The sequence below is a fragment of the Paracoccus sp. (in: a-proteobacteria) genome, assembly GCF_030538655.1.
Taxonomy (GTDB): Bacteria; Pseudomonadota; Alphaproteobacteria; order Rhodobacterales; family Rhodobacteraceae; genus Paracoccus.
Window position 1 is genome coordinate 54,716 of record NZ_JAUNTO010000007.1, and the last position, 54,741, is coordinate 109,456.

Consider the following 54,741-nt stretch of genomic DNA (forward strand, 5'->3'; position numbering starts at 1 on the left):
TGCGGTCGTCGCCAAAGCTGTTGGCCGCTTCGTTTCTGGAACTTTCAAAGCCCTCACGCGCCTCGGTGTCGTTCCAGGCGATGCGCATCCCCTTGCCACCACCGCCGGCCGACGCCTTGATCATCACCGGATAGCCGATCTGCTGGCTGATCTTCACCGCCTCGTCCGCATCGGCGATCAGGCCCATATAGCCGGGCACGGTCGAAACCCCCGCCTCGGCGGCGATCTTTTTCGAGGTGATCTTGTCGCCCATCGCCTCGATCGCGCCGACCGGTGGGCCGATGAAGGCGACACCGGCGGCCTCAAGCGCCTCGGCGAATTTCATGTTCTCGGACAGAAAACCATAACCGGGGTGAACCGCCTCGGCCCCGGTCTGTCGGATGGCGTCCATGATCTTGTCGATCACGATATACGACTGGTTCGCCGGGGGCGGGCCGATGTGAACCGCCTCATCCGCCATTTCGACATGCAGCGCGTTACGGTCGGCGTCCGAATAGACGGCAACCGTCTGGATACCCATCTTGCGCGCGGTCTTGATAACGCGGCAGGCAATTTCACCGCGGTTGGCGATCAGGATTTTCTTGAACATGGCTGGTCCCCGGACATGAAAAAGCCGCCCCGGACACCAAAGGCCGGGACGGCGAAAGAATGATGTGTCGCGCCCGCAGCGGGGCGGATGGCCGCGGTCAGATTATTGACAAAGCCGCACGTCGTCGCACAGCGCGCCAGCAACAGCGCCGATGGCTGCGCCCTTGACGCGGTCCGAACCGCCCTTGCCGCGCACGGTTTGGACAGTATAGCCGCCTGCCGCACCGATGATGGCGCGATCCGCATCGGTTGGCCGTATGTTTTGCGTGCAGCCAGCCAGAAGGGCAAGCGAGATGCCCGAAGCAAGGATGATGGTCTTGCGCATGTCAGTTGTCTTTCGGTCAGGCCAAAGCCATCCGCGCGCGACAGGCGCGGATAAGCCGTGGCGATTGCGTTGAAATGACGCCGATCAGTAACCCGACGCCGGGGCGCAGACGCCCACATCGTCGCACAGCGCGCCTGCGGCACCGCCGATAAGCGCGCCGGTGCCAACGTTGCCGTCAACGGCTTTGGCGATGACGGCACCAGCCACGGCACCACCGGCAGCGCGCTGCACGTCGGGCGAAATGGCGGGTGCGCCATAGCCTTGCTGGCAAGCCGACAGGGTTGCCGCAACAAGAAGAGCGCCGGAAAGGCGAAGGATCGAAGTCGTCTGCATATCACTGTGCCTGTATCAAAGACCCGTTTTCGGGCCGGTTGTGTTGAACATACGCAGGTTATGCCATTTCTATTCCAACTGGCAAACTGAAATGGCCGTGAAAGGATGGTGATGGGCAAGGGTTTGCGCATGATTCAGCCGCGCCCCGCGTCGGAATTGTCGTCGTCTTCGTCCCAGTCATCATCCTCGGGCCAGTCTTCGTCGTTGTCCCAGCCTTCGCCATTGCCTTCCTTGGTAAAGATTTCCGGGAAGGATGCCTCGGCCCGCGCCAGATCGACAACGAAAAGCTGTTCATAATCGGTCGGGTTCAGCTTGCCCACGGGCATCACCTCGCGCCCGATCAGCCAGGACAGGCGGCCTGCGTCCAGATTGCCGCGCTCGAACGGTTCGTCGCCGAAATGTTCGATCAGAGCGGCAAGAAAGGCGGCATCGGCGCGGCGATCAGCGGGGCGGCGGTCCTTGAACCGTTCGCGCCGGGTGATCGGCGTGGCGCCTTTGGCATTGGCGCGGCGGATGACGAATTGGAAATCGGTGCCGGCCAGACGGCCCGGAAAGCCGCGATGCTTCAGCATGACACGCCCCTCCGGCAGTGGGCGATGCCTTGGCGCGGGCAGTCAGGCCGCCCGCGCCGCGTGGCGTCAGTTGGCGCCGTATTTGCCCTGATAGACAGGCTCGGGCTGGACCATGACCGGACCGGGGGTGACCGAAACCTGCGGCTGGGGCTGTTGCTGGCACGCGGCCAGAGCGGACAGCAGAACGAGGCCGAGAACGATTTTCTTCGACATTGGAAATTGCTCCTGTAATCCGGGGCGGTTGCGCCCCGGCTGCTCGGGTTTGATCCGGCGCGTTGGTGCGTCGGATGCAGCATTTTAGCCGCTGCCGCAGCGCCCCGACAGGTGGCGTAACGCAACCGGCCCACAAGTCCGGCGGAATGTGGCCATGCTGCATCATACACGCAGGCGTGAACGGTCATCACTATCAGGCCCTTACAGCGGGATGTTGTCGTGTTTCTTCCACGGATTCGACAGCTTTTTGTTGCGAAGGCTGGCGAAGGCGCGGGCGACGCGTTTGCGGGTGCCGTAGGGCTGAATCACCTCGTCGATGAAACCTTTTTCGGCGGCAACAAAGGGGTTGGCGAAACGGTCCTCATAATCGCGGGTGCGTTCAGCGATCTTGTCGGTGTCGCCCAGTTCGCTGCGATACAGGATCTCGACCGCGCCCTTGGCCCCCATCACGGCGATCTCGGCCGTGGGCCATGCATAGTTGAAATCGCCGCGCAGGTGTTTCGACGCCATCACGTCATAGGCCCCACCATAGGCTTTGCGTGTGATGACCGTGACTTTCGGCACCGTCGCCTCGCCATAGGCGAACAGCAGTTTCGCGCCGTGTTTGATAACGCCGCCATATTCCTGAGACGTGCCGGGCAGAAAGCCGGGGACATCCACCAGCGTCAGGATCGGAATTTCGAACGCATCGCAGAACCGCACAAAGCGCGCGGCCTTGCGGCTGCTGTCGATGTCCAGACAGCCCGCCAGCACCATCGGCTGATTGGCGACGACGCCCACGGTCTGCCCCTCCAGCCGGATAAAGCCGATGATGATGTTCCCGGCAAAATCCTTTTGAATTTCGTAGAAGTCGCCCTCATCGGCGATCTTCACGATCAGTTCCTTCATGTCGTAGGGCTGGTTCGGGTTGTCGGGGACCAGCGTGTTCAGCGAATGATCCAGACGGCCCGGATCATCAAAGAAAGGCCGCGTTGGCGCGCGGTCGCGGTTCGACAGCGGCAGAAAATCGAACAGCCGGCGAATTTCGACCAGGGCTTCGACATCATTGTCGAATGCGCCATCGGCCACGCTGGATTTCTTGGTATGGGTGCTGGCGCCGCCCAGTTCCTCGGCGGTGACAACCTCGTTCGTGACGGTTTTCACCACATCCGGGCCGGTCACGAACATATAAGAGGTGTCGCGCACCATAAAGATAAAGTCGGTCATCGCCGGGCTGTACACCGCGCCCCCCGCGCACGGCCCCATGATGACGCTGATCTGCGGGATCACGCCGGACGCCATGATGTTGCGCTGAAACACCTCGGCATAGCCGGCAAGGCTGGCGACGCCTTCCTGAATCCGCGCCCCGCCCGAATCGTTCAGCCCGATCACCGGCGCGCCGTTCTGCATCGCCATATCCATGATCTTGCAGATTTTCTGCGCATGGGTTTCCGACAGGCTGCCGCCGAACACGGTGAAATCCTGCGAAAACACATAGACCATGCGGCCATTGATCGTGCCCCAGCCCGTCACTACACCGTCGCCATAGGGGCGGTCTGCCTCCATACCGAAGTCGGTGCTGCGGTGGGCGACGAACATGTCGAATTCTTCGAAGCTGCCCTCGTCCAGCAGCACCTCAAGCCGTTCGCGGGCGGTCAGTTTGCCGCGCGCATGCTGAGCGTCGATCCGGCGCTGTCCGCCGCCCAGCCGGGCGACTTCGCGGCGGCGTTCAAGTTCGGTGTGGATGTCTTTCATGAAACGGCCCTCTTGCGACGGATTTGCGGCACTTTAGGCATCCATGCGTGCGGCGCAAAGCGGAATTGCGCAAGTTTGCAAAATATACGACGGGCTGCGGGTGCAAATTGCAAACTTGCGGCGGGGCTTGACGCAGCAGCGGCTTGGGCGCATCGACAGCGTATGGTTTTGCAGATTGATCTTGGGGCCGTTGCGGCCAATTGGAAGGCGTTGGCGGCCAAAGCCCCCGGTGCCCGCACCGGCGCGGTGGTCAAGGCCGACGCCTATGGTCTGGACGCCGCCCGCGTGGCGCCCGTTCTGTATGATTGCGGCGCGCGGGATTTCTTTGTCGCGCTGGCGTCCGAGGGGCAGGCGATCCGTCCGCATCTGCCGGGTGATGCGCGTATCTTTGTGCTGTCGGGGCATATGGCGGGCGCGTCTTTGGGCGGGCTGATTCCGGTGCTGAACAGTGCCGAGCAGTTTTTCCGCGACCGCGCCATGCGGCCGGGTCAGCCGTTCGGGATTCAACTGGACACCGGCATGAATCGGCTGGGGCTGGAACCGGCGGAATGGTCCGGTATCCGGGGTGAGGCTATGGCCGCCAATCAGGGCCAAGGTCCGGCGCTGGTCATGTCGCATCTGGCCTGCGCCGACGAGGACAGCCCGGAAAATGCCCGGCAACTGGCGGCTTTTGCCGAGATGACACAGGGCGTTACCGCGCCGCGCAGCCTGTCGGCAACGGGCGGTATTGTGCTGGGGACGGACTATCATTTCGATCTGACGCGGCCCGGCATTGGCCTGTATGGCGGCGCACCCTTTGTCGATGCCACGCCGGTGGTGCGGCTGTCGCTGCCGGTGATCCAGACCCGGGTCGTGCGTCCCGGCGAATTCGTCGGCTATGGCGCAAGCTGGCGGGCCGACCGGGTGACGCGGGTGGCCACGGTGGCCGCAGGCTATGCCGACGGGCTGCACCGTGCACTGGCGCGCGGCGCTGCGGTGCTGTGGGCGGGCGATGTGGCCTGTCCGATCATCGGGCGGGTGTCGATGGATCTGATAACCTGCGATGTGACCGCCCTGCATGACGTGCCGGATGCGCTGGATATTCTGAATGACCGTCAGGGCGTTGATGCACTGGCCGATTTCGCGGGAACCATCGGCTATGAGGTGCTGACCAGTCTGGGCGCGCGGTATCAGCGCAGCTATATCTGATTGCCGCCGCGCCCCAGGATGCGTATTCAGACAAACAGCAAGCGGCGGGGCGCGGCGGATTGGCCACATCTTGCCGAGGGGCGGGCGGTTCTGCCCTTGTGCGAATCCCTGCGAGTTGTCACTTTGAAAGCGGATTGATCTTTCGGAGAGACTTTTGGGCCTGAACCCTCTGCCCCCCGCACCATCCGGCAATGCCAGCCCGGCGGCTGAAACCTTGCTGGAGTTTCCCGACAACCGTCTGTTGATTGATCTGTGCGGTGCCAATGACCGACATCTGGCGCGGATCGAAGAAGGCCTTGGTGTGCATATCCTGCGGCGCGGCAATCTGCTGGCCGTGATCGGCCCGGCAGATGCGCAGGCCGAGGCGGCGCGGGTTCTGCGCGGCCTTTATGCGCGGCTGGAACAGGGCCGCACCGTCGAAATGGGTGAGGTCGAGGCCGCTTTGCGTATGGGCGATGTCCCTGCCGCTGAAACCACCCCCGCCGAGCAGCTGGAAATGTTCAGCGCCGGTAATTACGAGTTACGCACCCGCAAGAAATCGGTCGAACCCCGCACCGAGGCGCAAAAGGATTACGTCCGGTCGCTGTTTCAGAACGAACTGGCCTTTGGCATCGGCCCGGCGGGCACCGGCAAGACCTATCTTGCGGTGGCCGTTGGCGTCACCATGCTGATCGGTGGCCATGTGGACAAGATCATCCTGTCGCGCCCCGCCGTCGAGGCCGGGGAACGTCTGGGCTTTCTGCCCGGCGACATGAAGGAAAAGGTCGATCCTTACATGCAGCCTCTGTATGATGCGCTGAACGATTTTCTGCCGTCGAAACAGATGCAAAAGCTGATGGAGGAAAAGCGCATCGAAATCGCGCCCCTGGCCTTTATGCGCGGGCGGACGCTGGCCAGTGCCTTTGTCGTGCTGGACGAGGCGCAGAACGCCACCGCGATGCAGATGAAAATGTTCCTGACTCGTCTGGGTGAAGGGTCTCGCATGGTGATTACCGGCGACCGCAGCCAGATCGACCTGCCGCGCGGGATGCAGTCCGGTCTGGTCGAGGCCGAACGGATTCTCAAGGGCGTCAAGGGCATCAGCTTTTCCTATTTTACCGCGCAGGACGTGGTGCGGCACCCCTTGGTGGCGCGGATCATTCAGGCCTACGATGCCGAGGATGTCGCCGCATTGGCGCGCGGCGAAGGGGATGGCAACCGTGGCGATTATGCGCCGCGCCGGATGCCGCGATCCGATGCCTGAGCCGCTGACCGATACCGTCATCGAGGATGAGCGATGGCAAGCCGCCGGTCTGCCGGAACTGGCGGATCGTGCGGTGATCGCGACCTTGGGCTGGCTGGGGATCGGTGGCCAAGTCGTGGTGTTGGGCTGCGATGATGCCCGCATCGCGGCGCTGAACGCGGATTTTCGCGGCAAACCCAAGGCGACGAATGTGCTGTCATGGCCCTCGGTCGAACCGCTGCGCGCGGCCCCCGGTGCCGCCCCGGATCTGCCCGATGATGATGAGCTGGGCGATATTGCCATCGCCTATGACACCTGCATGGCCGAGGCTGCCGCGCAGGGCAAGGCACCGGCGGATCATGTCACGCATCTGCTGGTTCATGCCGTGCTGCATCTGGTCGGTTACGATCACGAAACCGACGCCGATGCCGAAACCATGGAAACGGCCGAGCGTTCCATTCTTGCGACGCTGAACATTGCCGACCCTTACGCAGCCGAATGCCCCGACAGTTGAGAGAGAAAGATGAGCGACGATCCCCGAAGTCCCGAGACACCGAAAACGCTGGAAGACCCCGCAGGCTGGGCCGATGGGGTCGGCGGCGAGGGGCGCGATCTGCCCGGATCGCGCGGGTTTCTGGGGCGTTTTTTCGGGGTCTTCACCGGGGACGAAGCGGCGGCGGCTGAACCTGTCGGCACGGCCTCGCAGCCCGCGCCGGGACTGGTCAATCTGCGGCGGTTGCGGGTTGATGACGTGGCGATCCCCAAGGCGGAAATCATCGCCGTGCCCGTTACCGTATCGCTGGATGATCTGGTCGAGATGTTTCGCGAACACGGCTTTTCGCGGATTCCAGTGTTTCGCGGCACGATGGACAGCCCCTTGGGGCTGATCCATCTCAAGGATCTGGCGCTGAAGCACGGCTTTGGCAAGGGCGGGCGGTTTACTCTGCGCCCGATGCTGCGGCCCTTGCTATATGTGCCGCCTTCGATGCCCATCGGGGTGCTGTTGCAGCAGATGCAGCAGAAACGCATCCATATGGCGCTGGTGATTGATGAATATGGCGGTGTGGATGGGCTGGTGACGATCGAAGACCTGATCGAACAGGTGATTGGTCAGATCGAGGATGAACATGACGAGGCCGAAGGTCGGCTGACCGCCTTGGTCAAACCGGGCGAGTGGTTGATTCAGGCCCGCGCGCCCTTGGCCGATGTCGAGGCTGAAACCGGGCTTCGTCTGGCAACCGGCGAGGAAGAAGAAGAAATCGACACGCTGGGTGGACTGGTCTTTATGCTGACGGGCCGCGTGCCGGTCCGGGGCGAGGTGATCGCGCTGGATTCGGGGGCCGAAATCGAGATCGTCGATGCCGACCCGCGCCGGATCAAGCGGGTGCGGTTGCGTGCCCCCAAGGATCGCCCGGCGGTCGAGGGTAAGGCCGGATAAACGCAAATCGCCGGGTTATCCATATAACGAAGGGGGCGCCTGCCCCTTTTCCTGATTGGCCTTGCCCCAAGAAGATAAAAAGCCCTTATAGCCGCGAAAAGGCGGCGGCGTGTGTTATGGGGCTGCTGGCGGGCAGTTTTGGCCCTGCCGTCATCAGATGTGGGCCTGCGTAGGGCGAGATCAGCTCGGCTGGCTGAAACCCGAAACGGTGGTAATAGGCCGGATCGCCCAGAACGATGATCGTGTGATCGGCAAAGCTGCTGATCGCGGTGCGGATCAGGGCGCTGCCAATGCCACGGCCATGCAGCGCAGGGTGGACCGCCACCGGGGCCAGTGCCAAGGCCGGACCCGCCGCCGACACCGGCGACAGGGCGACTTGGCCCAGAATGGTGCCCTGTGCCTCGGCCACCAGCGACAGGGCCAGATCGCCATCGGCGCGCAGGCTGGCCAGCAGATCAGCCTCGGCCGTGCTGTCAAAGGCCTGGCGCAGCAATTGCGCGATCCCGTCATGATCGGCACGGGTTTCCGGGCGCAGGCGCGGCAGGGTATCGGTCGCGGTAAAGTCGCGGCGGATCGCGGCGCTGTTTTGTCCCCATGTGCTGGCTTGGGTCCGGCTCTGGTGCGCGGCGAATGCCGTCGTGTCGGTGAACAGTTCGTTCAGGTGCCAGATCATCGGATCGTTGTCCTGCGCGATGTCAAAGCGCAGGCAACCCGGCTCGGCCCGGCTGGCGGTGATGTGATCGGGCAGCAGGCGCATCGCCAGCAGCATCTGATTCATGTCCGCGCAGATCAGCCGCCCGGTCAGCGCGCGCAGAGGTGGTGAGATTGCGATCTCGATGCCGGTTTCGGGCATGGGGTGGTGATGGGTGTGATGATGCCCGCAGGCGCAGCCGGTCATGTCTGGTTCCCCTCGCTTTGGGCCAGCCTACTGGCCCGCGCGCGATGCCGCCAGCCGTGCAAAGGTCTGGCAAGGGTCGTCAACGGATCAGGGCATGGAAATCAGGGTATTTGTCACGCGCTGGTTGGCCTGCCGTATAGCCCAGCATTGCGGGTGCGGTATAGGGATCGTCATCCGTGCCGGGGTGGCAGGCGTGCAGATACATCCGGGTGACGGATTCGGTTGCGCCAAAGACCTGTGGCAGAGGCAGCACGATCCAGCTTGCGCCGGTCGCAAACGCGGGCCGCAGCGGCGAGCAAAAGAATTGCACTGTTACCGGATCGGACCATTCCAGTCCGGCAGGCGGTGTGTCGGGATAGTTCGCGCCCGGATGCTGGCTATAGGCCAGCCGCTGCGTCACCTTGATCCTGCGCCCTGGAACCGCGATGCTGCCTTGCGCGATCTGATGGGGCGCGGACTGATCGACCCAGGAACAACCGTCCATGTGACAGCGCCCGGCAAAAGCGTCCGGTGGCGGCGGATGATCTGCACCGCGCACACAGATTGCGACGCTGTCGCCAAACCAGCAGGCCGGGTCGTCAGTATTCCGCTGCACCGCGCCCCAATCAGTGGTTTTGTCATCGGGACTGGTGCCGCCAAGTGTGCCTTGACCGGGGGCGGCGATGTGCAGCGATACCGATGCTGCTCCGGCGATCAGGCTGCCATCCTGCATTCGCACCGTAAAGCTGCCGCCGCGCTGGATGTGAAAATCGCAGGGACCAGTGGCGCTTTGATGCGCGCGGGCGATTTCGCATTGCGCGGGGGGCGCGGCTTGGACGGACAGGGCAGCCAGACCGATAAGCAGGGCGGACAAAATCAGGCGCATGGGCGATCTCGGGCGTGATGCTGCCATGATAAAGCACCCCTGCGTTTGGGGCAAATGTTGGATGACATGCGGTGAATAGGGGAAATGCCGTAACGCCGTGGTGGCAGGTTTGATTTTTGCCAAGGCTGCCCATCCCTTTTTCTGGTAAACTTTAGCCGTGACCGTAGCAGCAAAAGAGAAACCTGATGTCTGACCCATGGCTTGCGACCCTGATAACAGCCACTCCGCAAGAAGGATTCGAGCTTGCCGTGACGCTCAGCCGTCGCGGTGTCAAAACCACGCAGCCTGATGTCGAGGTGCTGCAAAAATTGCGCCCCGTTTATGCCAATGATGCCGATGCGCTGACGGCGGCGTCGCAGGTGGTGGCGATCAATTTTCAGACCATCGCCGCAGCAAACAACTATTGGCGCTGATATGACCGGACAAATCTATCGCTCGACCGAGGTGTTCACGCAGGACACCATTCCCGATGCGCTGTTGAAGGAACACAAGATCAAGGCTGGTTCGCGCGGTCTGCTGCGGGTTTTGTCAGGGCGCATCTGGCTGGTTTACGAGGACCGCGACGAACGCATCCTGCTGTCGCCCGACCACCCCGGCCTAATCGAGCCACTGGCCCCGCATCACGTCGAACTGGACGGCGCGGTCGCGTTTCAGATTGATTTCATGTATGACTGGCCTGAATGACGGCGTGAGATGAACGCACCGCCAAAGTGATCTTTGGCGGTGCTTTGCAGGTATATGCCTTGTTTGGTGCAATCCGGATCAGGTCAGCTCAGACTGGGCATAAAGCAGGTCTGTAATAAAAGCGCTGATAGCATATGCTAAAACGATGCCAAGCAGAAACCCGATCCAGACCATTAAACCCCACCACCGGCGTGTTGCACACAGATAGATCAGCAGTCCCAACGGTGTGAGCAAGATCGTCAGCAGCCGCGTGCCGCTTCCGACGGTCTGGCCGCGCTGATTTGCATCAGTAGATTGCCATAAAAGGCATAGCACGACGATCCCGACCATCTGAATGAAGTCATTCCAGGTATAGGGCGGCATTGCCTCTGGATCGGGCCAGAATATTGCGTCGATCACGGCGCCAATGGCGACATAAACGAGAAGCACCGCATAGATTTGCCGCGCTGTCATTCCCACTCGATCGTGCCCGGCGGTTTCGAGGTGATGTCATAGGTCACGCGATTGATGCCGCGCACCTCATTAATAATCCGGGTTGCCGTTTCGCCAAGGAAATCATGGCTGAACGGGTAATAATCCGCCGTCATCCCATCGACGGAAGTCACCGCCCGCAGCGCGCAGGCATAGTCATAGGTGCGCCCGTCGCCCATCACGCCCACGGTTTTCACCGGCAGAATGGCCACGAAAGCCTGCCAGATGTCGTCATACAGACCGTGCTTGCGGATCTGGTCGATGAACACTGCATCGGCCTTGCGCAGAATGTCCAGCTTGTCGCGGGTGATCTCGCCGGGGCAGCGGATGGCAAGGCCGGGGCCGGGGAAGGGGTGACGGCCGATGAATTGTTCCGGCAGGCCCAACTCGCGGCCAAGGGCGCGGACCTCATCCTTGAACAGCTCGCGCAGCGGTTCGACCAGCTTCAGGCCCATCTTTTCGGGCAGACCGCCGACGTTGTGGTGCGATTTGATCGTCACCGAAGGCCCGCCGCTGAAGGACACGCTTTCGATGACGTCAGGGTAAAGCGTCCCCTGCGCCAGAAACTCGGCCCCCTCGATCTTGCTGGCCTCGCGTTGGAACACGTCGATGAACAGCTTGCCGATGGTCTTGCGCTTGACCTCGGGGTCCGAGACACCCTCCAAAGCGCCGATGAACAGGTCGGATTCTTCGGCATGGATCAGCGGGATGTTGTAATGGTCGCGGAACATGCTGACCACTTCATCCGCCTCGTTCAGCCGCAGCAGCCCGTGATCGACGAAGACGCAGGTCAGTTGGTCGCCAATCGCTTCGTGGATCAGCACAGCGGCGACCGAACTATCGACCCCGCCCGACAGACCGCAGATCACCCGCTTATCGCCGACCTGTTCGCGGATTTTGCGGATCGCCTCGTCCTTATAGCTGGCCATTGTCCAGTCGCCGCTAAAGCCCGCCAGCCGCACGAAATTCTCATACAGCTTGGCGCCGCGCGGGGTGTGATGCACCTCGGGGTGGAATTGCACGGCAAAGAAGTTGCGCGCCGCATCGGCGGTGATCGCAAAAGGCGCGCCGGGTGAGGTGCCATAAACCTCAAAGCCGGGTGCCAGCCGCGACACGTGATCGCCGTGGCTCATCCAGACCTGTTCGCGCCCATCGTCAAACCATCCGTCCAGTAACGGCAGGCGGTCATCCGATGGGGTCACGAAAGCGCGGCCGAATTCGGCGGTGCCATCGCCGCTTTCGACCAGCCCGCCTAGTTCCTGCATCATCACCTGCTGGCCATAGCAGATGCCAAGGATCGGCACGCCCATCTCGAACGCCAGACGCGGCGGGCGCGGGCTGCCCTCGCGCGTTACGCTGTCAGGCCCGCCCGAAAAGATGATCGCGCGGGGGGCAAAGTCGCGCAGAAAATCCTCGGTCACGTTCTGATAGGGGTGGATTTCGCAATAGACGTTCAACTCGCGCAGACGCCGCGCAATAAGCTGCGTCACCTGAGAGCCAAAGTCGATGATAAGAAGGCGCTGATGCTGGGTCATATCCGCGCTTTAGGCCCGCCAGCCCGTTGACGCAAGAGGTCAGCGCAGCGCGGAACCCGCTGACCCCGGCGCGCGTTGCGAAAGCTGAATGGAAACAACCATCTGCCGAGGCCAGCCATGCTTTGCCGTTCTTTGATCGCCGTTGCTGCACTTGCAATGCTGTCCGCCTGCGAAAATGACGCTATGCCGATGGATGTCAGCGATGCGACCACAACCGCAGCGCAATGCCTGGCTGATCCGGTGCAGTCGCAAGAGATGGAAACTGCCCTGAACGCCGCCCGGCAGGTCGAGGGTAAAACCATCCTGCGCACTCACGCCAAGCTGGCCGGTATCGCTCAAAGCCACGCCTGCGATATGGCGCGGATGGGGCAGGCGACCGTTGCCGGATCAGACGGCTCGAATATCGTAGAGCGGGCACGGGCTGTCAGCTATCCGACCTGCGGCGTGGTGCAGCTTGTAACAACGGGCGGCACCCCGACCGAGGTCGTCAACCGCTGGCTGGCCTCGCAACCGCATCGTGAACAGGTGCTGGGGCAACTGTCAACCGACATCGGCGCGGGCGTCACGATTGGCCCCGATGGTCGCCGCTGGTGGAGCGTGGTGATGGGCTACGATTGCCGCTAGGTCCATCCGGGCACGCCCGCCCCGGCATCTTTGGTCCGCAAATATCCTCAGGGGGTCCGGGGGCAGAATGCCCCCGGCGTCGCGGGACGCAACTTTACCGTTCCGGCAACAACCCGCGCGGCGAGAACCGCAGCACCAGCAGTAGCACCAGTCCCATCGTGATAAACCGCATATGCGGCGCACTGCCCAGCAGTTGCTGTTTCACCGAGCCATCGGGCAGCAGCATGGTCAACAGGCCGATCAGTTGCGGCCCCCAGACCTCAACCTTGATCCAGATGAACCAGATCAGCACCGCGCCCAGAACCGATCCCCAGTTGTTGCCCGACCCGCCGACGATCACCATCACCCAGATCAGGAAGGTATAGCGCAACGGCACATAGCCGCCGGGCGCCATCAACCCGTCCAGCGTCACCATCATCGCCCCGGCCATGCCGATCACGGCCGACCCGATGATGAATACCTGCAAATGCCGGGCAGTGACGTTTTTGCCCATGGCGGCGGCTGCGGTTTCATTATCGCGGATGGCGCGCATCATGCGGCCCCAGGGCGATTTCAGCGCCAGTTCCGCCAGCAGGATCAGCAGCAGCAGCACAACAAGGAACAGCAGCATATAGCACAGCTTGACCCATATCCCCGAGGCCTCGGCCACGGTAAAGCCCCAGCTGGCGGCAAAATCCTGAAACTGCGGGTTGCGCTGAAGCTCGATCTCATAAGGCACCGGGCGTGGGATCGAGGAAATGTTCTTCACCCCGCGGGCCAGCCATTCTTCGTTACGCAGCACGGCGACGATGATTTCACCGATCCCCAGCGTGGCGATGGCCAGATAATCCGACCGCAGCCCCAGTGCGACCTTGCCCACCCCCCAGGCGGCGGCGGCGGCGAACAGCCCGCCGACCGGCCATGCCAGCAGCACCGGCAGACCCAATCCGCCGATATTGCCGAACCGCGCCGACTGATTGGCCTCGATCGCGGTCACGGCAGGGTCAAAGATCATGCGGAACAGGAAAAACCCGGCGATTAGCACAGCCACCAGCACCAGCCCGCGCAGCCTTCCCTTGGGCATCCGGTGCCAGACCTGTGCGGCCAGCACCATCGCGCCCAAGCCCACTGCCAAGGACAACAGTAAACGCGGCCCGCCAGCAGCCCATGCCCCTTCAACCGGCGGCAGCGAGATCAGCACCGGGGCCAGCCCGCCGATGGCCAGAAACCCGACCACGCCCGAGTTGAACAGCCCGGCATAGCCCCACTGCATGTTCACACCCAAGGCCATGATGGCCGAGATCAGCCCCATGTTCAAAATGGCCAGCGAGGTGTTCCACGATCCCGAAAACAGCCCGTTGCTCATCGTGCCTTCCAGCACGAACAGAATGGCGAGGACGGCGAACAGAACTGGCGCGCGGAATGGGCTGGAGGCCGTATCAGCTTGACGATTTCCCGACATGTTCAGCCCCCTTATACAGATTTGCCACGGAACAGCCCGGTCGGGCGGAACAGCAGAACGGCGATCAGGATGATAAAGCTGACCGCAAATTTATATTCGGTGGACAGCAGTTGCAGCAGCCCGCCCGGTTGCCAGTCGGGGAACAGGTATCCCGCGATTTTGACCCAAGGATAGGTGATCGCCACCTCGGAAAAGGCGACGATGAACCCGCCCGCGATGGCCCCCACCGGGCTGCCCAGACCTCCGACGATGGCGGCGGCAAAGATCGGCAGCAGGATCTGGAAATAGTTGAACGCCTTGAAGGACTTGTCCAGACCATACAGTGTGCCCGCAATGGTCATCAGCGCGGCGGCGATAAGCCACGTCTGGCGCACCACTCGTTCCGGGTCGATGCCCGACAGCAGCGCCAGATCCTCGTTATCGGAATAGGCGCGCATCGCCTTGCCCGACCGGGTGCGATTCAGAAACCAGAACAGCGCGGCGACGACCAGAAAGGCGACCACGACGGTCAACGCTTGTGTGCTGCGCAGCGCCAGACCCTCGCTCAGCCCGGTCAGTTCGCGGAATTCGCGCACACTGATGACGAACCGTGCACCGTCGTCAAAGCGGATTTCGTCCACGCCGATGACCAGACGGGTCAGGCCGTTCATGATGAACATCACCCCGACCGAGGCCATGACCAGAATGATCGGCGGCGATTTCTTGGCGCGATAGAACCGATAGACCGCGCGATCCGTCCCCAGCACCAGCAAAGCCGTCGCGGCGATACCCAAGGGCAGCGCCAGCAAGGCGGTGGGCAGCGGACCAAAGCTGATGCCCATGGATTGCAGCCACCATGTGAACAGGATCACCATAGCGGTGCCAAAGGCCATCGTGTCGCCATGAGCAAAGTTGGAAAATCGCAGGATGCCATAGATCAGCGTCACCCCAAGCGCCCCAAGCGCAAGCTGCGCGCCATAGGCAGCGGCGGGGATGAACACAAAGTTCAGAAAGGTGACAAAGGCGTTCAGAATGTCCATTATGCCGCCTCGCTGTATGTGCTGAAATGGGTCAATGATCCCGCCTGATCGTCGTTGTGAATGGCTGCGCCGTCCGGCGTGGCCGACAGCGGACAATAGCTGGTGTGCCAACCGCCGATCAGGTGGCTGGCATCGGTGTGCCGCGGGCCTTGCCGTGTGACGATGCTGGTCGGATCGGCGATGGTGGCGCTGAGCGGCCTTTCGTCGGTCGGGGGGGCGGGCAGATAGACCGTGACACGATGATCCGAGACGGTGCAATCGGCATCCCGGCATCGCGTCGCAAATTGGCAAAGCCATTGTGGCTTGATCGTCTGCTGGGCCAGCGCGGCGGGGGCAGGCGCCGGTATAAGAGTGGCGGCAAGTGGCATATGCATCGCTCAGCCCCCCAGAAAGGTGCGGCGCACCTCGTCATTGGCCATCAGTTCCTTGCCGGTGCCGGTGTGCGCGTTGGCCCCCTGCACCAGAACATAGGCTTTGTCGGCGATGGCCATAGCCTGCTGGGCGTTCTGTTCGACCATCAGCACGGGCAGGCCGGTGCGGGCGATTTCGATGATGCGGTCGAACAATTCGTCCATCACGATGGGCGACACGCCCGCCGTCGGCTCGTCCAGCATCAGCAGCTGCGGCTGCGTCATCAGCGCCCGGCCTACGGCGACCTGCTGGCGCTGACCGCCGGACAATTCACCCGCCGCCTGTCGCCGCTTGTCGCGCAGGATCGGAAACAGATCATAGACCTGTTCCATCGTGGGGCGGAAATCGTCGGTGCGGATAAACGCGCCCATTTCCAGATTTTCCTCGACCGACATGGACGGGAAGATATTGTTGACCTGCGGCACGAAGCCCATGCCCGCCTTGACCCGATCCTGCGGGTTCAACGCGGTAATATCCTGCCCGTTCAGCCGCACAGAGCCTTGCCGCAGGTCCAGCATTCCAAAGATCGCCTTCATCGCGGTGGATTTGCCCGCGCCGTTCGGGCCGACGATCACGGCGATTTCGCCTTTTTCCACGCTGATCGTGCAATCGTGCAGGATGTCCGGCCCCTTGCCATAGCCGCCGGTCATATTTTCACCGATCAGGAACGGATCACCCGTATGGCCCGGACCGACAGGGCCGCTGCGGCGCGTGCCGTCGATCGTGCCGATGCCCTGAGTATTGACGATCGAGGCGTCACGGTTGCCGCGCCCACCGAATACGTCGCTGCTGCTCATACGCCCACCATGTCCTTGTTCTTGAGGCCACGGCCCAGATAAGCCTCGATCACGGTCTCGTTCTGCATGATGTGATCGGCGGGGCCTTCGGCCAGCACCTTACCCTCGGCCATGACGATCACCGGGTCGCAGATCTTGCCGATGAAATCCATGTCATGTTCGATCACGCAAAAGGTATAGCCGCGTTCTCGGTTCAGGCGGATGATGGAATCGGCGATGGTCATCAGCAGGGTGCGGTTCACGCCTGCGCCCACCTCGTCCAAGAAAACGATCTTGGCATCGACCATCATGCAGCGGCCCAGTTCCAGCAGCTTTTTCTGCCCGCCCGACAGGTTTCCGGCCTTTTCATCGGCAACGTGGCTGATGGTCAGAAACTCCAGCACCTCGTCGGCCTTTTCGCGCAGGGCGCGTTCCTCGGCGGCGATGCGGCCGCGGCGGAACCATGTGTTCACCAGCGTTTCGCCGGTCTGGCCGCCGGGCACCATCATCAGGTTTTCCCGCACGGTCATCGACGAAAATTCATGTGCCAACTGGAATGTGCGCAGCAGCCCTTTGTGGAACAACTTGTGCGGGGGCAGGCCGGTGATGTCCTCGCCCGCCATGGTGACGGTGCCGGATGTTGGCGGCAGCACACCTGCAATGACGTTGAACAAGGTGGATTTGCCCGCCCCGTTCGGGCCGATCAGCCCGGTGATTGACCCTTTGGCAATGGTCAGGCTGGCGCCATCCACGGCGCGAAAGCCGCCAAAATGTCGGTGCAGGTTTTTGACCTGAATCATAAACTTCCCCTGTAACCTTCGTGTTGAATCCGAAGTGTTTGGTGGTCGGCGCTGTTTTTATGCGTGAACCGCCCGGCACAAACGCCGGGCGGTCTGTTGCGGTCAGTGGAAACCGACGGTTTCCAGCTTGCCGTCGGTGATGGTGGATTCGCGGAATGTGCCCGCGCTTTCACCCGGTTCGACCAGTTCCACGGACGAGGCGCCGACGTAATCGATGTCCTGACCGGCGGCCAGCAGTTCCAGACCCTTGGCCAGTTCGCCCGGCAGGATCTGTTCGCCCGGTGCGTTGGCGACGTCCATCACCTTATCCTTGAACACGGCGGGGTCAGACGATCCGGCGGCCTGCATCGCCAGCAGGATCAGGGCTGCGGCGTCATAGGCTTCGGCCGAATAGGCGCCTTCAGGCTCAAAACCGGCGGCGCGGCCCAGTTCGTTATAACGGTCGCGGCCCTCGCCCTCGGCGGCGGGGTTGATGCCGATCGAGCCGTCGATCTCGCTGCCAAAGCGTTGGACCAGCAGATCACCGATCATGCCATCCGGGAAGATGAACTTTTCGAACGATCCCGTATCCAGCGCCGCGCGGGTAACGCCCGAACCACCCTGATCGACGTAACCGACGACGACCAGAACATCGCCACCGGCAGCAGCCAGTGCCGCAACCTCGGCGGAATAGTCGGCCTTGCCGTCGTCATGTGCGGCGGTGATCGTCACGGTGCCACCCACTTCCTGGAAGGCGGCGGCAAAGCTGTCGGCCAGCCCTTTGCCGTAGTCGTTGTTGGTATAGGTGACGGCGGCGGATTCGATGCCTTTGTCGCGCGCGATCTGTGCCATCACCTCGCCCTGACGCGCGTCTGACGGCGCGGTGCGGAAGAACAGGCCGTTATCCTGAATGTCAGACAGCGCCGGCGAGGTGGCCGAGGGCGAGATCATCAGCACGCCGTTGGGCATCGCCACGCGTTCCAGCGTCGCGATGGTTTCGCCGGAACACTGGCCACCAACCATGGCGCGCACGCCTTCGGAAATCAGACGCTCTGCCGCCGAGACCGCGGCGGCGGCGTCGATACAGGTTGTGTCGCCACGCACCGCAGTCACCGTGGCACCACCCAGCAACAGGCCGGAATCGCTGACCTCTTTCATGGCCGCCTCGGCACCGGCGGCGATGTCGGGGGCCATGGATTCCAGCGGCCCGGTAAAGGCCAGTTGTGTGCCCAGCTTGATTTCTTCGGCGTGAATCAGGCCAGCGGTCATGACGCAGGCCGTGGTGGCGAGGAGTAGTTTTTTCATTTTATCCCGTCCTGTTGGTTATTGGATTACCGCGCAGCTTAGACGCCGCGCGGTCATTGGAAAAGCGGCATTTAAAGCGTATTTGCCGCTTGTGGCGATCAGCGATAGCCGACAACCTGCAATTCACCGTCGCGGAATTCGACCTCGCGGTAAATGCCTGCGGATTCGCCTGGCTCGACCAGTTCGACCGAGGTTGCGCCGACATAATCCACATCGCCCCCGGCATTGATGATTTCCAATGCCTTGGCCAATTCACCCGGCAGAATTTGTTCGCCCGGTGCGTTGGCCACATCCATCACGCTGTTTTTGTAAACATTGGGGTCCGAAGTGCCCGCCTTGGCCATCGCCAACAGAATCAGTGCCGCAGCGTCATAGGATTCGGCGGAAAACGCATTCGACCCGTCAAACCCGGCCTCGGACGCCAGCGCGATAAAACGGTCACGGCCTTCGCCCTCGGATGACGGGTTTTGACCAAAGCTGCCGTTGATTTCCGCGCCAAAGCGTTCTTGCAGCGCATTCGCCACCATGCCGTCCGCGAAAACGAAGGTGTCAAAAGCACCTGTGTCCAGCGATCCGCGCACGACGCCGGAACCGCCCTGATCGACGTAACCCGCAACGACCAGAGCTTCGCCTCCGGCGGCGGCCAGTGCCGCGACCTCGGCGGCATAGTCGGCCTTGCCGTCGTCATGGGCGGAACTGACGGTGACGGTGCCACCCTTGGCAGTGTAGGCGGCGGCAAAGCTGTCGGCCAGCCCCTTGCCATAGTCGTTGTTGGTATAGGTGACGGCGACGGTGTTGACGCCGCGATCCATCAGGATGTCGGCCATCACTTCGCCCTGACGCGCGTCGGACGGCGAGGTGCGGAAGAACAGCCCGTTATCCTCGATCGTGGACAGTGCGGGCGAGGTGGCGGATGGGGCGATCATGACGATGCCGTTGGGCATGGCGACACGTTCCAGTGTGGCGATGGTTTCGCCCGAACACATGCCGCCGACGATGCCCTTGACCCCATCGGCCACGATGCGTTCCGCGGCGGATACGGCTGCGGCGGCATCGGTGCAGGTGGAATCGGCGCGCACCCCGGTTACGGTCGAGCCATCCAGCAGCAACCCGGAATCGCTGACCTCTTTCATGGCCAGCAGCGCGCCTTTTTCCATTTCGGGCGACAGCGATTCCAGCGGGCCGGTAAAGCCGATGGAAATGCCCAGTTTGATGTCTTCGGCCGTTGCGGCCCCTGCCAGCAATGCCCCGGCAGCCGTGGCGATCAACAATTTTTTCATTTTTTCTTTTCCTCCCGTTTGGACAACAGTTCTGACGTAGAGGTTAGAGGCGGGTTTTCCAAAAAGAAAGCATTTCAGATGGAAAACCCGCCAGGTCGTGCCGTCATGCATGTGCAGGGGGTGGCGTTGCCTGTGGATCGTGCCGTGCAGGATGTCAGTGGCGCAGCGCAGGCGGCTGGCGCCTGATGTCGGCGCGGCGGCGGCGGAGCAGGGCGGCCAGAGCGGTCCACAGCCCCAACCCCAGCCCGAAACCGATGGCTGCGGCACCCAGACCAGCCGTGGTGACGGGCAGGGCGGGGCGGAAATCGCCCCATGTCGCGGCCAGAGTGGCGGGATCGCGCAGACGATGCGGCAGGGCGATGCGTTCCAGCGGCGCGGCGGCACGCAACAGGGCCAGATCGGCGCGCGCCTGCTCTAACCGGGTGAACACCCGGCCCATGTCGCGCTGATGCAGATCGCGGAAGGTGCTGCCTGACAGATCGGCCAGTGCCTGTTCACGGGTCAGCCCGGCGCGGGCGGCGCTGCTGTCGAAATCGGCGGCCACACGGGTCAGCGCATCGACCTGCCCGCCAAGCCGTTGAACATATTGATCCGAAAAGGCCGGAAACTGCGACAGGGCCGCGGCGCAGCAGGCCGCAAAGCCCAATCGCAGCAGCCCCGCCATCAGACCGGATAGCCTGCGGCGATGATCGGTTCATAGATCGCCTTGATCCGGGCCACGGCCTCGGACGGCGACATCTCTTCGGATTCGCCGCTGCGGCGGTTGGTCAGTTCAACCTTGTTGCTGGCCAGACCGCGCGGGCCGACGGTGATACGCCAGGGCAGGCCGATCAGGTCCATGCCGGCGAATTTTGCCCCGGCCCGTTCGTCGCGGTCGTCATACAGCGGATCAAGCCCCGCCGCGCGCAGATCGTCATAGATCGCCTGACAGGCGCTGTCGGTGCTGGCATCGCCCTGTTTCAGATTGACGATGCCCACGTGGAAGGGCGTCACGCCCTCGGGCCAGATGATGCCCTTGTCGTCGTGGCTGGCCTCGATGATGGCGCCCAGCAGACGGCTGACGCCGATGCCGTGCGATCCCATGTGAACCGGCACACGCCCGCCATCGGGTGTGACAACCGTCGCCCCCATCGCATCCGAGTATTTCGTGCCGAAATAGAAGATCTGCCCGACCTCGATCCCGCGGGCCGAGCGGCGGCGATCCTCGGGCACCTGCGCGAATACCGCCTCGTCATGGGTTTCGTCGGTGCGGGCATAGCGGCTGGTGAATTCGTCAAGAACCGCCTGACACTGTTCCACGCTGTCATAATCAATCACACGGTCGCCGAATTTCAGGTCGGTGATGGCGCTGTCATAAAACACTTCGGATTCGCCGGTTTCGGCCAGCACGAGAAATTCATGCGTATAGTCACCGCCAATCGGCCCGCCATCGGCGCGCATCGGGATGGCTTGCAGGCCCATGCGTTCATAGGTGCGCAGATAGCTGACCAGATGGCGGTTATAGGCGTGCAGCGCGTCCTCTTTCGTCAGGTCAAAGTTATAGCCGTCTTTCATCAGGAACTCGCGCCCGCGCATGACGCCGAACCGGGGGCGCACCTCGTCGCGGAACTTCCACTGGATCTGATACAGCGTCAGCGGCAGATCCTTGTAGCTGTTCACATGGGCGCGGAAGATGTCGGTAATCATCTCCTCGTTCGTGGGGCCGAACAGCATGTCGCGGTCGTGCCGGTCCTTGATGCGCAGCATTTCCTGACCGTAATCGTCATAGCGCCCGCTTTCGCGCCACAGATCGGCGGGCTGCATCGTGGGCATCAGCACCGGGATATGGCCGGCGCGCTGCTGTTCCTCATGCACGATCTGTTCGATGCGGCGCAGCACCTTCAGCCCCAGCGGCAACCAGGAATAGATGCCCGCCGATTGCTGTTTTATCATGCCCGCGCGCAGCATCAGCCGGTGGCTGACGATCTGCGCCTCTTTCGGGTCTTCTTTCAGGACGGGCAGGAAATAGCGCGACAGACGCATAGCGGGCACCTTTGTTCGTTTGGCCACGGTCTAGGGCAGGCGGGCAGGCGGGGCAAGATGGCGTGGCGTGGCCCGCTGCGCTTGCATCAGGGCCAACATCATAGCACAACGAGCGCGTAACGCGACGGAGATACCATGCAGGTCAGTGGGCGCAAACAGGTCTGGTATTGGGGCATCGCCGCCGCCGTGCTGATGCTGGTGCTGTGGCAACTGGGGTCAACGCTGACGCCGTTTCTGATCGGCGCGGCCATCGCCTATCTGCTGAACCCGATTGCCGACTGGCTGGAACGCCGCGGGCTGAGCCGTGTCTGGGCCACTGCGCTGATTACGCTGAGCGTGGCATTGTTGATCGTCGCGGCGCTGTTGGGCATCATCCCGCTGTTGTCGCGGCAGTTCGGGCAGCTGATCCAGACCGCGCCCGAGATATTCAACCGGCTTCAGTCCTTTCTGGGAGACAGGTTCCCCGAACTGCTGGATGATCAAAGCCCCGTGCGCGAGACGCTGGCCAATCTTGGCCACACCATTTCACAACGCGGCGGCGAACTGGCTGGCATTGTGTTGGGGTCGGTGATGAACGTCCTCAGCGTGGTGATGATTATCGTCATCGTGCCCGTGGTCGCCTTTTACCTGCTGCTGGACTGGAACAATATGCTGGACCGGGTGGACAGCCTGTTGCCGCGCGACCATGCCCCCACGATCCGCCGTCTGGCGCGGGAAATTGACGAAGCGCTTGGCGGGTTTCTGCGCGGCGAAGGTATGGTGATGACCATTCTTTCGGTCTTTTATGCCACCGGCCTGCTGCTGGTCGGGCTGCCCTTTGCGCTGCTGGTCGGTGTGGTCGCGGGGATGCTGACGTTCATCCCCTATGTCGGCACGATCATCGGTGGCGTGACATCAATCGGGCTGGCGCTGTTCGCTTTTTGGGGTGATCCGGTGATGATCGGGATCGTCGTAGCGATCTTTGTCGCGGGCCAGATGCTGGAAAGCAATTATCTGGTGCCGAAACTGGTCGGCCATCATGTCGGGCTGCATCCCGTCTGGCTGTTGCTGGCGCTGTCCGTGTTCGGATCGCTGTTCGGGTTTGCCGGGATGCTGGTTGCGGTGCCCGTGGCGGCGGCGCTTGGGGTTCTGGTGCGCTATGCGGCGGAACAATACAGGGAAAGCGGCCTCTATACCGGCCGCGAAATGCCCGCGCCGCCACAATGTCCGACACTGATCGAGATCGTCCCCCCCGGCACGGTCGAACGTGAAAGACGACAGGCCGAACGCGCCGCCGAACAGCGCATCAACGAGGTTCGCATCGACGAGATGATCGAGGAACGAGCCAAGCAAGACGAAACGTGACCCGGCAAATTCCCCTTGATCTGCGCACGCCTCCGGCACTGTCGCGCGGCGATTTCCTGCTGGCCACCGCGAACCGCGATGCGCTGGCGATGCTGGATGCTCCGGCGCTGTGGCCGCAGGGGCGGTTGCTGCTGATCGGGCCAGAGGGCGCGGGCAAAAGCCATATCGCGGCATTCTGGGCGGCTGAACGCGGTGCGCCCGTGGTCGCGGCGGACGCATTGGCCAATACCTCGCCCGATGCTTTGCTGAACGGCGGTGCGCTGGTGGTCGAGGATGCCGAGCGCGTGGCGGGCCGCGCGGCGGATCAGGCGATGTTGTTTCATCTGTGGAACCTTGCGCCCGCCCGTGGTGCGCTGCTGTTGCTGACCGCCCGCGCGGCGCCGCGTGACTGGGGACTGACGCTGCCTGACCTGCGTTCGCGCATGGATGCGATGACGCAGGTCAGGCTGGGTGCCCCCGACGAGGAATTGCTGGCCGCCGTTCTGGTCAAGCTGTGTGCGGACCGCCAGCTTGCCGTGCCGCCCGCGCTGATCGGCTGGCTGCTGCGGCGGATGGATCGTGATCTGGGGCTGGCCCGGCGTCTGGTTGCGGCGCTGGATGCTGCGGCCTTTGCGGCTGGTGGGCCTGTGACACGGCGGATGGCAGCAGATATACTGGACAAGATGCCCGCATCTGACGCATGATCGCGGACTAAAAAAGCAGGTAAGACCGATGACACAGGCCGATTATCTGAAAACGCCGTTCCCCGAACCTCAGGATTTGCCCGGCGGTGTGCCGACCGGCCCGGCGCGGTTCTTTAACCGGGAACTGTCGTGGCTGTCGTTTAACTGGCGGGTGCTGGATGAGGCGCGCAATCCGCGCGTGCCCCTGCTGGAGCGGCTGCGCTTTGTGTCGATCAGTGCCACCAACCTTGACGAATTCTATACCGTCCGCGTTGCCGGTCTGCGCGAATTGGTGCGCGAGGGGAATACGACCCCCAGTGACGACGGCCTGACCGCGGCGGAACAACTGGCTCTTATCAACGCGGATGCCCGCCGTCTGATGGGGGCGCAGCAGGCGGTCTGGAACCGTCTGCACCGCGAGATGGAACAAGAAGGCATCGCCATTCTGTCACGGTCGGGGATCACCCGCGCCGAGGAAGAATTCCTGAACCGATACTTCGCCGACCGTGTGTTTCCGGTTTTGTCGCCGCTGGCCATCGACCCGGCGCATCCGTTCCCCTTTATCCCCAACACCGGCTTTTGCCTTGCACTGGAACTGGCCCGCGAAAGCGATGGCCGCCAGATGCAGGCCTTGCTGCCGATCCCGGCGCAGTTGCAGCGGTTCATCCCGCTGCCGGGTGGTGAACGGTTCTTGCCGCTGGAAGATTTGCTGCTGATGCACCTGTCCAGCCTGTTCCCCGGCTATCGCGATGTGGGTCATTGCGCGTTCCGCGTGCTGCGCGACAGCGATCTTGAGGTCGAGGAAGAGGCCGAAGATCTGGTGCGCGAATTCGAAACCGCGCTGAAGCGCCGCCGCCGGGGCAGCGTGATCCGGCTGAAGATCACCGCAGGCGCGCCCGACCGGCTGCGCAGCGTCATCATGGAGGAACTGGCCGTCAGCCCCGATGAGGTGATCGAGGTCGAGGGTCTGCTGGGCGTCGCCGATCTGAAAGAACTGGTGCTGGACAGCCGCCGCGATCTGCTGTGGCCGTCCTTTGCGCCGCGTGTGCCTGAACGGGTGCAGGATCACCACGGCGATATGTTCGCCGCGATTCGGCAAAAGGACATGCTGCTGCATCACCCCTATGAAACCTTTGACATGGTGGTGCGGTTTCTGCATCAGGCGGCGCGCGACCCTGATGTTCTGGCGATCAAGCAGACACTGTATCGCACCAGCCGCGACAGCCCGATCGTCGATGCTCTGTGCGAGGCAGCCGAGGCGGGGAAATCCGTCACCGCGCTGGTCGAACTGAAAGCCCGCTTTGACGAGGCGGCCAACATCCGTCAGTCGCGCCGGCTGGAACGGGCCGGGGCGCATGTGGTTTACGGCTTCGTCAACTACAAGACCCATGCCAAGATCAGCAGCGTTGTCCGGCGCGAGGGTGACAGCCTTGTCACCTACACCCATTGGGGCACCGGCAACTATCACCCGATCACCGCGCGCATTTACACCGACCTGTCGCTGTTCACCTGCGATCCGGCCCTTGGGCGTGATGCAACCAAGGTTTTCAATTACTTATCTGGATATGTTCAGCCTGAGGGGCTGGAGAATCTGGCCATCAGCCCGATCAGCATGAAGCCGCGCCTGCTGGAACTGATCGCGCGCGAGGCCGAGATGGCCCGCCTTGGCCGCCCTGCCGCGATCTGGGCCAAGATGAACAGCCTGATCGAAAAAGACATCATCGAAGCTCTGTATAAGGCCAGCGCGGCGGGCGTCAAAATCAGCCTTGTGGTGCGTGGAATTTGCGGAATAAGGCCGGGCATCAAGGGGTTGTCGGAAAATATTCGTGTAAAATCCATTGTCGGGCGCTATCTGGAACATTCGCGCATCGTCTGTTTCGGTAATGGCCACGGCCTGCCCAGCAAAAAGGCGCGAGTGTTCTTTTCATCCGCCGACTGGATGGGGCGTAACCTGAACCGGCGCGTTGAAACACTGGTCGAGTGCCTGAACGATACCGTCAAGGCGCAGATCGTCAGTCAGATCATGGCCGCCAACATGGCGGACGAGGCGCAAAGCTGGCTGTTGATGCCTGACGGCAGGTTCTTGCGCTATCTGCCTGAGGGGCAAGAGGATTTGTTCAGTTGCCATCGCTTTTTCATGGAAAACCCCTCGCTGTCGGGGCGTGGCACGGCAGGCGCGCGCGATGTGCCGGCGCTGACCCATTCGGCGGACTGAACGCTATACACGCCGTATCCGCCCGCCCGATCGTTCGTATGTGGGCGGTTTCGGGTTGGGCGGGCTTGTGAAACCTGACCACTCTGTCAATCCGCTTCGTGCACAGGGAACGCAGCGATAGTTAGCAAAAACACGCCGACCCGCCGATTGACCTGATGGACAGGTCATTGCATTAAACTTTACGTTACTGCCCCAGCGGAAAGAGGCTCCTATGCACGGTGTGCGCACCACCAGCGGCAAGAAGATTGATCCGTTCGGGACGGAATCTCCGTTTGGCCAGCTTGCCGCGCGCGAACTGCGCCGGGTGGGTGTGGTGGACATTGGTTCGAACTCGGTTCGGCTGGTGATTTTTGACGGCGCGGCGCGTTCGCCCGCGTATTTCTATAATGAAAAGGTCATGGCCGGGCTGGGGCGCGATATGGCCGCCACCGGCAGCCTGAACCCCGAGGGCATGGAGCGCGCCCTGGCCGCGCTGAAACGCTTTGCGGCATTGTCGCGCGATATGGGCATCCGCCCGCCCGTTTGCGTCGCCACCGCCGCCATGCGCGAGGCCAGTAACGGGCCAGCGTTTCGCAAAAAGATCGAAAAGGCCACCGGCCTGAAAATTCATGTCATCGACGGTCAGGAAGAGGCGCGCCTGTCGGCACAGGGCGTGCTGCTTGGCTGGCCCGATGCGCGTGGGCTGGTCTGTGACATCGGCGGCAACTCGATGGAACTGGCCGAGGTGGCCGATGGCCGGATCGGACGCCGCGCGACCTCGGCGCTTGGGCCGTTCCGCTTGCAGCAGGTTAAATCGGGCCTGCGCAAGCACATCCGCGACATCATGGCCGGGCTGGTGCAAGAGGTCGGCACCGGGCATGAAAGGCTATATCTGGTTGGCGGATCGTGGCGTGCCATCGGGCGGTTGGATATGGAGCGGCGCGGCTATCCGATGACCGTGCTGCACGAATACCGCATGACCCCGACCGATGTGTCCGCGACATTGAAATGGATCGCCGACAGCGACTTGTCTGATCTGCGCGCCCGTGTGGGCGTTTCGTCGTCGCGGATGGATCTGGTGCCGCTTGCCGCACAGGTGCTGGACGAACTGGTTCAGATTTTTGCTCCCGCAGAGCTGGCGATCAGCAGCTACGGCATCCGCGAGGGGCTGTTATATGAGCAGATGTCCAACAGTCTGCGCAAGCGCGATCCGCTGATCGAGGCGGCGCGGTTCACCGAACGACAGATGGCGCGGATGCCCGGTGCGGGCAAGCTGTTGTATCAATTCCTGCGCCCGTTGTTTCCTGATGTGGCGCCCGAGCGTGACCGGCTGATCTATGCCGCCTGTCTGCTGCATGACACAAGCTGGCGCGCGCATCCCGATTATCGCGCCGAATCCTGTTTTGATAACGTCACCCGCGCCAATATGGCTGCGCTCAGCCACCCCGAGCGGGTGTTTATGGGCCTTGCGCTGCTATATCGTTACAAGAACAACCGCCAGAACAGCATGATGGCCGGGCTGTTCAATCTGCTGACCGATGCGGAACAGCGCGATGCGGAAATTCTGGGCAAGGCGATGCGCTTTGGTTCGATGTTCGCAGCCGGTGATCCCTCTGATGCGGGCATGCTGCGGATTTCGCCCAAAGGCGATGCGCTGGAACTGCGGCTGACTGACAAAGGGCGTGCCCTGATGGGCGAGGTGGCGCAATCCCGGTTCGAGTCGCTGTGCAAGGCAATGAATATCGCGTCGGTTGTTAAGGGGTAGGGCGCATTAACCCCATGGTTTAACTGGATTTTGGGTTCAGTTTTTCACCTTTACTCACGCGGGCGTTACTGTCACTTCGTTAACAGGTGTTAACGGAGGGGTGTTATGTTCCTGAAGGTTTTGGGCGCGGCGGCGGTCGCTTTGGGTTTGGCTGCACCGGCCAGTGCCGCGGTGGCGCAATATGAAGGTTGGTTCGACGACGGCTATATCTCTGGCTATTTCGTGGGCCTGGATGTGGACGGCAGTGGAACTGTAACCAAGGTGTCGGATTTCCATATCGCCTTTGACAACTACAACGGTAGTCCTGGCCAATATTATATTGAATCGGACACCGCTATTACGTTCAACTTTTTTGATCTTGGGCAAGGGTTGGGCAGATTGTATGGCACGGCCCTTGTCAGCTATTGGATAGCGCTCTGTGACGGCTGGAATACGCCGCCCTGTATGCCGGGCGATATGCCGGGATATGAACAGTTTGATTCCTGGTCTTTTCAGACAACTGCGGTGGACTTCATACGAACCGATCTTGCCCCCGCCCCTGTCCCCGTGCCCGGCACGTTGCCCTTGATCGCGGGTGGCATCGGTGCGCTGGCGGTGCTGCGACGTCGGCGCAAGGCGGCGGCCTGACCAATAAAAGGTTACGCGGCATATCACCGCGTAACCTTTCTTAAAATTTGGTTAAGATTCTTCTGGCCAGATGGCTTGCATTTTGTATGCTCAATTCACGAATCTGTGTTGAGGTGCGACATGCTGACTGTCTGGTTCAATAAATTTCCGCGTTGCTTGCCATTCGCGATTGCCTTGCTGGCGCTGCCTGCCACGGCATATGCTGCAACGTATAGTGGCCAATTTGATGAAGGCTATATCTGGGGCAGCTTTACCGGAATCGACCGTAACGGCGATTCCCGGATCACGCCTGATGAACTGACCAGCTTTTCCGCCACATTGGACAATATGAACGGTGGGCCGGGGCAGTATCGCGTCGAAAGCAAACGCATTTCAAATTTTCTGTTTGTGGATGCAGGGCAGGGGAAGGCCACCCTTAGCGGAACCGTTTCGTTTTGGTTCAAGCAGGCTGATTGTCATTACTGCTGGGATGATCCCGTCGGACCTTATGTCGGCTATGCCGCGACAGGCTTTGAGGCGATGATGGCGCGCAGCCTTTATTCCTATGGCTATGAGGTAAAGGAAACGCTGAATACCAGCAGCGTGACCTATAATCTTACCCCTGCCGCCGTGCCCCTGCCTGCGGGTGGGGCCTTGCTGGCTGGTGGATTGGCGCTGATGGGGGTAATTGCCACACACCGCCGGAAAAAGGTTGCGGCACAAATATGATAAGCGCGTGTGATAGGGCTGATCTATAGATCAGCACAGAAACCCACCCTTTGGGGTGGGCTTCCTTTTGCGATGCGTTATTCCGTGCCGTTATAGGTATAGGCCAGAATCGCCCCTGGATTGGCGGGCTGGTTCGATACGCCGCCTGCCACGGGTTCAAAGTTCCCGGCGCTGTCGGTGGCGATCCAGATCGTCTTGCCATCGGGCGAGATTTCCGTATCGCGCAGCCGGTTGTCGCTGTGGAAATGGCGGGTGAAGGGTTCGGTTACGCCACCCTGACCATCCAGCGGGATCACATAAAGCGAGCCGCGTTTCAGCGTCGGGATCAGCAGGCTGTTTGCGAATTGCGGGATCGCATCGCCCGCATAGACCTGAACCGAGGCGGGCGCGACGGTCGGCCAGCAGATATAGACCATATCGCCGCAAACCGAGGTGTCGGCGAAATCATAGCCGGTTTCTACCGTGAACATGGTGGCAATCGGGTCGTGATAGTTTTCCGGCTGGCGATAGGCCGATTCCGCGACTTGCGGCACCACATCCGGGATCTCCAGATCCGAGAAGGTCAGGTCCGCGCAAGGCGTGGTGGCATTGGCCCAGCTTGCCCAGACATAAGCCTTGTCATCCTGAAAGCCCGCCAGATCCGGCCAGCCGTAATTGCCGCCCGCTTGCAGCACGTTCAGCTCATCATCGGTTTTTGGCCCCTGTTCGGATGAATACAGCCTGCCATCGGGTGCGAAATCAATGCCTTGGGGGTTGCGGTGGCCATAGGTAAAGACATGGCTGCGCACGCCGCCCAGTTCGGGGTTGTCATCAGGGATTGCGCCATCGGGCGCGAAACGCAGCGATTTGCCGACATAGGCCGCGTAATCGCCCACCGCGATTTCCGAGGCCGAGGGCAGGCGCTGCGCCTCATTCTTGCGGCAGGCCATCGCCAGTTGGTTATGCCCCTGATCGCCCAGCGTCAGATGCAGCATCCCGTCAGGCGCGAACTTTAGCCGGCCCGCAACATGGTCGCTGTTGGCGGGCAGGCCGTCAAGGATCGTGGTCGGGTTTTCCAGCGCCTCGCCGGTCCAGTCGTAGCGCGCGACCTTCAGGAACACATGGCGCATCGCGTCGCCTTCTGGTGCGGTCAGATCGGTGCGGGTCGGGTCTTCGTAACTGTAAACGACGAAAATCTGCTCGCTGCCCTTGCCGAAATCGGGATGCAGCGCCAGGCCAAGGACGCCGGACTGGCCGAAATCTTCGCCATAGGCGGCGTCCTCGATGGTCAGAACCGGGGTCACGGTGCCATCTGCGGTGTTGACGCGGGTAATGCGTTTCGCGGTGCGTTCCGTCACCCACAGAAACCCGTCGGGGTCCAGCGTGATCTCGAACGGGTTTTCCAGCCCGCTGGCCAGCGTGGTCATGGTGAATGGGCTGTCGTCACCGGCCTGAACGCTGTCGGGGGCGGTTTGGGCGTTTGCAGGCAGGGCAAGCGCCAGCGCAGTGGTCAGGGCAAGCAGGGAGGTTCTGGTCTGCATGGGTGATTCCTTATGATAGAACAAGGACTAACGATGCCTGATGGCAAATAGTCCAGCACAACTAGCAGGGGCGCGATTGGTTCCGCAACAGCTTAACATTCAGCAAAAAGGCCACCCCAAAGCGGCGGCCTTTCCTGTGCCATAGCGGCGCGGCTGAGCCTATGCCGTCAGCCGGGGCGGTGGTTTGGGTCAGCTTGGCAACAAACAAAAGCCCGACGCAAGGTATCAGCTATCGCGATGCGCCCTTTTTCAGTGGGGGGCGCGTCGTTCATACGGCGGCTTTTCTGGCCTCGTCGTCGACAAGTTTCTGGAAATAGGCGATAAACTGTGCCTCATGCCCCTTTAGCAGTTCAGGCAGGTTCCGGGCGAAATCTTCGCGGCGGCACCAATCGCGCATATAGTTTTCCCACGACGCCCACCGCCGCGCATCGCGGACTGTCATGTCTGGATACCACGACAACAGCCAGGCGCGTTCGAACAAAGACACCAGCAGGCCGAATATCACTGTCAGCCGCTCTTGTTGTTCCGCGTTTAAGTTTTTGGTGCTGTCATGCGTCCAGATTTTCAGATCGGCATGGTCCAGCAGCAGGATAAGAAATTCGTTGTAGTCTGATGTAATTCTTTCATAAATCTCCCGCTCATCATTCTCGCGATCGCGCCTGCGGCCAAGCCAATAGACCAGAATGGCAAAGGGCAGACCAAGGGCGGTGACGATGTGGCTGAGCGTTTCGATCATCCGGCGCGACCTTTCCGTGACGTTTCCCCGGATATAGCCAAAGAAAAACCCGCCCGAAAAGGGCGGGTTTCCTGTGCCGCAGGGGCAAGAGGGGTGATTACATCATCCCGCCCATGCCGCCCATGCCCATGTCGCCGCCCATGCCGCCAGCAGGCGCCTTGGGTTCGGGCTTTTCAGCGACCATGGCTTCGGTGGTGATCAGCAGACCAGCAACCGAGGCCGCGTCTTCCAGCGCGGTGCGCACGACTTTGGCCGGGTCGATGACGCCGAATTTGAACATGTCGCCATATTCTTCGGTCTGGGCGTTGAAACCAAACGCCTTGTCCGAGGATTCGCGGACTTTGCCAGCCACGACCGCACCGTCAACACCAGCGTTTTCGGCGATCTGACGCATCGGCGCCTCAAGCGCGCGGCGCACGATGGCGATACCGGCTTCCTGATCGCTGTTGGCAGCGCTCAGCCCTTCCAGAGCCTTGCCGCCCTGAACCAGAGCCACGCCGCCGCCGACGACGACGCCTTCCTGAACGGCCGCACGGGTCGCGTTCAGCGCGTCATCCACGCGGTCCTTACGCTCTTTCACTTCGACTTCGGTCATGCCGCCGACGCGGATCACGGCAACGCCGCCAGCCAGTTTGGCCACACGCTCTTGCAGCTTTTCGCGGTCATAGTCCGAGGTAGTTTCCTCGATCTGCTGACGGATCTGCGCGACGCGGGCTTCGATCTCGGCCTTTTCACCGGCGCCATCGACGATGGTGGTGTTGTCTTTGTTGATCGAAACTTTCTTGGCGCGGCCCAGCATGTCGATGCCGACGTTTTCCAGCTTCATGCCCAGATCTTCGCTGATGACCTGACCGCCGGTCAGGATCGCGATGTCTTGCAGCATGGCCTTGCGGCGATCACCAAAGCCGGGGGCCTTGACGGCAGCGATCTTCAGACCGCCGCGCAGCTTGTTGACGACCAGCGTTGCCAGAGCCTCGCCCTCGACGTCTTCGGCCACGATCAGCAGCGGCTTGCCCGATTGGATCACGGCTTCCAGCAGCGGCACCATCGGTTGCAGCGACGACAGTTTCTTTTCGTGCAGCAGGATGTAGGCGTCTTCCAGATCGGCGACCATCTTGTCGGGGTTGGTCACGAAATAGGGCGACAGATAGCCGCGGTCGAACTGCATCCCTTCGACGACTTCGACTTCGGTTTCCATGCCTTTGTTTTCTTCGACGGTGATGACACCCTCGTTGCCGACCTTCTGCATCGCGTCAGCGATCTGCTGGCCGATAAAGGCTTCGCCGTTGGCCGAGATGGTGCCGACCTGCGCGACTTCGGCGCTGTCGTTCACCGGACGGGCGGCGGCTTTGATCGCCTCGACAACCTTGCCGGTCGCCAGGTCGATGCCACGTTTCAGATCCATCGGGTTCATGCCGGCGGCGACGGCTTTCATGCCTTCGCGGACGATGGCCTGCGCCAGAACGGTGGCGGTGGTGGTGCCGTCACCCGCTTCGTCATTGGTGCGGCTGGCCACTTCGCGGACCATCTGGGCACCCATGTTTTCGAACTTGTCGGCCAGTTCGATTTCCTTGGCGACCGACACACCGTCCTTGGTGATGCGGGGCGCGCCGAAGGATTTGTCGATCACGACGTTGCGGCCTTTCGGACCCAGCGTAACCTTGACCGCATCGGCCAGAATGTTGACGCCTTTCAGCATCCGGTCGCGGGCGTCGGTATTGAACTTGACTTCTTTCGCAGCCATTTGAATCTCCTGAATTTAGTTGGAAGGATCGACGATCAGGCCAGAATGCCCAGAATGTCGCTTTCCTTCATGATGAGCAGTTCCTCACCATCGACCGTCACTTCGGTTCCTGACCATTTGCCGAACAGCACGCGGTCACCCGCCTTGACCGCCGGAGCGATCAGTTCGCCCGAATCCTTGCGCGCACCTTCGCCCACGGCGATGATTTCGCCTTCAGCGGGCTTTTCTTTGGCGGAATCAGGGATAATCAGCCCGCCCTTGGTCTTTTCTTCCGATTCGACGCGGCGAACCAGCACGCGGTCGTGCAGCGGTTTGAATGCCATAGTGAACACTCCGTTTCAGGTTTCAGTGTTTCTGTTGGCACTCACATGGGGTGAGTGCCAGTAACGCTGATCTAGGGGGCATGACAGGCGCTGTCAACAGATGTCCCGCGATTTTGCATCAGCCCCAGATTGAGTGAAATTGATTATAATCCCTGTATTGACCTGCTGTGGCGTTTTTTACATAGTCTCAATATCTTAGGTTGTTGCTCTGGCGCGTGATATGTCTTCCCCCCCGGCGCGTATTGGTGATAGCTGAGGCTGCGAATCCCGAATGGGTATCGGTGCCGCTGGTCGGGTGGTCCATTGCAACTGCACTGCGCAATGTGGCGGACGTGCATCTGGTCACGCAGATCCGCAACCGCGAAGCCATCTTGCGCGCCGGTCTGGTCGAGGGGCGCGATTTTACCGCCATTGACAGCGAGGCGGTGGCCGCGCCGCTGCTGCGCGACGGGCGGATGCGGCTGGACATCATCGGTGACGGCCCGCAACGGCCCGAGCTTGAGGCGCTGGTCGCGCGTGAAGGGCTGGGCGAGGTTGTCACCTTCCACGGCTGGAGCACCGCGATGTGCAGCGGGTCGCGGCGGGCTGCCATCTGATGACCTTCCCTTCGATCCGTGAATTCGGTGGCGGCGCCGTGCTTGAGGCAATGGCGCTTGGCGTGGTGCCGATTGTGGTTGATTACGGTGGGCCGGGCGAATTGGTTACGGCTGAAACGGGGTTCAAGGTGGCGATTAATCCGCGCAACCAGATAATTACTGACCTGAGTGTCTTGCTGGAACGGATCGCGGCGGACCCCTCGGTTCTGCCAAGGATGGCGGCGGCGGCGCGGTCGCGGGTTCAGGCCGATTTCACCTGGTCGGCCAAGGCGCGCCAGATCGAGCAAGTCTGGCGCGCGGTCCTGACGGGCGCTGCCTCCTTGCCGCCGGTTGTTCGTTAGGCGATCAACCCAGTCGCTCGATCAACGATGTCAGCGTCGGGGCATTCAACCCCATCTGCGCCAGCACAGCCGACATTTCCGCGCCCAAGGCTGCACGGCGCGCGAACAATGTCGCCTGCGATTGCAGGATCGGTGGTTCCTGTAATATTTTCAAGTGATTGGCGCGCAGTGTCTCGCCGCTGCTGGTGATGTCGGCGATGGCCTCGGCGGTCTGGTTCGCCACCGTGCCTTCGGTCGCGCCCTGACTGTCAACCAGTTGATAGTCGGCCACTTCATGCGCGGCCAGCCATGCCCGGACAAGCCGATGATATTTCGTCGCAATACGCAGGCGGAACCCATGCGCGGCGCGGAAATCGCGGGCGATGGAGGCCAGATCGTCCAGCGTCTCGCAATCACGCCAGCAGGCGGGCACGGCCAAGATCAGATCGGCATGGCCAAAGCCCATCGGCGTGATCTCTACCACGTCCGAGGCCCAACCGGGCAGCTTTTCCCGCACCAGATCAGTGCCGGTTACGCCCAGCTCTATGCGCCCGGCGGTCAGTTCGCGCGGGATCTCGCCCGCCGACAGCAGCACCAGTGCCAGCCCCTCGACCCCTTCGACCCGGCCCGCATATTCGCGATCAGATCCGGCCCGCGACAGCCGCGCGCCGCGATCTGCGAACCAGTCGAAGGTCTGTTCCATCAGCCGCCCCTTGGACGGCACGCCAAGGCGGATCATGCGCGCTCCAATTCTGCGATCAGGCCGGGGCGGATGATGCCGCCGACGGCGGGGATCGCGCGGCCCTTGCCCAGAACGGTGGTCAGCGCGTCATAGCGCCCACCCGAGGCGACCGGCGGCCAGCCGTTGCGATCGGGGGCGGTGAAAGTAAAGGTGAAACCGTCGTAATATTCCATAGTGCTGCGCCCGTGACTGGCGTCAAAGATCAGGCTGGCCGGGTCGATGCCATGCGCGGCGATGGTATCCAGCCGCGCCGCCAGCCGGTCGGTGGCGGTGGCGATGGCGGGCATGTCGCGGGCCAGATCGCGCAGCGTCGCGAGGGCCTGCGGGGCCGGGGCGCGCAGGGCCATCAGACGGGCCAGCCGGTCTTGCCATTCGGGCGCCAGCGGGGCCTGCGTCATGTCGGCCTGCATCCGGGCGATGCGCGCCGCCATCTCATCCGGGCGGCGCAGCCCGTTCCATGGGGCATCGCTGGTGGGGAAATCGCGCGGCGTGGCGGGGGCGGAAAACCGCTCCAGCAACCGTTGAAACCGCCCCGGTCGCCAGATGTGATGCAGCAAGGCCGCCCGCCGCGCATCCGGCAAGGGCAAGCCGCCGACCGCATCCAGCACCAGCGCCATATCCCCGGTTTCCGCCGCCAGACCATAGGGCGCCAGCAGCCGGTGAAACAGCGCGAACACCTCGGCATCGGCCGCCGGATCGCGGCTGAACAGCTCGAACCCCGCCTGCAAATATTCGGAATCGCGTAGGGTTTCGGGGCGGGTGTCGCCCATGTCCTGCTTGCGGAACACCTCGCCCAAGTAACAATATCGCGCCGGTTCCGCGCCGTTTTCCATATGCGCCTGCACCACCGGCACGGTGAAATCGGGGCGCAGCATCATCTCGCCCCGGATCGGGTCGGCGGTGACATAGGCGCGGGCGCGGATGTCCTCGCCATAAAGGTCCAGCAGGGTTTCAGCAGGCAACAGGATGTCGGGCGCGATCTCCACTGCCCCCGCCGCGCGAAAGGCAGCCAGCAGGTGCTGCCCGACCGCCTGCTTGTCGCGTTTCGGGATCATCCGAGAATCCGGCGCACTTCGGCGACCAGATCGGCGCGCGGCACCTCGGTCTGGGCGGGCTGGGATTTCCATTCGTCATGCGTCGCCTCGGCGGCGATGCGGGCGCCAAGGATCAGGTCTTTCACCTGCACAACGCCCCGCGCCGCCTCGTCCGCGCCTTGGATGATTGCCACGGGAGAGGCGCGTTTGTCGGCATATTTCAATTGGTTGCCGAAATTTTTGGGATTGCCCAGATAAACCTCGGCCCGGATGCCGGCGGCGCGCAGTTCCGCCGCCATCGCCTGATAATCGCCCATCCGGTCGCGGTCCATGACCGTCACCACAACAGGACCAGCCGCCTCGACCCCACCCAGCCCCTTGGCGCGCAGGGCCGCCAGCAGCCGGTCAACGCCGATGGATACGCCCGTGGCAGGCACCTTTTGGCCGGTAAACCGTTCCACCAAGCCATCATAACGCCCGCCCCCCGCGACGGACCCAAACTGCCGCTTGCGCCCCTTTTCATCAAGGATTTCAAAGGTCAGTTCAGCCTCGAACACGGGGCCGGTGTAATAGCCAAGGCCACGCACGACCGAGGGGTCAACCGCCGCCCGATCTGCCCCGACGCCCATCGCATCCAGCATCGCGGCGATCTGTGCCAATTCGTCCACGCCCTCGGCCCCGATCACGGACCCGCCGACGGCGGCCCGCAGGTTCGCCAAAGTCGCCGCATTATCCGCGCCTTTGCTGGTCAGAAACGCCAGCACCGGCGCGGCCTGATCTGGCGACAGACCCACGCCGTCGATCATCGCGCCGCTGTCATCCTTGCGCCCCACGGTCAGCAGGGCCAGCACGCCATCCCGGCCCACCTTGTCGAATTTGTCGATCTGGCGCAGCACGTCATCGGCCTGATCCTCGCGCACCTCGGCCGCCTCCAGCACACCGTTCAGCACTTTGCGGTTGTTGATCCGCACGATGTAATCGCCGCGCGCGATCCCCACCGATTCCAGCGCATCCGCCAGCATGGCGCAGATTTCCGCATCCGCCGCCACCGAGGCCGACCCCACCGTATCCGCATCGCATTGATAAAACTGCCGGAAACGCCCCGGCCCCGGCTTTTCATTGCGCCAGACCGGACCCATCGCATAGCGCCGGTAGGGGGACGGCAGGTCGTTGCGGAACTGCGCCGCCACCCGCGCCAAGGGGGCCGTCAGGTCATAGCGCAGCGCCAGCCAGTCGCCCGCGCCGCCGCCCGGCACCTCGGCCTCTTGCCAGGCAAACACCCCGGCGTTCGGGCGGTCCACATCGGGCAGGAATTTTCCCAAAGCCTCGACCGTCTCGACCGCGCTGGTTTCCAAGGGGTCAAAGCCGTGGCGGTGGTAAACTTCGGCGATCCGGTCCAGCATCGCCTTGCGTTCCGTCACATCCGCGCCAAAATAGTCGCGAAAGCCCTTGGGCGTGTCTGCCTTGGGACGGGGCTGTTTCTTTTGATCTTTTGCCATGATCGCTGCCTTTCGGGCCGGTTGGGCGCGGTCTAACGGATGGGGATGGGATGGACAAGCGGCTGCACCAGCTTGAGGAAACCGTGGCGCATCTGACCCGTGTGGTCGATGATCTGTCCGAGGTCGCCGCCCGGCAGGACCGTGACATCACCCGCCTGACCGCCCGCGTCGAATCGCTGATGCGGGCCGAGGCGGAACGCATCGCCGACACCGGCGGCACGATCCCGCTGGCGGATCAGCGCCCGCCGCATTGGTGACGCTCAATCGTCGCGTATCTTTTGGGCGACGGGTTTCACCAGCACCCGCATCAGCCACAGCACGATCAGCGCCAGCGCGGTCGCCATGACAGCCAGCACGGCATCGCCCGTCCCGCAGGCCAGCCCGACCGCGCCAGCCAGCCACATCGACGCGCCGGTGGTGATTCCCTTGACGTTGCCGCCCTGCACGATGATTGATCCCGCCGCCAGAAAGGCCACGCCCGATGTCACGGCCTCGATCAGTCGCAGCGGGTCGATGCGGATGGCATCCGCTTGCGTGACATTGCCGTCAAAATAGGTCAGTTCCATCGCGATAACGGTGAACAGCGCGGCGGCCAGCGCGATCAGCATATGCGTGCGCAGCCCGGCGGGATGGGCGCCCACCTCTCGTTCCCAGCCGATCAGCGCGCCCAAAAACAGCGCCAGCGACATCCGCGCCAGCGCGGTGGCCAGCGACATCGACTGAAGCGGATCAAAGAACAGGGCGGTGATCTGGTCAAACATGGCTGTCTTGTGTCATTTTCATGACGCTATCAGCCGCTGCTTGTTGTCTCAATGTGATATAGTTTAGCCGCCCCGGCCAAAGTTGGGTGCGGCGGTATCTTGCCCGGCTTCGATGATCCCGCGGCGGATGGCGCGAGTGCGGGTGAAGTAATCGTGCAGCAACTGCCCGTCGCCCATGCGGATGGCGCGCTGCAATACGAACAGCTCCTCGGTAAAGCGGCCAAGAATGTCCAGCGTCGCCTCGCGGTTATGCAGAAAGACGTCGCGCCACATGGTCGGATCACTGGCGGCGATCCGGGTGAAATCACGGAAACCGGCGGCGGAATATTTGATGACCTCTTCATCCGTGACCCGCCGCAGGTGGTCGGCGACGCCCACCATCGTATAGGCGATCAGGTGCGGGGTGTGGCTGGTGACGGCCAGAACCAGATCGTGGTGAATCGGGTCCATATCCTCGACCAGCGCACCCATGCCCAGGATCAGGTCGGTCAGCCGCTGTTTCGCCGCCGCATCGGTGTCGGGCAGGGGGGTCAGCAGCCACCAGCGGTTCACGAACAGCGTGGCAAAGCCGGATCGCGGCCCCGATTGCTCGGTCCCGGCCAGCGGGTGGCCGGGAATGAAATGGACGCCTGCGGGCAGATGCGGGGCGACCGCCTCGATCACCGCCTGCTTGACGGAACCCACATCCGTCACCACCGCACCGGGTTTCAGATGCGGCGCGATTTCGGCGGCAATCGCGCCCATGGCACCGACCGGCACGGCCAGCACCACCAGATCGGCATCTGTCACCGCATCGGCGGCACTGCCATGCACACTGTCACACAGCCCGATTTCGGTGGCCACAGCCCGCGTTTCCGCGCTGCGGGCATAGCCGGTGATATGCCGCACCAGCCCACGATCACGCATGGCATGGGCCATGGACCCGGCGATCAGCCCCAGCCCGATCAGGGCCACACGGTCGAAAATCACGCTCATTCCGCGCCCCTTTCGTGGGCCATAAAGCCGCTGATGACGTCGATCAGGCGGCGGCAATCATCCTCGGTGCCGACGGTGATGCGCAGACAGTCGGGCAGGTGATAGCCATCGACGCGGCGCACCAGAATACCGGCGGCGCGCAGGACCGCATCACAGCCACGCGCCTGTTCCGGGCTGGCAAAGCGGGCCAGCACAAAGTTCGCGTGGCTTTCATCGCAGCCAATGCCCATCTGCACCAGCGACTGACGCAGGAAATCGCGCAACCGGGCGTTTTCATCCCGGCAAAAGGTGGTGAAGTCGCGGTCCAGAATGGCGGCCTGCGCCGTGTCCATCTGCGCATTCGACAGGTTGAAGGGCTGGCGGATGCGCGCCAGCACCTCGATCAGCGACCGCTGCGCATAGCCCCAGCCGATCCGCAGCCCGCCAAGACCGTAAATCTTGGAAAACGTCCGCGTGGCCAGCACGTTGGGGTAAGCGTCGGCCAAAGCGATGCCAGGATCATCGCAACCGGCGAACTCGATATAGGCGCCATCATGGATCAGCAGAACATGCGGCGGCAGCGCGGCCACCAGCCGCTCGATCTCGGCCGGGTCCAGCATGGTGCCGGTGGGGTTGCCGGGATTGGTGACGAACACCACCCGCGTGCGATCCGTGACAGCCGCCAGAATCGCGTCCACATCCACGTGCCGGTCACGTTCTTCCACGATCACCGGCACCGCCCCCACGGCGCGGGCCAAAATCGGATACATGGAAAAGCCATGGCGGGTGATGATCGCCTCATCCCCCACGCCGACAAAGGCCAGCATCGCGAATTGCAACACTTCGTCTGATCCGACGCCGCAGATGATCCGGTCGGGGTCCAGCCCGTGAACCTGCCCGATGGCACCGCGCAGTGGCGCATGATCGGTGGCCGGATAGCGGTTCAGCCCGCCCGCTGCCGCCTGAAAGGCCGCCCGTGCCGCCGGGCTGCACCCATACGGGTTTTCATTCGCCGACAGCTTCAGCACATGGCCATGCCCGGCAATCTTCGCCTCGCCGCTGATATACAGCGCGATGTCCATGATGCCGGGCTTGGGCACAAGGGCGGATTGTTCTGACATGAGACACGCCTTTCCTGACAGAATGCCCCCTTTAACGGCGCGCAGGGGGCAACCGCAAGCGCCGTCAGCCGGGCCGTATATAACGGATAAACGGCGTGCGCTGCCCCACCCGGTCATACAACATCCGCCCGGCGTAATTATCCTCGGCGGTCAGCCAATAGACCGTTGGAACCCCCGCTGCATCCGCGGCCCGATACACCGCCTCGATCAGCGCCCGCCCCACGCCCTTGCCGCGCGCATCCGGCGCAGTAAACAGGTCTTGCAGGTAACACACCCCCTCGGGGCGCCACAGGTTCGGGTGGTAAACGTAATGCACCAGACCCAGCAGATGCCCGGCCTCCTCGGCCACAAGCCCATGAAAATCGCCGCCCGTCAGACGCACAAACGCCTGATCGTAAAACGGCTTGGCCAAGCCCGCGCGCTGATAAAACGCGTGATAGCCCGCATACAGCCGCTGCCATGCCGCGCGATCCGCTGTCGCAATCGACCGAACCTGAACCATGCCGCCCCGTCTTTCGTTTGAAAATATCCCGGGGGTCCGGGGGCTGGCCCCCGGTCCGGCCTTGCCTTACCGCCCCTGACGCCGCGCCATGAACGCCAACCGTTCGAACAGCGCCACATCCTGTTCGTTCTTCAACAGCGCGCCATGCAGACGCGGTAATATTTGCGCCGGGTCGCGCTTCAGATCCTCGGGCGCCAGATCTTCGGCCAGAATCAGCTTGAGCCAATCCAGAAATTCGCTGGTCGAGGGCTTTTTCTTCAGCCCCGGCACCTCGCGCAGTTCGATGAACTGGCGCAGCGCCTCGTCCAGCAGGCGCGGCTTCAGGCCGGGATAATGCACCGCCACGATCTGTTTCAGCGTCTCGGGGTCGGGAAAGCGGATATAGTGGAAAAAGCACCGGCGCAGAAACGCATCGGGCAATTCCTTTTCATTGTTCGATGTGATGATGACCACGGGACGCTGGCGGGCGCGGATGGTTTCGCCGGTCTCGTAAACGTGAAACTCCATCCGGTCCAGTTCCTGCAACAGATCGTTCGGAAACTCGATATCGGCCTTGTCGATCTCGTCGATCAGCAGAACCACGCGACTTTCTGCCTCGAATGCCTGCCACAGCTTGCCGCGCCGGATATAGTTGGACACATCATGAACCCGAGCGTCGCCCAGCTGGCTGTCGCGCAGCCGCGATACGGCGTCGTATTCATACAGGCCCTGCTGCGCCTTGGTGGTTGATTTCACGTGCCATTCCAGAATCGGCAGCCCCATGGCGTCGGCCACCTGACGGGCCAGTTCGGTCTTGCCGGTGCCGGGTTCGCCCTTGACCAGCAGCGGGCGTTCCAATGTGACGGCGGCGTTCACCGCGACGGCAAGATCTGGCGGAGCAACGTAATTTTCGGTTCCTTCAAAGCGCACCAGCAGCCCCTTTCTTGCCTTGTGACGCGGCGAAACCTAGCCGGACGTTGCGCCCCCCGCAACCTTCGCGCAAAGGTCAGGGCAATTGACCCGTGACAAGCGGTGATCCATCCGTTAAGCGGGCGGCGGAAACGCGGACCAGTGCACGGCATCAGCCGGAGGTGTTATGAAAGCCCAGACCTTCCTGCCGCAGGATTACCGTCCCGCCGAGGACGAGCCGTTCATGAATGATCGGCAGCTTGAATATTTTCGTCGCAAGTTGCAGGCGTGGAAGCAGGAACTGCTGGATCAGTCCGCCGAGACGCTGGAAGGTTTGCAAGACAGCGCCCGCAATGTCCCCGACCTTGCTGACCGCGCGTCCGAGGAAACCGACCGCGCCATCGAGTTGCGCACCCGCGACCGTCAGCGCAAACTGGTGTCGAAAATCGACGCCGCCCTGCGCCGGATCGACAATGGCGAATACGGTTATTGTGAAATGACCGGGGAACCGATCAGCCTGAAACGCCTTGATGCGCGCCCCATCGCCACCATGACGCTTGAGGCGCAGGAACGTCACGAACGGCGCGAGCGGGTTCATCGCGACGACTGACAGCCATGGCAAATGGCTGCCAGTTTGGACGCTGCTGCCGCAGGCATCGGGCGGCCCCTGCAAAATACGCGCCCGCCGTTGACATGGCTCCGATAGAGGCAATCTTTGGGCTGTGCTGATGTGACGCAGGGGTGCTGCGATCATGGCGCAGTATTCTGCACCCGATTTTTTACAATAATCAGAGCAGCCGCGATTGCGCTGGCGACCTTGCGGCGCTGATCCCGGCTTTTCTGTTGACGTTGGCGGCATGGGCCGGATTGAATGTTCGCATCGCCATGCTTTTGGGCTGCGGCTAACAAAGGGGGCATGCAAAACCATGATTCACTCCGTTCTCATCATCCTGACGCAAGGCTATGCCGATTGGGAAACGCCGCTGATTTCGGCCATCGGGGGCAGCTTTTTTGATGTGCCGGTGCGCCACGCAACACCAGGAGGCGGTGCCGTTACCTCGATAGCCGGGCTGCACGTTACCGGACTGCCCGACATCGCCGCTGCGGATGACGACGTGATCGTGTTATGCGGCGGGCGGGCATGGACCAGCGACAATCCGCCTGCGGTCGAGGATATGCTACGCGCCGCCCATGCGCGCGGGCAGACGGTCGCCGGAATCTGCGCCGCCACGCTGGCTTTGGGGCGGGCAGGGCTGTTTGCGGGGGCCGCCCACACCTCGAACGGCCTGCCGTTCATAGATGAGCACCTGCCCGGCTATGTGGGCCGTGACCGTTATCGCGACGTGCCCCATGCTGTTGCGGACAATCGCGTCATCAGCGCCCCCGGCTCGGCTCCGCTCAGCTTTGCGGTTCAGGTGCTTCGTGCGGCAGGGGTGGGCGAGGATGACTTGTCGCAAATGCAGCAGATGCTGTTGCGAGAGCGGGCCGGATGACTGGTGCGCTGCGAAACCGCCCCGTCACCATCATCGGTGCAGGTGTGGCCGGGTTGACCGCAGCCACCGCCCTGGCCCAACGGGGCGCGCGGGTGACAGTGCTGGAACAGGCCGATGCCCTGCGCGAAGTCGGCGCGGGGCTGCAAATCTCGCCCAATGCCGGGCGGGGGCTGGCGGCGCTTGGGCTGGCCGATGCGGCGGACGCGGTTTCGCTGCGCAGCCACGGTGTGCGGATGCACAGCGCCGCCGGGCGGCTGCTGGCGCAGCTTGACCTGCCTGCACGCCAGCCTGACGCACCGTTCCGGCTGTTCTACCGCGCCCGGCTGGTCGAGGTGCTGGAACAAGGCGCGCGTGATGCAGGGGCCGAGATTCGGCTGAACACCCCCATCACTGACCTGCCCGATGCGCCGCTGCTGATCGGTGCCGACGGGCTGCGCAGCATGGTGCGGGCGGCGCTGAATGGCCCGGCGCGGCCCTATTACACCGGGCAGACGGCATGGCGTATGCTGATCCCCGACGATGGCAGCGCCCCATGGGCTGACCTGTTCATGGGGCCGGGCCGACATCTGGTCAGCTATCCCTTGGCCGGGGGCTTGCGCAATATCGTTGCCGTTCTGGCGCGCCCGCATTGGAAGGCCGAGGGCTGGTCCTATGCCGACAGCCCGGCCAACCTGCGCCGTGCGTTTGCGGGCTTTGGCGGGCCGGTGCCGGACTGGCTGGCGCAGGTGCAGGAAACCGGAGTCTGGGGTCTGTTCCGTCACGATGTCGCGCCGTTCTGGCACGACGACAGCCGCGTCATCATCGGCGACGCCGCCCATCCGACGCTGCCCTTCATGGCGCAAGGTGCGGCGATGGCGATCGAAGACGGCTGGCTGCTGGCCGCCTGTCTGGACGCCGACCCCGATCAGGCCGCCGCGCTGGCCCGGTTTCAGGCGTTGCGGCAGGACCGCTGCACCCGTATCGTCGCCACCGCCAGCCGCAACGCCACCGCCTATCACCTGCAAGGCCCCGCCGCGCTGGCCGCCCGCATCGGGTTGCGGGGCATCGGCGCCCTTGCCCCCGAACGCCTGACCGCGCAATTCGACTGGATCTACGGCTATGATCCGCGCGCGGCGGTCTGACGGCTTGCTGTTCGCGTAAATACGCAAAACTGGCCCGTGCCGCACGGTCCCTTGCCCGCGCCCTTTGCACAGGCTATCACCCCGAACCAATCCGACCCAAAGGCACGAACCCATGCGCGCAGAAACTCAGGCCACCATTGATGCGATCCGCAAATCGCTGACCCTGCTTGCCCAACGCATGGATTGGGACACGGCGCCGCACCGGCTGGAAGAAATGAACGCCATGATCGAGGATGGCGACCTGTGGTCCGACCCGGCCCGCGCGCAGAAACTGATGCGCGACCGGCAGGCGCTGTCGGATGCCGTCGAAACCTATCGTCGGTTAAGCCAAGACCTTGATGACAATGCCGAATTGATCGAACTGGGCGAGGCCGAGGGCGATGATGAAGTCGTGGCCGAGGCCGAAGCCGCGCTGAAATCCCTGCGTGAAACCGCCGCGCAGAAGGAACTGGAAGCCCTGCTGAATGGCGAGGCCGACGCCAACGACACTTTCCTTGAAATCAACGCAGGCGCGGGCGGCACGGAAAGCTGCGACTGGGCCTCGATGCTGGCGCGGATGTATGTCCGCTGGGCGGAAAAGCGCGGCTATCAGGTTGAATTGATTTCGGAAAGTGCCGGGGACGAAGCGGGTATCCGTTCGGCGGCCTATAAGATCAGCGGCCATAACGCCTATGGCTGGCTGAAATCCGAAAGCGGCGTGCACCGGCTGGTCCGCATCAGCCCCTATGACAGCGCGGCGCGGCGGCATACCTCGTTTTCGTCGGTCTGGGTCTATCCTGTGGTGGATGATAACATCGAAATCACCATTCCCGACAATGAGATACGGATCGACACCTATCGGTCGTCCGGTGCGGGCGGGCAGCACGTCAACACCACCGACTCGGCTGTGCGGATCACTCACCTGCCGACCGGGATCGTCGTGACATCCTCGATGAAATCGCAGCACCAGAACCGCGAGGCGGCGATGAACGCCCTGCGCTCGCGTCTGTATCAGGTCGAGCTGGACCGTCGCAACGCCGCCATCAACGCCCAGCACGACGCCAAGGGCGATGCCGGCTGGGGCAACCAGATCCGCAGCTATGTGCTGCACCCCTATCAGATGGTCAAAGACCTGCGCACCTCCGAGGAAACCAGCGATACGCAGGGCGTGCTGGACGGCGATCTGGACGCATTTATGGCGGCGACGCTGGCGATGGATGTAGCGGGCAAGAGCCGGGCCGAGGCGAACGCCGAAGATTGATTCTGCCCCGCACGGGACGTTTGACGTTCTGACAATGCGGATGCAAAAATGGTGCGCAACGGCTGCGGACGTTGCGTTGTGGCCGCCTGCGCAACATGGCACCGTTTCAGCCAGCATTTGCCGGGTTTTCGGCTGCACAACCCGTGCACCACCTGTGCACAGGCTGTACACAAGCTGTACACAGCCCCGCGCAACGTACGCTGCTTTTCAGCGCCGTTCCGCCGCCAGTTTCAGCGCCAGCGCGGCCAGCACGGTTCCCATCAGCCAGCGCTGCACCACCGCCCAGCCGGGGTGTCGGGTCAGAAACAGCGCCACCGATCCGGCGCCCAGTGCGATCATCGCGTTCACCGTTACGCTGATGGCGATCTGCACCCCGCCCAGAGCCAGCGACTGCGCCAGCACCGATCCATGCCCCGGTTGAATGAACTGCGGCAGCAGCGACAGATACATCACCGCGATTTTCGGGTTCAGCAGATTGGTGACAAAGCCCATCAGAAACAGCCGACGCGGGCTGTCATGCGGCAGATCTCGCGCCCGAAACGCGCCGCGTGCGCCGGGCCGCACCGCCTGCCATGCCAGCCACAGCAGATACCCCGCCCCGGCCAGCCGCAGCGCGTCATAGGCCCAGGGCACCATCATCACCAATGCCGTAATCCCAAAGGCCGCGCACAACATATAGAACACGAACCCCATGGCCACCCCGCCCAGCGAGATCAGCCCCGCGCGCGGCCCCTGCGTGATCGAGCGCGACACCAGATAGATCATGTTCGGCCCCGGCGTCAGCACCATGCCAAGCGAGATCAGGGCAAAAGCCATCAGATGGGCGGAATCGGGCATCGGGCACCTCTGACCCATCTGTCATGAATTCCGAATGCCGCCGCAAGTCTCGTCTTTCGTTTGAAAATATCCCACGGGGTCCGGGGTGTGAAACCCCGGCTTTGGGCGTGTCGGTGTCTCTGGTTGCGGCACCTGTCATTGACCAGACAGCAGGCGCTCCGGCGGGCGTGCCGCCATTTCCGGCTGCGCTGCGATGCAGCATATGATATTCTGCAAAGGAAAATCACCGGAGACCGCCCGTGAAAGACAAATATATCAATCTGGCATTGCAGGGTGGCGGGGCGCATGGGGCCTTTACCTGGGGTGTGATCGACCGCCTGCTGGATGAGGACTGGTTGCATATCGAGGGAATCACCGGCACTTCGGCGGGGGCGATGAATGGCGCCGCGCTCAAGGCCGGGCTGGTGGCGGGGTCCGGGGCAGGGCGGCGGGCGGCGCGGGTCAATCTTGCGCATCTGTGGTCCGAGGTCGGGCAGGCCAGTGACAACCGGGTGGTGCGCTGGATTCATTCGATGTTTCCGGTTCCACGGCAGTTCGAACGCCTGGCCGAGATGTTTTCGCCCTTTGCCTGGATGGACAATCTGACGCGGGTCATCAGCCCCTATGATTACGGGCCGTTCTATGTAAACCCGCTGGGGTCGATCCTGAAAACGCTGCCTTACCCGGATTTCAGCAGCAACAAGGGGCCGCGGTTTTTTGTGACGGCCACCAATGTCCGCACGGGCCGCGTCAAGATTTTCACCGGCGATCAGGCGACGCCTGAGGCGGTGATGGCATCGGCCTGTCTACCGACGCTGTTTCGCGCGGTTGAAATCACCGACCCCAAAACCGGCATTTCTGAAGCCTATTGGGACGGTGGCTATTCCGGCAACCCGGCGCTGTTTCCCTTGTATACGCCGGATCTGCCGCGTGACATCGTGATCGTGAACATCAACCCGATGCGACGCGACAGCCTGCCCAAGACACCGGCGGCGATTCATGACCGGCTGAACGAGGTCAGCTTTAACGCTGCGCTGTTGTCGGAACTGCGGGCGATCAGCTTTGTCAAACGGCTGTTCGAGGAACGGCGCACGGCCAGCCGCCGGATTGACGAGCTGAAGCTGTTCGAGATGCTGAACGGTCTGTTTGACGAAAAGCGGCTGGCAAACCAGCAGATGAAAGACGTTCTGGTTCACATGATTCTGGACGACGAGTTGATGACGAACCTGACTGCGCGCACCAAGATCATGCCCGCCCCCGGCCTGTTGGAGCAGATGATGTCCTGCGGCCAGGATGCCGCCGACCGCTGGCTGGATCAAAACGCTGATGCGCTGAATCACCGCGATACGGTTGATTTGCGGGCGCTGTTTTCCTGAACCGGCGGGGGCGCTTGGCGGGGTCGGGATCATCGGCTTGGCCGTGTCCTTGCTGCTTGTGTCCCGAAACGCATGTTGCTGGCGGGAACATTCGCAGAAAGAGGGTGGCCGGGTTTGGGGTAGTCGGCATGACCGGCGCCAGCATCGGTTGATTGTCCGGCGCGGTGATGTCGCCTTTGGCTGGGTCTGACAAGGGCCAGATTCCTCCCTTTGTGCGGATATTCGACCACGCCGGCGCGGTCAAAACGTGCCTAGGATGGGGCTGAATGGTTTCCGCGATCTGCGTTCACCCGCATAGACGGATCGCAGGATGGGCATCCGGTCCACGATCCGCCTGCCGGTGCGGCTCAGGTTGCGCCCGGCCTTGGCCAGCCAGCGGATCAGCATGGCAAAGGCGCAGCACGCCGACGCCGCGCAGCGGGATGCCGCTGTCATGTTCGGGCCGTCAGCGGTTGGGGCAGCAGTCGTCGATTTCAGGGGCCAGATGCTGATGCCGGTGGGGGCGAGCACGCTCCGCCCGGCCAGAAAGGACGCCTTGCCCTTTTGCTGCGGGCGCATGGGACGGCGGCGGAGGGGTCGCTGTCGCGCACCGCGGGTCTTTGGGGGCCAAGGCTGGGGCGTCGTCGCGGGGCAGGGGGCAACGAAAAACGGCGGCCTTTTCGGGCCGCCGTTGCGTCAGGTCAGCGCCGCGTTCAGCGCCTCGGCCTTGTCGGTGCGTTCCCAACTGAAGGCAGTCGCCCCGTTCAGCGCATAGGGCTGGCGCCCGAAATGGCCATAGCTGGCGGTGGGGCGATAGATCGGGTGCAGCAGGTCCAGATCGCGGATGATCGCAAAGGGGCGCAGGTCGAACACTTCGCGCACGGCGGCCACGATGCGGCTATCCGCCACGCGGCCGGTGCCAAAGCTGTTGAGCGAAATCGAGGTCGGCTGCGCCTCGCCGATGGCATAGCTGACCTGAATTTCACAGCGCTTCGCCAGACCGGCGGCGACGATGTTCTTGGCGATCCAGCGCCCGGCATAGGCGGCGGAACGGTCCACCTTGGACGGGTCTTTGCCGGAAAACGCCCCGCCACCGTGGCGGGCCATGCCGCCATAGCTGTCCACGATGATCTTGCGCCCGGTCAGCCCGCAGTCCCCCACCGGGCCGCCGATGACAAAGGTGCCGGTCGGGTTGATGAAATACTTGGTCCGATCCGACAGCCACTCGGCGGGCAGCACGGGGCGGATGATATGTTCCATCACCGCCTCGCGCAGATCGGCCAGGGTGATGTCGGGGTTGTGCTGAGTGGACAGCACCACGGCATCCACGCCAGCGGGACGGCCCTGATCGTCATAGTGGAACGTCACCTGCGATTTCGCATCCGGGCGCAGCCAGGGCAGGGTGCCGTCGCGGCGCGCCTGTGACTGACGCTCGACCAGGCGGTGGGCATAGGTGATCGGGGCGGGCATCAGCACATCGGTTTCGTCCGAGGCATAGCCGAACATCAGCCCCTGATCGCCCGCGCCCTGTTCTTCAAGGCTGGCGCGGTCCACGCCCTGATTGATGTCGGGCGACTGTTTGCCGATGATGTTGATGACGGAACAGGTATTGCCGTCGAACCCCACATCCGACGAGGTATAGCCGATGTCGTTGATGACGCCGCGCACGATGCTTTCCAGATCGACCCATGCGGATGTGGTGATTTCGCCCGAGATGATCGCGACCCCGGTTTTCACCATGGTTTCGCAGGCGACACGCGCGCGCGGGTCTTCGGCGATGATGGCATCCAGAACGGCGTCGCTGATCTGATCGGCGATCTTGTCGGGATGACCTTCCGAGACGGATTCGGATGTGAACAGGGAATATTCGGTCATGTCAGTAACGATAATGGTCTGATTTGAAGGGGCCTTGCGGCGTGACGCCGATATAGTCGGCCTGTTCGGGCGACAGTTCGGTCAGCTTGACGCCGATGCGGTCCAGATGCAGGCGCGCGACCTTTTCGTCCAGCGCCTTGGGCAGAATATAGACGCCGGGGGCGTAGTCGTCGCCCTTGGTCCACAGCTCGATCTGCGCCAGCACCTGGTTCGTAAACGACGCCGACATCACAAAGGACGGGTGGCCGGTCGCATTGCCAAGGTTCAGCAGGCGGCCCTGGGACAGCAGAATGATGCGGTTGCCCGAGGGCATTTCGATCATGTCCACCTGATCCTTGATATTGGTCCATTTGTGGTTTCGCAGGCTGGCGACCTGAATTTCGTTGTCGAAATGGCCGATGTTGCCGACGATGGCCATGTCTTTCATCTGCCGCATATGTTCGATGCGGATCACGTCGCGGTTGCCGGTGGTGGTGACGAAAATGTCGGCGGTGGCGGCGACGTCTTCCAGCAGCACGACCTCGAACCCGTCCATCGCGGCTTGCAGGGCGCAGATCGGGTCAACCTCGGTCACTTTGACCCGCGCGCCCGCGCCTGCGAGGCTGGCGGCGCTGCCCTTGCCGACGTCGCCATAGCCGCAGACGACGGCGACCTTGCCTGCCATCATCACGTCGGTCGCGCGGCGGATGCCATCGACCAGCGATTCCTTGCAGCCGTATTTGTTGTCGAATTTCGACTTGGTTACGCTGTCGTTAACGTTAATGGCCGGGAAGGGCAGCAGGCCGCGCTTGTGCAGGTCATACAGGCGATGCACCCCGGTTGTGGTTTCCTCGGACACGCCCTGAATGGCGTCGCGCTGTGCGGTGAACCAGCCGGGGCTGGTGGCAAGGCGGCGTTTGATCTGCGCGAACAGGGCCTCTTCTTCCTCGGAGGTGGGCGTTTCGATCAGGCCGGTTTCGCCCGCCTCGACCCGCGCGCCCAGCAGAATATACATGGTCGCATCGCCGCCATCGTCCAGAATCATGTTGGCATGGCCGTCGAACTGGAAAATCTGGTCGGTATAGGACCAGTATTCCGCCAGCGTTTCGCCCTTGATCGCAAAGACCGGCACGCCCGAGGCCGCAATCGCCGCCGCCGCGTGATCTTGGGTCGAATAAATATTGCACGACGCCCAACGCACCTGCGCCCCAAGGGCCACCAGCGTTTCGATCAGCACGGCGGTCTGGATCGTCATATGCAGGCTGCCCGCGATCCGCGCGCCCTTGAGCGGCTGTGCGTCACCGTATTCCGCCCGCAACGCCATCAGGCCCGGCATCTCGGTTTCCGCAATGTCCAGTTCCTTGCGGCCAAACTCGGCCAGGCTGATGTCGCGGATAATATGGTCGGTCACAGAAGGCTCCTGTCCTGTCGGATCATTCGCGCAGGGCATAGCCCAACAGGCCCGCAACCGAAAGAGGTAATGGCCAGCCGCCCCTTTTGTGCAGTGTAATCTGCGCGAAATGCAATATATGTCCAATTGGACAGGTTGGACGGTGTAAGATTTCTCGTTATACGGGCGATGTGACGGGGAATAAGCGCAGTATCTGCTAACGTCAGCCCCACGAATACCGGCGTTTGCCCAGATTCGTTTTCAAGTTCTCAAAATTTTTGCTTGTTTTCCCGTCACATAACAACATTTTTGCGCATAGCGCAAATGACAGCCCAAAACATCCTGTATTGTGCGCACTTATGGCTGCGCAGGGCGATCAAAGCGTGACTGGCCGAGAATCTCGCCCACATCGTTGACCGTCAGCCGACATACGCGCGATCCATACTGAAACAGCAATCGCCAGCGACCGACATCCGCCCCCTCGCCGCGTTCGCAACGTGTGGCAATTTGTCCGGCGCGCATCAGATCGCGGAATTCGGTTTGCGTCAGGTCAAAGGCGGCGGCGGGAATGGCCGCGTCTACGGTAAAGGGGGGCAGGTCAGGTTGCGTCGTCATCGTTTTCGTCCTTGCCACGGCCGCGGAATCCGGTGGCGACCACGAATTTTTCGCTGGAATCGCTGCGGCTGGCCGGGGGTTTGACGTTGGCAACCTTGTCAAAGTTGCGTTTCAGAATGGCCTGCATCTCGGTTTCCGCCCCGCCTGACAGCACCTTGGCGATAAAGGTGCCGCCCGGTTCCAGCACGTCAAAGGCCAGTTGTGCCGCCGCCTCGACCAAGGCCACGATGCGCAGATGGTCGGTGCCCTTGTGCCCGGAACTGGCCGCCGCCATGTCGGACATGACCACATCGGCGCGCCCGCCCAGCCACGCCTTGACCTTATCGTCGGCGCCATCTTCCAGAAAATCGAGTTGGTGAATCTCGGCCCCGGCGATCGGGTCCACCTCTTGCAGATCGACGCCCAGAACGGTGCCGCGCGGCTTGCCGGATTTTTCGCCCAGGGCATTCACGCGGGCCACGGCCACCTGACACCAGCCGCCGGGCGCGCAGCCCAGATCGACCACCCGCGCGCCGGGTTTCAGAAAGCCGTATTTGTCATCCAGTTCCAGTATCTTGAAGGCCGCGCGTCCGCGATAGCCCTCGCGCTTTGCCCGCACCACATAGGGGTCGTTCAACTGCCGTTCCAGCCACAGTTTCGACGACAGCTTGCGCCCCTTGGCGGTTTTTACCCGCACCCGCAGGTCACGCTGCCCGCGCCCGGATGATTTGCCCGTGCGGCTGCCCTTGCCGGTTGTCGTCATCAGCCTGTTCCCTCTATTCCGTCCGTTGTCAGCACGCCATCATGTGCCATCTGGGCGTAAAGCAACCCTTCGCGCAGGCCGCGGTCGGCGACCGACAGCCGCGTGGTGGGCCAGATGCGCATCAGGGTTTGCAGGATCGCCGCGCCCGACATAATCAGCGCGTGACGTTCGCGCCCGATGCGCGGGTCCGTGCGGCGGCCTTCTGGGCCAAGCGTCAGGTAAGAGCGGATCACCTTGTCGATCTGATCGCTGGTCATGCTGAGACCATCCACCTTGTTGCGGTCATAGCGGCGCAGGCCCAGATGGCTGGCGGCCACCGTCGTCACCGTGCCGGATGTGCCGATGATCTGAAACGCGGGCGACGGGGTGTCATAGGCATAGGGCGCAAAGCCGGACAGCATTTCCTCGAAATACCAGCTCATCAGGGCAAAGCGGCCCTGATCGTCCTCGACATCGGCGAACTGGTCGCGCAGCGTCGCCACGCCCAAGGGCACGCTGATCCAGTCCACCACCCGCGCGCCGCCGGGCTGCGGCTTGTCGAACCCGTCGGCCAGCGCCAGAATGGCGCGGGATCGGCGCACCGGGTCCACGTCTTCAAGGTCGATCCAGACCAGTTCGGTTGACCCGCCGCCAATATCCACGACCAGCAGTTGTTCCGTCTGACGGCTGACCAGCGGCGCGCAGGAAATGACGGCCAGCCGCGCCTCTTCCTCGGCCTCGATGATTTCGACCGGCAGGCCGGTTTCGCGGCGGATCATGCGCAGAAAGTCGCGGCTGTTATGGGCGCGGCGACAGGCCTCGGTCGCGACCAGCCGCATCTTTCTGACGCCATGGGTTTCCAGCTTGCGGCGGCAGACCTGAAGTGCGTGAACGGTGCGCGCCATCGAACTGCGGGACAGACGCCCCGAAGCCTCCAGCCCATGACCAAGCTGCACGGGCTTGGAAAAGCTGTCCACAACCTGAAACTGATTGCCACGCGGTCGCGCAATCAGCATCCGGCACGAATTTGTTCCAAGGTCCAGCGCAGCATAAAGCTGCCCGTCCTCGGGGTTGCGGGTGCCAGAAGGCTCGACCGTGGATTTCGGGAACGCGTCCGCACCCGCGGGACGCCTGGGCGCCATCGCAACGCCCTCCGATCTCAAGTTGATGAAAACGTAGCGGCTGGCGGGGCGGCCTTCAAGGGCGTGCGGTTCAACAAAGTGATGAAAAGGTTTCATGGCCGGGGCGGTTGCGGGTCTGCGGCAAAAACGTCAGAACGGCGGCGCAGGTCGCAAATTCCCCGCCATGGTCGCAACTGACACGCAGGGCCGCGCGGCAGCCGATTAGGTGGGGGGCACAAGGGGGAACCGCATGTCCGAACTGACGCTGGTATTTTGGCGCGACATTCCTGCTCAGGTCACTCTGGGCAAAGGGCGGTCGGCGCAGCGCGTCATTCTGGCCGAACGGTTCGAAAAGGCCATCGACCGCGCGGCCATGAAGGCGGGTCTGTCCGGCAGCGACGCGTATCTGAACGAATGGCGTCGCGTGACTGTGCCGGGCGACGACCCGCAGGCCGAAGCCGCCCGGATCGAGGCAGATTACGACGATGACCGTCTGCGGGCGCTGATTGCCCGCGACGGATTTGCCACCTGATCCGAAAGGCCCGTTAAGGATGTCGCTGATGCCATTCCGAGTAACTTCCCGCGCCGATGTGCCGCTGGCTGATTTTCTGCAAGGTGCCTCGATCGAGGTGATGCCGCGCACGGCTGCCGGCGTGGCTGATTTCCGCGCCATCCTGCCCGCAGGCACGCAGGTGTTCGTCGCGCATATCGATGGCACCGCCCCGGCGGATATGCAGGCCACCGTGGCCCGGCTGGCGGCCGAGGGCATGGCCCCGGTGCCGCATATCCCGGCGCGGATCGTGCCGGATCGCCCCGCGCTGGCCGATTGGGTCGCCGCCTATCGCGATGCCGGGGCCGATCAGGTGCTGTTGCTGGGCGGCGGTCTGGGTGCCCCGCGCGGCGCATTCGCCGATTCGATGCAATTGCTGGACACCGGCCTGTTTGGCGACTTCAAGACGCTGTTCGTCGCCGGCCACCCCGAGGGCAACCGCGACATCGACCCCGCTGGCGGCGAGGCCGAGGTGATGCGCGCCCTGCGCTGGAAGGCCGATTTCGCCGAACGCACCGGCGCGGATATGCAGATCGTCACGCAATTCTGTTTCGAGGCGCAGCCGGTGATCGACTGGGCCGCACGGTTGCAGGCCGCGGGGCTGAACATGCCGATCCGCATCGGCGTCGCTGGCCCGGCCAAGCTGCAAACCATGCTGAAATTCGCCATCATGTGCGGTGTCGGCCCGTCTTTGCGGGTGTT

61 protein-coding genes (2 of these 61 only partly in view) are annotated in these 54,741 nt (G+C 62.7%); 23 read left to right on the forward strand and 38 right to left on the reverse strand.

Annotated features, from left to right (window positions below; genetic code table 11):
- The 6 genes from Q4G22_RS06625 to Q4G22_RS06650 form a co-directional block, all read right to left on the reverse strand.
- On the reverse strand, positions 1–589 hold the 5' portion of the coding sequence (locus tag Q4G22_RS06625) for an acetyl/propionyl/methylcrotonyl-CoA carboxylase subunit alpha (protein ID WP_303385111.1). It extends 1,457 nt beyond the left edge of the window; the window shows 589 of its 2,046 coding nt (coding positions 1–589); its start codon is at positions 587–589; the stop codon falls past the left edge of the window.
- Between the two features lie 102 nt (positions 590–691).
- The gene (locus Q4G22_RS06630; RefSeq protein ID WP_303385112.1) at positions 692–913 is read right to left on the reverse strand and encodes a hypothetical protein; all 222 of its coding nucleotides are present in this window, start codon (positions 911–913) and stop codon (positions 692–694) included.
- Positions 914–997: 84 nt separating this feature from the next.
- A complete protein-coding gene (locus Q4G22_RS06635) occupies positions 998–1,246 on the reverse strand; it encodes a hypothetical protein (RefSeq protein WP_303385113.1) in 249 nt (82 codons plus the stop codon).
- 134 nt (positions 1,247–1,380) lie between these two features.
- Complete coding sequence (locus tag Q4G22_RS06640; protein WP_303385114.1) at positions 1,381–1,818, reverse strand: hypothetical protein; 438 nt, start codon at positions 1,816–1,818, stop codon at positions 1,381–1,383.
- 66 nt (positions 1,819–1,884) lie between these two features.
- Positions 1,885–2,031, reverse strand: a complete 147-nt coding sequence (locus Q4G22_RS06645) for a hypothetical protein (protein ID WP_303385115.1) — start codon at positions 2,029–2,031, stop codon at positions 1,885–1,887.
- A gap of 201 nt (positions 2,032–2,232) precedes the next feature.
- Positions 2,233–3,765, reverse strand: a complete 1,533-nt coding sequence (locus Q4G22_RS06650) for an acyl-CoA carboxylase subunit beta (RefSeq protein WP_303385116.1) — start codon at positions 3,763–3,765, stop codon at positions 2,233–2,235.
- A gap of 162 nt (positions 3,766–3,927) precedes the next feature.
- Between Q4G22_RS06650 and alr the strand changes: the two genes are divergently transcribed.
- The 4 genes from alr (at position 3,928) to Q4G22_RS06670 (ending at position 7,613) form a co-directional block, all read left to right on the forward strand.
- The gene (gene alr / locus Q4G22_RS06655; RefSeq protein ID WP_303385117.1) at positions 3,928–4,953 is read left to right on the forward strand and encodes an alanine racemase; all 1,026 of its coding nucleotides are present in this window, start codon (positions 3,928–3,930) and stop codon (positions 4,951–4,953) included.
- A gap of 154 nt (positions 4,954–5,107) precedes the next feature.
- Positions 5,108–6,196, forward strand: coding sequence for a PhoH family protein (locus Q4G22_RS06660; protein WP_303385118.1), 1,089 nt, complete (start codon positions 5,108–5,110; stop codon positions 6,194–6,196).
- Positions 6,189–6,689, forward strand: a complete 501-nt coding sequence (gene ybeY, locus Q4G22_RS06665; protein ID WP_303385119.1) for an rRNA maturation RNase YbeY — start codon at positions 6,189–6,191, stop codon at positions 6,687–6,689. The genes Q4G22_RS06660 and ybeY overlap by 8 nt, the downstream gene beginning before the upstream one ends.
- 9 nt (positions 6,690–6,698) lie before the next feature.
- Positions 6,699–7,613 (forward strand): hemolysin family protein, encoded by a 915-nt coding sequence (locus tag Q4G22_RS06670; protein ID WP_303385120.1) that lies wholly within the window; start codon positions 6,699–6,701, stop codon positions 7,611–7,613.
- An 85-nt stretch (positions 7,614–7,698) separates the two neighbouring features.
- On the opposite strand, the gene Q4G22_RS06675 is transcribed toward Q4G22_RS06670, so the two are convergent.
- Both Q4G22_RS06675 and Q4G22_RS06680 read right to left on the reverse strand, forming a co-directional pair.
- Positions 7,699–8,511 carry a GNAT family N-acetyltransferase gene (locus tag Q4G22_RS06675; RefSeq protein ID WP_303385121.1) on the reverse strand — a complete coding sequence of 271 codons (813 nt, stop codon included), beginning with the start codon at positions 8,509–8,511 and terminating at the stop codon, positions 7,699–7,701.
- 79 nt (positions 8,512–8,590) lie between these two features.
- The gene (locus tag Q4G22_RS06680) at positions 8,591–9,376 is read right to left on the reverse strand and encodes a hypothetical protein (protein WP_303385122.1); all 786 of its coding nucleotides are present in this window, start codon (positions 9,374–9,376) and stop codon (positions 8,591–8,593) included.
- A 185-nt stretch (positions 9,377–9,561) separates the two neighbouring features.
- On the opposite strand from Q4G22_RS06680, the gene Q4G22_RS06685 reads away from it, so the two are divergent.
- Both Q4G22_RS06685 and Q4G22_RS06690 read left to right on the forward strand, forming a co-directional pair.
- Positions 9,562–9,789: a hexameric tyrosine-coordinated heme protein gene (locus Q4G22_RS06685; RefSeq protein ID WP_303385123.1), complete on the forward strand. Its 228-nt coding sequence runs from the start codon at positions 9,562–9,564 to the stop codon at positions 9,787–9,789.
- 1 nt (position 9,790) lies between these two features.
- Positions 9,791–10,060, forward strand: a complete 270-nt coding sequence (locus tag Q4G22_RS06690) for a DUF1971 domain-containing protein (protein ID WP_303385124.1) — start codon at positions 9,791–9,793, stop codon at positions 10,058–10,060.
- A 78-nt stretch (positions 10,061–10,138) separates the two neighbouring features.
- On the opposite strand, the gene Q4G22_RS06695 is transcribed toward Q4G22_RS06690, so the two are convergent.
- Together Q4G22_RS06695 and guaA are read right to left on the reverse strand one after the other, a co-directional pair.
- Entirely contained in the window at positions 10,139–10,513 is a 375-nt protein-coding gene (locus Q4G22_RS06695) for a hypothetical protein (protein ID WP_303385125.1), read from the reverse strand.
- Positions 10,510–12,066 (reverse strand): glutamine-hydrolyzing GMP synthase, encoded by a 1,557-nt coding sequence (gene guaA, locus Q4G22_RS06700; RefSeq protein ID WP_303385126.1) that lies wholly within the window; start codon positions 12,064–12,066, stop codon positions 10,510–10,512. The genes Q4G22_RS06695 and guaA overlap by 4 nt, the downstream gene beginning before the upstream one ends.
- A gap of 183 nt (positions 12,067–12,249) precedes the next feature.
- On the opposite strand from guaA, the gene Q4G22_RS06705 reads away from it, so the two are divergent.
- Positions 12,250–12,690, forward strand: a complete 441-nt coding sequence (locus Q4G22_RS06705) for a CAP domain-containing protein (protein WP_303385127.1) — start codon at positions 12,250–12,252, stop codon at positions 12,688–12,690.
- Positions 12,691–12,784: 94 nt separating this feature from the next.
- On the opposite strand, the gene Q4G22_RS06710 is transcribed toward Q4G22_RS06705, so the two are convergent.
- The 9 genes from Q4G22_RS06710 to proS form a co-directional block, all read right to left on the reverse strand.
- A complete protein-coding gene (locus Q4G22_RS06710; RefSeq protein ID WP_303385128.1) occupies positions 12,785–14,131 on the reverse strand; it encodes a branched-chain amino acid ABC transporter permease in 1,347 nt (448 codons plus the stop codon).
- Positions 14,132–14,142: 11 nt separating this feature from the next.
- Positions 14,143–15,150 (reverse strand): branched-chain amino acid ABC transporter permease, encoded by a 1,008-nt coding sequence (locus tag Q4G22_RS06715; protein WP_303385129.1) that lies wholly within the window; start codon positions 15,148–15,150, stop codon positions 14,143–14,145.
- The gene (locus Q4G22_RS06720; protein WP_303385130.1) at positions 15,150–15,524 is read right to left on the reverse strand and encodes a hypothetical protein; all 375 of its coding nucleotides are present in this window, start codon (positions 15,522–15,524) and stop codon (positions 15,150–15,152) included. Before Q4G22_RS06720 ends, Q4G22_RS06715 begins: the two co-directional genes overlap by 1 nt.
- Before the next feature lie 3 nt (positions 15,525–15,527).
- Positions 15,528–16,358, reverse strand: coding sequence for an ABC transporter ATP-binding protein (locus Q4G22_RS06725; RefSeq protein WP_303385131.1), 831 nt, complete (start codon positions 16,356–16,358; stop codon positions 15,528–15,530).
- Positions 16,355–17,137: an ABC transporter ATP-binding protein gene (locus Q4G22_RS06730; protein ID WP_303385132.1), complete on the reverse strand. Its 783-nt coding sequence runs from the start codon at positions 17,135–17,137 to the stop codon at positions 16,355–16,357. The genes Q4G22_RS06725 and Q4G22_RS06730 overlap by 4 nt, the downstream gene beginning before the upstream one ends.
- A 102-nt stretch (positions 17,138–17,239) precedes the next feature.
- Positions 17,240–18,421 carry an ABC transporter substrate-binding protein gene (locus Q4G22_RS06735; RefSeq protein ID WP_303385133.1) on the reverse strand — a complete coding sequence of 394 codons (1,182 nt, stop codon included), beginning with the start codon at positions 18,419–18,421 and terminating at the stop codon, positions 17,240–17,242.
- Between the two features lie 98 nt (positions 18,422–18,519).
- On the reverse strand, positions 18,520–19,701 hold the full coding sequence (locus tag Q4G22_RS06740) for an ABC transporter substrate-binding protein (protein WP_303385134.1): 1,182 nt from the start codon (positions 19,699–19,701) through the stop codon (positions 18,520–18,522).
- 154 nt (positions 19,702–19,855) lie between these two features.
- Positions 19,856–20,365 (reverse strand): DUF2937 family protein, encoded by a 510-nt coding sequence (locus Q4G22_RS06745; RefSeq protein ID WP_303385135.1) that lies wholly within the window; start codon positions 20,363–20,365, stop codon positions 19,856–19,858.
- The gene (gene proS, locus Q4G22_RS06750; RefSeq protein WP_303385136.1) at positions 20,365–21,723 is read right to left on the reverse strand and encodes a proline--tRNA ligase; all 1,359 of its coding nucleotides are present in this window, start codon (positions 21,721–21,723) and stop codon (positions 20,365–20,367) included. The genes Q4G22_RS06745 and proS overlap by 1 nt, the downstream gene beginning before the upstream one ends.
- Before the next feature lie 135 nt (positions 21,724–21,858).
- On the opposite strand from proS, the gene Q4G22_RS06755 reads away from it, so the two are divergent.
- The 6 genes from Q4G22_RS06755 to Q4G22_RS06780 all read left to right on the forward strand — a co-directional run bounded on the left by Q4G22_RS06755 (position 21,859) and on the right by Q4G22_RS06780 (position 29,023).
- Positions 21,859–23,067, forward strand: coding sequence for an AI-2E family transporter (locus Q4G22_RS06755; RefSeq protein ID WP_303385137.1), 1,209 nt, complete (start codon positions 21,859–21,861; stop codon positions 23,065–23,067).
- Positions 23,064–23,750, forward strand: coding sequence for a DnaA/Hda family protein (locus Q4G22_RS06760; RefSeq protein WP_303385138.1), 687 nt, complete (start codon positions 23,064–23,066; stop codon positions 23,748–23,750). Before Q4G22_RS06755 ends, Q4G22_RS06760 begins: the two co-directional genes overlap by 4 nt.
- 28 nt (positions 23,751–23,778) lie before the next feature.
- Positions 23,779–25,944, forward strand: coding sequence for an RNA degradosome polyphosphate kinase (locus Q4G22_RS06765; protein WP_303385139.1), 2,166 nt, complete (start codon positions 23,779–23,781; stop codon positions 25,942–25,944).
- Between the two features lie 211 nt (positions 25,945–26,155).
- The gene (locus Q4G22_RS06770; protein WP_303385140.1) at positions 26,156–27,688 is read left to right on the forward strand and encodes a Ppx/GppA family phosphatase; all 1,533 of its coding nucleotides are present in this window, start codon (positions 26,156–26,158) and stop codon (positions 27,686–27,688) included.
- Positions 27,689–27,793: 105 nt separating this feature from the next.
- Positions 27,794–28,315 (forward strand): VPLPA-CTERM sorting domain-containing protein, encoded by a 522-nt coding sequence (locus Q4G22_RS06775; RefSeq protein WP_303385141.1) that lies wholly within the window; start codon positions 27,794–27,796, stop codon positions 28,313–28,315.
- Positions 28,316–28,435: 120 nt separating this feature from the next.
- Positions 28,436–29,023, forward strand: coding sequence for a hypothetical protein (locus tag Q4G22_RS06780; RefSeq protein WP_303385142.1), 588 nt, complete (start codon positions 28,436–28,438; stop codon positions 29,021–29,023).
- Between the two features lie 77 nt (positions 29,024–29,100).
- Here the strand turns inward: Q4G22_RS06780 and Q4G22_RS06785 are convergent, their stop codons facing one another.
- The 4 genes from Q4G22_RS06785 to groES all read right to left on the reverse strand — a co-directional run bounded on the left by Q4G22_RS06785 (position 29,101) and on the right by groES (position 33,346).
- Positions 29,101–30,543: a glucose/sorbosone family PQQ-dependent dehydrogenase gene (locus tag Q4G22_RS06785; protein WP_303385143.1), complete on the reverse strand. Its 1,443-nt coding sequence runs from the start codon at positions 30,541–30,543 to the stop codon at positions 29,101–29,103.
- A gap of 268 nt (positions 30,544–30,811) precedes the next feature.
- Positions 30,812–31,279 carry a hypothetical protein gene (locus Q4G22_RS06790; RefSeq protein WP_303385144.1) on the reverse strand — a complete coding sequence of 156 codons (468 nt, stop codon included), beginning with the start codon at positions 31,277–31,279 and terminating at the stop codon, positions 30,812–30,814.
- A 97-nt stretch (positions 31,280–31,376) separates the two neighbouring features.
- Positions 31,377–33,023 carry a chaperonin GroEL gene (groL, locus tag Q4G22_RS06795; protein WP_303385145.1) on the reverse strand — a complete coding sequence of 549 codons (1,647 nt, stop codon included), beginning with the start codon at positions 33,021–33,023 and terminating at the stop codon, positions 31,377–31,379.
- A 35-nt stretch (positions 33,024–33,058) separates the two neighbouring features.
- The gene (groES, locus tag Q4G22_RS06800) at positions 33,059–33,346 is read right to left on the reverse strand and encodes a co-chaperone GroES (RefSeq protein ID WP_303362246.1); all 288 of its coding nucleotides are present in this window, start codon (positions 33,344–33,346) and stop codon (positions 33,059–33,061) included.
- A gap of 245 nt (positions 33,347–33,591) precedes the next feature.
- Here groES and Q4G22_RS15710 point away from each other — a divergent pair, with 245 nt between their 5' ends.
- Positions 33,592–33,942, forward strand: coding sequence for a hypothetical protein (locus tag Q4G22_RS15710; RefSeq protein WP_368661464.1), 351 nt, complete (start codon positions 33,592–33,594; stop codon positions 33,940–33,942).
- Positions 33,942–34,283 carry a glycosyltransferase gene (locus Q4G22_RS15715; RefSeq protein ID WP_368661465.1) on the forward strand — a complete coding sequence of 114 codons (342 nt, stop codon included), beginning with the start codon at positions 33,942–33,944 and terminating at the stop codon, positions 34,281–34,283. Before Q4G22_RS15710 ends, Q4G22_RS15715 begins: the two co-directional genes overlap by 1 nt.
- A 4-nt stretch (positions 34,284–34,287) precedes the next feature.
- Here the strand turns inward: Q4G22_RS15715 and hisG are convergent, their stop codons facing one another.
- Genes hisG through hisS form a run of 3 tightly spaced genes read right to left on the reverse strand, consistent with a single transcriptional unit; the run spans position 34,288 to position 37,537 of the window.
- Positions 34,288–35,001: an ATP phosphoribosyltransferase gene (gene hisG / locus Q4G22_RS06810; RefSeq protein WP_303385146.1), complete on the reverse strand. Its 714-nt coding sequence runs from the start codon at positions 34,999–35,001 to the stop codon at positions 34,288–34,290.
- Entirely contained in the window at positions 34,998–36,059 is a 1,062-nt protein-coding gene (locus tag Q4G22_RS06815) for an ATP phosphoribosyltransferase regulatory subunit (protein WP_303385147.1), read from the reverse strand. Before Q4G22_RS06815 ends, hisG begins: the two co-directional genes overlap by 4 nt.
- Positions 36,056–37,537, reverse strand: coding sequence for a histidine--tRNA ligase (gene hisS, locus Q4G22_RS06820; RefSeq protein WP_303385148.1), 1,482 nt, complete (start codon positions 37,535–37,537; stop codon positions 36,056–36,058). The genes Q4G22_RS06815 and hisS overlap by 4 nt, the downstream gene beginning before the upstream one ends.
- Positions 37,538–37,587: 50 nt before the next feature.
- On the opposite strand from hisS, the gene Q4G22_RS06825 reads away from it, so the two are divergent.
- Positions 37,588–37,794 (forward strand): SlyX family protein, encoded by a 207-nt coding sequence (locus tag Q4G22_RS06825; RefSeq protein WP_303385149.1) that lies wholly within the window; start codon positions 37,588–37,590, stop codon positions 37,792–37,794.
- A 3-nt stretch (positions 37,795–37,797) separates the two neighbouring features.
- On the opposite strand, the gene Q4G22_RS06830 is transcribed toward Q4G22_RS06825, so the two are convergent.
- From Q4G22_RS06830 to Q4G22_RS06850, 5 genes are all read right to left on the reverse strand, one after another.
- Positions 37,798–38,298, reverse strand: a complete 501-nt coding sequence (locus Q4G22_RS06830) for an MgtC/SapB family protein (protein WP_303385150.1) — start codon at positions 38,296–38,298, stop codon at positions 37,798–37,800.
- Positions 38,299–38,361: 63 nt separating this feature from the next.
- Entirely contained in the window at positions 38,362–39,273 is a 912-nt protein-coding gene (locus Q4G22_RS06835; protein WP_303385151.1) for a prephenate/arogenate dehydrogenase family protein, read from the reverse strand.
- Positions 39,270–40,373, reverse strand: a complete 1,104-nt coding sequence (gene hisC, locus Q4G22_RS06840; protein WP_303385152.1) for a histidinol-phosphate transaminase — start codon at positions 40,371–40,373, stop codon at positions 39,270–39,272. Before hisC ends, Q4G22_RS06835 begins: the two co-directional genes overlap by 4 nt.
- Positions 40,374–40,437: 64 nt before the next feature.
- Positions 40,438–40,875, reverse strand: a complete 438-nt coding sequence (locus Q4G22_RS06845) for a GNAT family N-acetyltransferase (protein WP_303385153.1) — start codon at positions 40,873–40,875, stop codon at positions 40,438–40,440.
- A 66-nt stretch (positions 40,876–40,941) separates the two neighbouring features.
- The gene (locus Q4G22_RS06850) at positions 40,942–41,784 is read right to left on the reverse strand and encodes a MoxR family ATPase (RefSeq protein WP_303385154.1); all 843 of its coding nucleotides are present in this window, start codon (positions 41,782–41,784) and stop codon (positions 40,942–40,944) included.
- Between the two features lie 166 nt (positions 41,785–41,950).
- On the opposite strand from Q4G22_RS06850, the gene dksA reads away from it, so the two are divergent.
- The 4 genes from dksA to prfB all read left to right on the forward strand — a co-directional run bounded on the left by dksA (position 41,951) and on the right by prfB (position 45,617).
- On the forward strand, positions 41,951–42,373 hold the full coding sequence (gene dksA / locus Q4G22_RS06855) for an RNA polymerase-binding protein DksA (protein WP_303385155.1): 423 nt from the start codon (positions 41,951–41,953) through the stop codon (positions 42,371–42,373).
- A gap of 316 nt (positions 42,374–42,689) precedes the next feature.
- Entirely contained in the window at positions 42,690–43,256 is a 567-nt protein-coding gene (locus Q4G22_RS06860; RefSeq protein ID WP_303385156.1) for a DJ-1/PfpI family protein, read from the forward strand.
- Positions 43,253–44,377, forward strand: a complete 1,125-nt coding sequence (locus tag Q4G22_RS06865; RefSeq protein WP_303385157.1) for an FAD-dependent oxidoreductase — start codon at positions 43,253–43,255, stop codon at positions 44,375–44,377. Before Q4G22_RS06860 ends, Q4G22_RS06865 begins: the two co-directional genes overlap by 4 nt.
- Positions 44,378–44,489: 112 nt before the next feature.
- Positions 44,490–45,617, forward strand: a complete 1,128-nt coding sequence (gene prfB, locus Q4G22_RS06870; RefSeq protein ID WP_303385158.1) for a peptide chain release factor 2 — start codon at positions 44,490–44,492, stop codon at positions 45,615–45,617.
- A gap of 207 nt (positions 45,618–45,824) precedes the next feature.
- Here the strand turns inward: prfB and Q4G22_RS06875 are convergent, their stop codons facing one another.
- A complete protein-coding gene (locus Q4G22_RS06875; RefSeq protein ID WP_303385159.1) occupies positions 45,825–46,454 on the reverse strand; it encodes a LysE family translocator in 630 nt (209 codons plus the stop codon).
- 239 nt (positions 46,455–46,693) lie between these two features.
- Between Q4G22_RS06875 and Q4G22_RS06880 the strand changes: the two genes are divergently transcribed.
- Positions 46,694–47,809: a patatin-like phospholipase family protein gene (locus tag Q4G22_RS06880; protein WP_303385160.1), complete on the forward strand. Its 1,116-nt coding sequence runs from the start codon at positions 46,694–46,696 to the stop codon at positions 47,807–47,809.
- A gap of 240 nt (positions 47,810–48,049) precedes the next feature.
- On the opposite strand, the gene Q4G22_RS06885 is transcribed toward Q4G22_RS06880, so the two are convergent.
- The 6 genes from Q4G22_RS06885 to Q4G22_RS06910 form a co-directional block, all read right to left on the reverse strand.
- A complete protein-coding gene (locus Q4G22_RS06885) occupies positions 48,050–48,244 on the reverse strand; it encodes a hypothetical protein (protein ID WP_303385161.1) in 195 nt (64 codons plus the stop codon).
- 240 nt (positions 48,245–48,484) lie between these two features.
- The gene (metK, locus tag Q4G22_RS06890; protein ID WP_303385162.1) at positions 48,485–49,663 is read right to left on the reverse strand and encodes a methionine adenosyltransferase; all 1,179 of its coding nucleotides are present in this window, start codon (positions 49,661–49,663) and stop codon (positions 48,485–48,487) included.
- A gap of 1 nt (position 49,664) precedes the next feature.
- Complete coding sequence (gene ahcY / locus Q4G22_RS06895) at positions 49,665–51,053, reverse strand: adenosylhomocysteinase (protein WP_303385163.1); 1,389 nt, start codon at positions 51,051–51,053, stop codon at positions 49,665–49,667.
- Between the two features lie 336 nt (positions 51,054–51,389).
- On the reverse strand, positions 51,390–51,647 hold the full coding sequence (locus Q4G22_RS06900; protein WP_303385164.1) for a DUF6522 family protein: 258 nt from the start codon (positions 51,645–51,647) through the stop codon (positions 51,390–51,392).
- A complete protein-coding gene (locus tag Q4G22_RS06905; RefSeq protein WP_303385165.1) occupies positions 51,631–52,389 on the reverse strand; it encodes an RlmE family RNA methyltransferase in 759 nt (252 codons plus the stop codon). The genes Q4G22_RS06900 and Q4G22_RS06905 overlap by 17 nt, the downstream gene beginning before the upstream one ends.
- The gene (locus Q4G22_RS06910; protein WP_303385166.1) at positions 52,389–53,510 is read right to left on the reverse strand and encodes a Ppx/GppA phosphatase family protein; all 1,122 of its coding nucleotides are present in this window, start codon (positions 53,508–53,510) and stop codon (positions 52,389–52,391) included. The genes Q4G22_RS06905 and Q4G22_RS06910 overlap by 1 nt, the downstream gene beginning before the upstream one ends.
- Positions 53,511–53,739: 229 nt before the next feature.
- Here Q4G22_RS06910 and Q4G22_RS06915 point away from each other — a divergent pair, with 229 nt between their 5' ends.
- Positions 53,740–54,021 (forward strand): virulence factor, encoded by a 282-nt coding sequence (locus Q4G22_RS06915; protein WP_303385167.1) that lies wholly within the window; start codon positions 53,740–53,742, stop codon positions 54,019–54,021.
- Positions 54,022–54,040: 19 nt separating this feature from the next.
- Positions 54,041–54,741, forward strand: partial view of a methylenetetrahydrofolate reductase gene (locus Q4G22_RS06920; protein ID WP_303385168.1) — the 5' portion only. Its footprint extends 181 nt past the window's final position; only the first 701 of its 882 coding nucleotides appear in the window; the start codon lies at positions 54,041–54,043; its stop codon lies off the right edge, out of view.

Bases quoted from the DNA above. Each gene is read 5' to 3' on its own strand.
- Q4G22_RS06690 (WP_303385124.1), top strand. From the start codon at position 9,791: ATGACCGGACAAATCTATCGCTCGACCGAGGTGTTCACGCAGGACACC.
- Q4G22_RS15715 (WP_368661465.1), top strand. From the start codon at position 33,942: ATGACCTTCCCTTCGATCCGTGAATTCGGTGGCGGCGCCGTGCTTGAG.
- Q4G22_RS06770 (WP_303385140.1), top strand. From the start codon at position 26,156: ATGCACGGTGTGCGCACCACCAGCGGCAAGAAGATTGATCCGTTCGGG.
- Q4G22_RS06910 (WP_303385166.1), bottom strand. From the start codon at position 53,510: ATGGCGCCCAGGCGTCCCGCGGGTGCGGACGCGTTCCCGAAATCCACG.
- prfB (WP_303385158.1), top strand. From the start codon at position 44,490: ATGCGCGCAGAAACTCAGGCCACCATTGATGCGATCCGCAAATCGCTG.
- proS (WP_303385136.1), bottom strand. From the start codon at position 21,723: ATGCGTCTGTCGCGCTATTTCCTGCCCGTCCTGAAAGAAGACCCGAAA.
- Q4G22_RS06915 (WP_303385167.1), top strand. From the start codon at position 53,740: ATGTCCGAACTGACGCTGGTATTTTGGCGCGACATTCCTGCTCAGGTC.
- Q4G22_RS06765 (WP_303385139.1), top strand. From the start codon at position 23,779: ATGACACAGGCCGATTATCTGAAAACGCCGTTCCCCGAACCTCAGGAT.
- Q4G22_RS06645 (WP_303385115.1), bottom strand. From the start codon at position 2,031: ATGTCGAAGAAAATCGTTCTCGGCCTCGTTCTGCTGTCCGCTCTGGCC.
- groES (WP_303362246.1), bottom strand. From the start codon at position 33,346: ATGGCATTCAAACCGCTGCACGACCGCGTGCTGGTTCGCCGCGTCGAA.
- Q4G22_RS06725 (WP_303385131.1), bottom strand. From the start codon at position 16,358: ATGAGCAGCAGCGACGTATTCGGTGGGCGCGGCAACCGTGACGCCTCG.
- hisS (WP_303385148.1), bottom strand. From the start codon at position 37,537: ATGGCAAAAGATCAAAAGAAACAGCCCCGTCCCAAGGCAGACACGCCC.
- Q4G22_RS06695 (WP_303385125.1), bottom strand. From the start codon at position 10,513: ATGACAGCGCGGCAAATCTATGCGGTGCTTCTCGTTTATGTCGCCATT.
- groL (WP_303385145.1), bottom strand. From the start codon at position 33,023: ATGGCTGCGAAAGAAGTCAAGTTCAATACCGACGCCCGCGACCGGATG.
- Q4G22_RS06905 (WP_303385165.1), bottom strand. From the start codon at position 52,389: ATGACGACAACCGGCAAGGGCAGCCGCACGGGCAAATCATCCGGGCGC.
- Q4G22_RS06900 (WP_303385164.1), bottom strand. From the start codon at position 51,647: ATGACGACGCAACCTGACCTGCCCCCCTTTACCGTAGACGCGGCCATT.
- Q4G22_RS06785 (WP_303385143.1), bottom strand. From the start codon at position 30,543: ATGCAGACCAGAACCTCCCTGCTTGCCCTGACCACTGCGCTGGCGCTT.
- Q4G22_RS06755 (WP_303385137.1), top strand. From the start codon at position 21,859: ATGCAGGTCAGTGGGCGCAAACAGGTCTGGTATTGGGGCATCGCCGCC.
- Q4G22_RS06885 (WP_303385161.1), bottom strand. From the start codon at position 48,244: ATGACAGCGGCATCCCGCTGCGCGGCGTCGGCGTGCTGCGCCTTTGCC.
- Q4G22_RS06680 (WP_303385122.1), bottom strand. From the start codon at position 9,376: ATGCGCCTGATTTTGTCCGCCCTGCTTATCGGTCTGGCTGCCCTGTCC.
- Q4G22_RS06740 (WP_303385134.1), bottom strand. From the start codon at position 19,701: ATGAAAAAATTGTTGATCGCCACGGCTGCCGGGGCATTGCTGGCAGGG.
- Q4G22_RS06790 (WP_303385144.1), bottom strand. From the start codon at position 31,279: ATGATCGAAACGCTCAGCCACATCGTCACCGCCCTTGGTCTGCCCTTT.
- Q4G22_RS06635 (WP_303385113.1), bottom strand. From the start codon at position 1,246: ATGCAGACGACTTCGATCCTTCGCCTTTCCGGCGCTCTTCTTGTTGCG.
- Q4G22_RS06715 (WP_303385129.1), bottom strand. From the start codon at position 15,150: ATGGACATTCTGAACGCCTTTGTCACCTTTCTGAACTTTGTGTTCATC.
- Q4G22_RS06775 (WP_303385141.1), top strand. From the start codon at position 27,794: ATGTTCCTGAAGGTTTTGGGCGCGGCGGCGGTCGCTTTGGGTTTGGCT.
- Q4G22_RS06865 (WP_303385157.1), top strand. From the start codon at position 43,253: ATGACTGGTGCGCTGCGAAACCGCCCCGTCACCATCATCGGTGCAGGT.
- Q4G22_RS06675 (WP_303385121.1), bottom strand. From the start codon at position 8,511: ATGACCGGCTGCGCCTGCGGGCATCATCACACCCATCACCACCCCATG.
- Q4G22_RS06875 (WP_303385159.1), bottom strand. From the start codon at position 46,454: ATGCCCGATTCCGCCCATCTGATGGCTTTTGCCCTGATCTCGCTTGGC.
- Q4G22_RS06845 (WP_303385153.1), bottom strand. From the start codon at position 40,875: ATGGTTCAGGTTCGGTCGATTGCGACAGCGGATCGCGCGGCATGGCAG.
- Q4G22_RS06685 (WP_303385123.1), top strand. From the start codon at position 9,562: ATGTCTGACCCATGGCTTGCGACCCTGATAACAGCCACTCCGCAAGAA.
- dksA (WP_303385155.1), top strand. From the start codon at position 41,951: ATGAAAGCCCAGACCTTCCTGCCGCAGGATTACCGTCCCGCCGAGGAC.
- Q4G22_RS06720 (WP_303385130.1), bottom strand. From the start codon at position 15,524: ATGCATATGCCACTTGCCGCCACTCTTATACCGGCGCCTGCCCCCGCC.
- ybeY (WP_303385119.1), top strand. From the start codon at position 6,189: ATGCCTGAGCCGCTGACCGATACCGTCATCGAGGATGAGCGATGGCAA.
- hisC (WP_303385152.1), bottom strand. From the start codon at position 40,373: ATGTCAGAACAATCCGCCCTTGTGCCCAAGCCCGGCATCATGGACATC.
- Q4G22_RS06780 (WP_303385142.1), top strand. From the start codon at position 28,436: ATGCTGACTGTCTGGTTCAATAAATTTCCGCGTTGCTTGCCATTCGCG.
- Q4G22_RS06825 (WP_303385149.1), top strand. From the start codon at position 37,588: ATGGACAAGCGGCTGCACCAGCTTGAGGAAACCGTGGCGCATCTGACC.
- Q4G22_RS06860 (WP_303385156.1), top strand. From the start codon at position 42,690: ATGATTCACTCCGTTCTCATCATCCTGACGCAAGGCTATGCCGATTGG.
- Q4G22_RS06710 (WP_303385128.1), bottom strand. From the start codon at position 14,131: ATGTCGGGAAATCGTCAAGCTGATACGGCCTCCAGCCCATTCCGCGCG.
- metK (WP_303385162.1), bottom strand. From the start codon at position 49,663: ATGACCGAATATTCCCTGTTCACATCCGAATCCGTCTCGGAAGGTCAT.
- Q4G22_RS06745 (WP_303385135.1), bottom strand. From the start codon at position 20,365: ATGGCGGGGCTGCTGCGATTGGGCTTTGCGGCCTGCTGCGCCGCGGCC.
- Q4G22_RS06835 (WP_303385151.1), bottom strand. From the start codon at position 39,273: ATGAGCGTGATTTTCGACCGTGTGGCCCTGATCGGGCTGGGGCTGATC.
- alr (WP_303385117.1), top strand. From the start codon at position 3,928: ATGGTTTTGCAGATTGATCTTGGGGCCGTTGCGGCCAATTGGAAGGCG.
- Q4G22_RS06830 (WP_303385150.1), bottom strand. From the start codon at position 38,298: ATGTTTGACCAGATCACCGCCCTGTTCTTTGATCCGCTTCAGTCGATG.
- Q4G22_RS06815 (WP_303385147.1), bottom strand. From the start codon at position 36,059: ATGATCCCGAAACGCGACAAGCAGGCGGTCGGGCAGCACCTGCTGGCT.
- Q4G22_RS06650 (WP_303385116.1), bottom strand. From the start codon at position 3,765: ATGAAAGACATCCACACCGAACTTGAACGCCGCCGCGAAGTCGCCCGG.
- hisG (WP_303385146.1), bottom strand. From the start codon at position 35,001: ATGATCCGCCTTGGCGTGCCGTCCAAGGGGCGGCTGATGGAACAGACC.
- Q4G22_RS06735 (WP_303385133.1), bottom strand. From the start codon at position 18,421: ATGAAAAAACTACTCCTCGCCACCACGGCCTGCGTCATGACCGCTGGC.
- Q4G22_RS06640 (WP_303385114.1), bottom strand. From the start codon at position 1,818: ATGCTGAAGCATCGCGGCTTTCCGGGCCGTCTGGCCGGCACCGATTTC.
- guaA (WP_303385126.1), bottom strand. From the start codon at position 12,066: ATGACCCAGCATCAGCGCCTTCTTATCATCGACTTTGGCTCTCAGGTG.
- Q4G22_RS06705 (WP_303385127.1), top strand. From the start codon at position 12,250: ATGCCGATGGATGTCAGCGATGCGACCACAACCGCAGCGCAATGCCTG.
- Q4G22_RS06670 (WP_303385120.1), top strand. From the start codon at position 6,699: ATGAGCGACGATCCCCGAAGTCCCGAGACACCGAAAACGCTGGAAGAC.
- Q4G22_RS06630 (WP_303385112.1), bottom strand. From the start codon at position 913: ATGCGCAAGACCATCATCCTTGCTTCGGGCATCTCGCTTGCCCTTCTG.
- Q4G22_RS06730 (WP_303385132.1), bottom strand. From the start codon at position 17,137: ATGATTCAGGTCAAAAACCTGCACCGACATTTTGGCGGCTTTCGCGCC.